This is a genomic window from Bradyrhizobium sp. BRP20 (genome assembly GCF_020194215.1).
In the GTDB taxonomy this organism is placed as follows: Bacteria; Pseudomonadota; Alphaproteobacteria; order Rhizobiales; family Xanthobacteraceae; genus Bradyrhizobium; species Bradyrhizobium yuanmingense.
The window spans coordinates 1-57,671 of the sequence record NZ_JADYVY010000013.1 but is presented as its reverse complement, the minus strand read 5'-3'; the positions used below and the strand labels follow the sequence as shown (position 1 = coordinate 57,671).

Sequence of the window (57,671 nt, the reverse complement as noted above, 5' to 3'; positions counted from 1 at the left end):
CAGCGCGAGCGTCCAGCAAGAGCATTTGAGCACACATCGCGCTGCGAACAATCCGAACCCGTATTGCCCGATTCAGGTAATGGCCAATCCAGCGCCATCCGCAAAGCGCGCCAAGCAAAGCAAATGCCGTTCCGGACACACCATTCAGATCGAGAGTTACGAGCGCGCACCGATCATCCTGATCGTTGATGTCCCCCGAACCCAGCACACAGTCACCCGCTCCCCCGGCAGGGTCGCAACAAGATGTTCGATCAGGTCCTGCCGACGACCTAACCATACTCCGCCGCGTCTGACTGATGCAAAGTCAAGCCACCGTCGTCGGTCTGCACCGATCAGAAACTCAGATCTCGGAAGCTCGCGTCAAGAAACTCGGCAACATGCTTTCTCGCCAATAATGCGTTCAAACCCGCGATCTGCTTCTCGTCGATAGCTCGACTGCTGACAGATCTCACGTTTGCCACAACATTCGACGGATTGGACGAGAAAAAGATGACGATCCCGTTTGGATTTGCATTCAGCGCATGAGCCAGCAGTAGATGAGCCAGCTCTGTCGAATCGCGTGGATCTACCTGCGTCAGCGAACGCCATTCAGCCGCCATCCGCTCATCGGACAACAATCTATCGAGCAGTATTTTAAATCGGCTGGTAAGAGACGAATGCGTAATCACGAGGCGGTTAGTTGCCGGAACTTTCCTGACGTTCATATTCCAGATGGCATTTGGAATCTGCACAACGTCGAACAGCGCTGCATATCTTTGGAGGATGGACACCGTCTCCTCTATGCCTGTCGCTATGCCAACGGCGCGGACCTTCCCTTCACGCTTGAGATCATCGAGAAGACGGATCAGGTCCGTTTCCTCTACGTCGGCAGCGCTGCACTCGTGCAGGAGTAGAACATCGAGATAATCTGTACGCAATTCCTTGAGACTAGTCTCGACACTTTCTCGGAATTCCACGAGACCAAAGGCTCCGAAACGCGGCAGATAGTTGGACGGCACAGGCAGGTAATTCTTTGAACTTGGCGCGACATTGTGCAGAAGACGAATGCTACGACCCATTGCGCGGACATGAAGTGCGCGACTTTGTGGGACAATGCCCGCCTTGCTTGCCAGAACCAGGCGCTCCCGCTTTCGCGCCGCCAACTCTCCCAGAATGCCCTCTGCGCGACCGGCACCATACATTCGCGCAGTATCAAAATATGTGACCCCACAATCCATAGCTGCTTCGAGCAACTTAAGAGCCTCACGGCGGGTTCGTCGCTTGCTCAACAGTGCGCCGGATCCAAAACCTAGGGGGAGCATGTTTCGCGGAAGGATTTCTCGAAACGGCGCGGCAGCAGCCACCGTCATGACGCGCCTCCGGCTAGTCCGAATGCAGCTTCTCGCCTTGTTTGGGCGACGGTGCTCACCGCGTGATGGCATGCGCGCGCGGTCAGAGCGAGAATGGTCAACGTGGGATTTTGCGTGCCCTGGGACGGGAAACAGGCACCATCCGTAACGTACAATCCCTGTGCGTCCCAGCACTGGTTATTTGGATCGAGCACGGAGGTCGCGGGGTCGATACCCATCCGGGCGGTCCCGCACTCATGAATCGCGGAGCCAGGCGGGGCCGGCCGTTCATTAACCCGGCTCAACGTCACGCCAGCTGTTGCGGCGATCTCGCGTATGGCAGCTGCCTGATCGCGGGCACGCGCCAAATCCGCTTCGCTATAGCGGCAGTCGATATGCAATACGGGGATTCCCCATACATCCCGTCGTGTAGGATGTAGCGCTACTCGGTTTTCGGCACGAGGAAGCATTTCACCGAAGCTAACCGCAGTAAAATGGGAACGCCCGTGCCCTCCTGGAAATTGATACAACTGCACGCCAAAACCTCGCCCGCCGAGGGGCGCGGGCCTGTCGCGCGCATCGAAGCGTGGAAGGTAAATCGCGCACCCATCTTCGAGCACTGGGCTGGGCTTCAGCGGCGCACCTCCACCCCACCCAGTTACGACAATATGGTCCATCAAGTAGCGCCCCAGCGCGTCAGATCCTGCACCGAGCCCTTGGCCCCCTTTGAATGAACGCGAAAGCAAGAGTATTCGTGTCGACTCTAACGAGGACGCGCACAGAAAGACCAACGGAGCGCAAGCGCGTACGTCGGTTCCACTTTGTTGATCGAACCAGACTACGCCGCGTACGCGACCTGATCGATCAACATCGATTTGCCGTACGACTGCGCCCTCACGGCATCGAAGGCGCCCTGTAAGAGCAGCAGTTTCCAAGGCATCCAGCGGTGCGGCAAAGCGCGTGAGCATCGGCCGCGAGTGAGGCCACCGTGCGCGGATAGCTGCCATCAGCGCGAACTGATTCAGTGAAGGTTCAAGTTCTCGCGAGAGCTGACTGTCAGGCTGCCATGGTACGCTATCCATGGCACCGGCAAGCGCTAGCCGTCGCTCGATCATCGAATACCAGGGGTCCAACTCACCCGGCTCTAGCGGCCAAGGCGCGCTCAATCCATCGCACGGCGCAAGGTCGGAGGAGTTCAGCCGATAGTATTGCCGGCCGTGCCCTGGAAGGCCCACGCGTCCGCCGAGCGTTCGCGCTCGTATCCAGACAAAAGGTTGGCTCCGTGGCGTCACGTAAGGCAGGTCATGATCGTCAACAAACGAGTCCGGCGCTCGGCCCCAGATGCTGCAGCGAGATTGGATGGGCTGGCGCAACATGCCGAGGCCTCTCAAGGCCATCTTGCCAAAGGGAACAACCGCAGGAGGGAGCAAGCGAAGTGTCGCAGGGTCCGCGAGCCTACGGGTCATGCTGGCTATAGCTCGGCGTATCCCAGTCGTTCGCGGCGAATTCTGCCACCCGGCCTCAAGCACAAGCACGCGCAGGCCAGCCTCGGCGAGTAAGAGCGCCGCCAATCCCCCGGCGGCTCCCCCGCCGATCACGATCGCATCCTGCGCTCCCGGGCGCCGCAACTCCTCAATCGTCGTGGTACCTAATACACCTGAAAGCGCCGGCCCGATCTGCATGACAACTCTCTTCAAGCGAAAATTGGTCGGGGGCTAGCATGCCAAGCGGACAGCGATGGGCCACCAGCTGTGAACAGCGACTTAAGACAAATCCGTCGGCGAACCCGGTAACCGAGCGCTCCGGGTTTAATGCTTAGGCGCAACCGCCCCGGCAATGCATGCAATGAAAGGGAAATTATCGCTTCCGCAAAACCACTATCCATGGCTTTGATTTTCTGTGACAAATTGCAAAAACAAATAATGATAGGCGCACTTAAATACATCCGTCAACTGTTAACAGGCATTTAATTTCTGCATTGCACAAGCCAACCCATTTCTCCGAATATTCGGGGTGTGTAGCTCCTGCCAAAAGCACTACCTTCTCGCGGACAATACTCCCGGCCGGCTTTCAGGTAGAAACAACGCTTTAGACCGGATCCGCGGCACCGGAAGACCCGATGTGGCAGCGTCCAGCCACGACCTGATGATGCCCGCGCGTTGGGAGCGGGGGTGAGTCATTGGGGACGTGCTGTGATTCTGCGGGGCGTGGTACTCTCGATCCGATCACGGAACGATAGGAGCGCAAGACGTTTGCGGTAATCGTTCCCTGGCGGCTCACGGACAAGGGTCCGAGATGCGCAGGCGAATTGGCCGGGCGAAAGCTCACCTCACAGGTACTATGAAATCTGCAGTTCTCGCCCGCCGTACACACTTGATCTGTCGATAACTTCACCTGTATTAAACTATCTGACGTCGAATACGCGTTGGCAGGTTGGGAATGCTTGCAGCACTTCACTACCACGCATGGCGCCGGGTGCGCGCCGCGTACTATGCCTTCGGATTGGCCCGGCTGCCTTTTGGCGACGCGCTGGGGCGTGCCGTTAGCGAGTGGGAGACTGCGCAGGGGTTCGGTGACAGCCCAAAAGCGAAATCCACTTGGGACGCCGAGTACAGCGATGGCCTCTGGACCTACATGCAGCGCGAAGTAGCTCGCTACTGGACACTCATCGGTTTCATGGACGCTTTTAGACGTGGCGGCGAGTACCTGGAGATCGGCTGCGGAGACGGAATGCTATTCGAGCGCTTCAAGCAGCTTGGATATGAACGCTATGTCGGAGTGGACATCTCTGACGTGGCAATCGAGAAGCTCCGTCTGTACAACGATGATCGCACTGACTTTTCTCAGGCTGACGGCGACGTGTACGAGCCCGACGGCCGTTTCGATGTCATCGTCTTTAACGAGTCTCTTTTCTATTTGCGCGACCCCGTTCGGTCGCTCGAGCGTTACGCGCAATCACTCAAACCGGGAGGCTGCATCATCGTCTCGAACTACACCGCATCGCGGCGATCATTGGCAGTGTTGCGGGAGGCAAAACGAGCATTCGAGGTGATCGACGAGGCCAAGACGACTCAACGGGCGATGTCCTGGCTTTGCACAGCACTGAAACCGCCCAAATACTAAAGCGCTAGTGATACCGCAAGCGCATGAGTTGGCGATAGAGCCCGAGCTTTGTGCTGATTTTCCAGGAAACGCCGCGCATCGCATCCGGATCGCGCAAGTGGCGGCGCATGTACTCAGCATCCATGTTGTTCGTCATACAAAGGCGGGAGTACAAAAACGATTCGAAGCCGCGATGATATCCAAGCTGGATTGTAAAGAGGTGTGTGTAGCCAGCCCTCAGCGCCGCCTCCCAGACCCGTCGGGAAAACCGTCCATATGGGAAAGCGAAGAGAGCTACCTGTCGACCGAGGCGATCCTCAAGCATCGACTTGGACACACCGAGCTCGCGCTCGAGTTCTGCGTCCGAGACAGTCGTCAAATCGACGTGGGCCATGCCATGTGAGCCGATCGCAACACCCCCCTTGGCAAGCTCCTCGATCATGTCCCAACTCATACGTCCCGGCGAGCCTACAAAGTCTACCGGGATAAAGGACATGAAACCCGGGATACGACCGGTCGTCATGTAACGGGCGTAGACATGCGTATAGTCCGAAATAAATCCATCGTCGAAAGTCAACAGGACCGCGCCGGTGCCGTGGGATGTCGGATCGGAGCAATGCTCCAGAAACTTCTGGGGCGAGACCAGTGCCTCCCCGCAAAGTGCGAGATGCACTTCGAACGTTTCATGAGTCAGGCACCACGCGTTCGAAGGCGAGGCTTCCACCAGCTCATGATAATTCAAGACGATCATAGAGTTTCTATCAGATCTGAAACCCGCCGGGCCCAAGCCTGCCAGTTCAATCGGGCCTCGAAGGCGTCGCGGCTCGATTGTCTCAGGCGTGCCAGCCGATCCTGGTTAGCAAAGGTCTCGAAGATGACCGCCGCATAGTCCGCCTTCGTCGCTTCCGGTGGCAACAACAAGCCCGTCTCCCCGTTGCGGACAGCGCAGGGGACGCCGCCAGTGGCCGGCGCAATGCTCGGTACTCCATGGGCCGCGGCTTCACAGAACACGATTCCATAGCAATCCGCCCGGGTCGGCAGCAGAAATAGATCCGCGTCCCGATAGAGTTGATCCAATCGGTTGCGCTGTTCGCGATCACACTTGTCGAGATAAGGGATGATCGTCAGGCCATCCTGAGCAACTGACTTCGGCGGAGTACATCCGCAGATCACGAGCTCCGCCTCCATGCCCCTCTTCCTCAGTTCAGCGAGGACGCCGACCGCGATGTCAGCGCCCTTCTCCTCCCAGTTGGCGCCGATGAAGAGGAGACGGCAGGGACCCGGCTTGCGGCACCCTAGCACGGAGGCACGATCCGGCGCTTCTTCGAGGTTGGCGCCCCAAGGAATGACATGCACCCGGCTACGGTCGGCACCGTAGTCCCTGATGGCAGATTCGGCTGCCCATTCCGACGGGTAGAGGATCAGATCCGCGCGCGCGATCGTGTCCCGCTCCACGCGTTCAGCGATGTCCCGAGCACCTCGCGACAAGTTTCGATAGTTAGGATGGTAGTTCTCAATGAGCCGAAAGGTCGCGTCGGACGCATAGACGAGCGGAACGCCGTTAGGCACACTCCATGCAAAGGTAGAGCCGGCCGGCGCGAAGACGATATCGGGCGACACCGCTCGGATTTTACGCGCAGAGTCCGCTGCATATTGTGCAACGACCGCCCCCGCATGCAACGGGGAACGGCCGCGTCTGCGAAAGGCACGGCAAAGCCTGGAATACGTCTTGTATAGGGGCAATATCGGTGCGCTCAACGGACCGATATGGACCACCTCGTGACCTTCACCTGCGAGCGATCTCGACATGTGAAACGGGGTACCGGACCAGAACCTGACCAGGCGCCCATCCCCGATCGTGGCGAATGCAATCCGCCGTGCCGCCGGCCTGTCGGAGATGTGGTTCTGAGTCATTCTATTCCCGCACACACGGACCATCGACCACTTCGCCGGAAAGATCTCTCATGGAGCGAGCGAGCGATCGCTGGATAGAAGTAGCTTTTTCAAACCCGCAGTAAGCGACAGAGGCATAAGAGCCACGCCGGCTCTCATAACGAGAGGTACGTGTCCCGTTTCGGCAAATCCGCGAGCGTAGGTTGAGATCGATTTCATTCGTCTTCCCGAGTGCAGATAGATCCATCCCAAATCCTTGCAATGCCGAGCGATTGCACGATTTGCCGCTTCGAGCGCTTCGCGATCTCGCCGAAGCCCCTTCTTCTCGCTCACTGCCAGCTGCAGCAAGGACGATTTATCCTCCTCCTGGAGTTTCGATAGGGTTGAATCCTCGAGCACCCGCATAACTGCGAGCTTGCGATCGACGTATCCAAATCCATGATGCTTCGAGATTCTCAGGTACAGTTCCCAGTCCTCGCCCGAACACCATGATTCATTATAACCTCTAAACTCATCCAGAACAGTGCGCCGGATCAATACCGCAGTCGGCTTGATAGGCACTTCTTCCAGCAAACACAGATACATCTCCCGGCTGCTGAAGAGAAAGACATCGAAATCAGAACGCGCGCGCGATGCGAGCAGTTTCGGAAATGCACGCATGCTTGAGACAATTGACGAGATGGATCTGCCACGGTCGACCTCAACGTCACAGAACACCGCGCCAATCTGACGATGACGCCGCAAAACATCGACGAGACTGCTGAGCATCTCCGGCTTCCACAGGTCATCCGAATCCAGATGAGCAACGATATCGCCGTTGGCGGCCTTTATACCCGTGTTGCCTGCCGCACTCACCCCGCGATTGCGATCATGCCTAATGTAACGCACTTTGTCGCTTCGAAACTTTTTCACCGTTGCGGCCGTGCCGTCTGTGGATCCATCATCAACGACGATTATCTCGAAATTCGCATACGTCTGATTCAAGGCACTCTCGATCGCTTCCCCGATGATGTACGCACGATTGTAAGTTCGTATGATAATGGAAACCTTCATGCTTTAGTCCTGCGCAGCGAGAAATCCTGATCGGCATCCCTGCCAGCCTAATGACCTCGCGGTCCCCCGTCTTCAAATGTCTCCGGTAATCGGGTCGCACCTCTTTCGCGCAATATGGCGGTCTCCGCGAGGTTCGCTCGCATCCCGGTAAACACAGCGATGAGGATCCAACAAATGCCCCAAAAGTGCACAATGAACCCTAGAAACGCGATCGTCGCTATTACAATTCCGAGCGCCACTGACAGCCGTCTCTCTTCGGGAGTAAGGTGAGGCGATTTGTCGATCGAGCCAAGCCAGCATGCGCTGGCAATTGTCAAAAGGATCAACGCGCTTCCCGGAATTCCATACGACATTGCGGTGGCAAGCCAAAAGGCATCCACGCTCGAACTCACGAGCGCGCCATGCGACTGCCAATTCCAGTCGCCATTCAAACCAATTCCGAAGATCGGCGAACCGAGGACCACAGGTCCTCCCGTGTCCCAAATCGCTTGACGGGCCCAGGCCGCCTCTGGGCTTACTCCGCTAAGTCGCACAAGGGTTGCGACCGGGCTGCCAGAGAAAGTGAAAACAACAAGGAGTAGAGCGGTCACACACAACCCGACCAACTTCCATCGGGCAGCGAAGCGAGGGCTTGCGGCATAGAAACTCGCCAGCGCAAATCCGATCAGATAGGCCAACAATGGACTGCGCGCCTGCGAAAACCACACACCGATGAGGGCGATGCCCGCCACACCCCAGCCGAGTACCTGGTGCCTGAACGTAGTGAAGGCCACGACCCCAAACCAAACGCAAACAGCACCGAACAATATCGAATGCTCGAGCGGCCCCATGGCGCGAACGACACCGTCCCGATAGAACGTGTCAGCCCTGATTGCTAATGGTCCATCGTAACTAAGCTTCGCATAGCCGGTAATACCTTTGATGAACTCATAGGTGAACAGTTTATCACTCAGCGGGTCAAGAAGCGCTATGCCGACGATCAAGATCATCAGCTTGCAGGAGAACCGTGCTATTCGAACGGAACTATCGACCGGCCCAAGAAGAAACCGGAACGTCAGGTATGCGCCCACAAACTCGAGCGCTTCGATTCCAGCCCCTTTAAAACCCGCAGGACCATCAGTGACTGTGGCAGCCAACATCATCCAAACGCCCGTGAGCGGGGCCAAGATATCCGATGGGACGCAGACGACGGTTCGCGCGCCTAGACGCTGTCCAAGCTGCTGTAGCGCGGCGATGAAGGAACAGAAAATTAGAACTCGAGCAACCGAGAGGCGAAAATCGCCGACGAAGAAAGACAATCCTTCGGGCAAGACAATCGCGACCAACAATAGCTTCAGATACAGTTCCGTCCCCCAACGCGGCGCCCCCGCGGCGCGACCAACTGGACTCCACTGCCGACCATACAGATACGTAAGCTGAGAACCCGATTCCAATTCTAAGCTTTTGCGGGTCAACGCGAGTACCTCAAATATCTGAGACGTTCTGCAAACAAGTAGCGCGCTCGAAGCCGAGGCGCCGCACAAAGCGACAATTCCTCCCTACGAGGCGCTTCATTTCGTGGTCTCCAGGGGAGTCGCCAGGAAGTCACGACGCAGGCGGCTCGCTACGCTGGGTGAAATCAAGGCGTAAACCAGCGCTTTGTAGTAGTGCGGATCCGCTGGGTGCAAACACGCACATTGCCAACCCGTCTTTAATGCCGACAACCGACGGTTCGACCTACGCCAATCCAGCACGCTCTTGATGAAATGGGCGGCGATGTTGTTGTCCAATAAACTGTTGTTAGATCCTCTGTAGCCGCACATCGCATCCGCGCAACCCTGCTCAAACCGCAAACCGCGCCGCTCGCATGCTCGCCTGAAGACATCGACCTCAAACTGCTTCCGCCAGGTTGGCGCCCGTCGGCTGAGGGAATTGGGAAGAATGCGGTAGGCATAAAGGCACTCCCCCAATACGATCATCGGATGCACCTCCCCGACTCTCCATATGTAATCGCAGGTCTCGGCAACCATTAACGACGGCTCGAACCGGATATCGCCAACCAATGACATTCGAAACATTCCCGTGGGATCGAGAGCCGGCATTTGAAAGGCCCTGATCTCGGACTGGCAGTCGCTCTCGCTTTTCGGCGAAAACACGGGTGCCATGAATCTCTCGTTGATGATGAGCTCGTTGCCGCAGAACACGGCAGCCAAATGCGGACTGTTGAGCAGCGCACGAACCTGCTTTTCGATTCTAGTTGGATAGCTGATGTCATCCGCGTCTTGAATTGCGTAAAACTCGCCGCGGATCCGATCGAGCGCTCGATTGATAGCAACAGGCTTGCCTGAGTTCGCTTGATGGATCACGCGAACACGCTCATCTACCAGCAAATCCTGAACTGAGCTGAAGCAGCCGTCCGAACTACCATCGTCGACAATGAGAATATCCAGATTCCTGTATGTCTGATTAATTATGCTAAACAGCGACGGTCGAAAATATTTACCAGCGTTGTACACGCACATCACGACCGTGACCAAGGGTTCTTCAGCCATTCCTCCAGCCTTGGGCGGATGTGCCTCGGACATCACGAAACGCTCCTAGTCAGTCGGGCCTGACACGCCGGCGCCATCTGCACGACCTCCCGGTTCGCTGGCCAGACTTTTGCAATTCTTCAGCGCGCAGACCAAGAATGGCCTTTCTCGGGTTCCGCCGGAGGCCCAGTCCGTAAGCACATGAAATTCCGCCTACTCACCGCTTTGTCTGCACTCAAGAATAAAACTCCGCGTCGTCTCAGGAGGCATGGCATACGCCTGTCAGCCCCGGAGCCCCTCGGAAGGCCCTCCGTATCCAAACATAATTAAATCGCTTTTAAATTTCAATCGCCATCCATTTAAATATTAGAGACGCGCTTTGGTTATGTTATAACATCGAGCCTCGACTGAAATATCGGCCTCGCGCCCTGACCAAGCTCCACGTTTACTGGTGCGGCCGGCAAAGCCCACGCCGGCGCAGCCTAATCCCGGCGACGCGGGCTTCGGTTGAACTTTAGAGGAAGCCCTCGGAATTAAAACATGCGATCTTTGCCTATTTAATTTGGACAGCCTTCAGTTTATTTATTATATTCATTGCAGATACACGAAGCTTCGCCAACCGAGTTCCGCTTGATTGCCGGCGGGCCGCGACCCGGCGAGAACGAAAGGCGGCGCATGCAAAGTGACAGCCCGATCAAGAAGGTTGGACAGAGCGATCAGCCGAAGGCATCGGCAAGCTCGTCAGTTTCGCGTCATAGTGAGGACACTGCACCTCTACGGCCTCACCGATCGCTTAGCCGGCAGTCGATCCGCCGTTGTGGCTAGGTACTCGATATGATTTGTAAAACTTGCTTGTCAGACAGCGAACATCGCCACCACGTCTTTATTGAGATGATGTTTGGCACAAAAGAGCGGTTTGAGTATCAGGAATGTAGTGATTGTGGGACGATCCAGCGCTTATCGGACGTAGCCGATGAGAGTCGCCTTTACCCCGATGGGTATTACTCATTCTCCAGACCGTCGCGAAATTCGCGTGTTACTGCCGTCAGGGACGCGCACGCACTCGGCACTAAGAGCATATTGGGAGCCGTGGCGTCCTTTGTGAGGTACGATCCCATCGTAGCGGTCATCGGATGCTTTGGAATTGATCCCAGTTCTCGAGTGCTGGACGTAGGCTGCGGGTCCGGGAAACTTCTTTACAGAATGTCTGCGGCAGGGTTCAAGAATCTTACAGGAGTCGATCCCTACATTGTCGAGCCAGCAGCAGGTGCCGTGACGATTCAAAAATCGGACCTTCAGAGTATGTCCGGCGAGTTTGACTTCATCATGTTCAATCATTCGTTAGAACACGTGCCCGAGCCGGACCAAAGTCTTAGCAATGCAAGAAGGTTGCTTGCGCCCGGCGGCCGCATTCTGGTTCGCATCCCAACCTCATCCTCGCATGCGTGGAGAGAGTACGGCCCGAATTGGGTGCAACTGGATGCGCCGCGCCACGTTGTGATACCCTCTCGCAAGGGAATGAATGCATTGGCGGAGCGCTGCGGTTTGCGTGTTAGGCAATCAATCGACGATTCGACTGCATTTCAGTTCTGGGGAAGCGAAATGTACAAGAGCTCCAAGCCGCTAGCATCATCCAGACCAGATGATGTGTTCAGCCGGCGGGAAATGAGAGGGTTTGCCAAGAGGGCGGCAAAGCTGAATACTGAACAGCAAGGCGATCAGGTAGCTTTCCTGCTGAACGCTGCCTAGGGCTGAATCACCGTAAGTCCAAGCCGAGGCTCACGCTTGAAGTGCAAGGGCATGAGAGCGATTGACTAAGAGATCGGCCAAGCCTGCGACATGCGGCGCGGACTGCAGGGTCCTCCCGGCCCCGCTCTGGACGGATGAGAATTCGTAGCTAATTGAAAGCTTCACCGGAAGGTTGCCCTGCGGGGGTGTGAGACCTCGGCGAGGACATTTTTGCCTTCCTTGAATCGATATGTGCAACCACCTTGCTCATTGAAGCAGAAAGAGCGCTGTTTGAATATCTTTCTAGAACCATGCTTTCAGCGCTTGCCACAAGCGCGTCATAGACCGTTTCGTTGCTTAAGGCCCTATACGCCTCGCAAAAGCTACGATCATCATCGAACTCCAAAAAATGAACGCCAGAGACGACATCCAGCCCTTCTACACCTTTCCTTGTAGAGATAATGGGCCTCTCCAAGAGTGCCGCCTCCAAGACCTTTAACCGCGTCCCGCTACCCTCGAGCAATGGCACAACAACCGCTCTACAGTCCTTGTAGTACTCGACGACATCAGGGACATCGGGATGCAACTCGACTCCCTTTGAGCGAGCGCAAGCTTCGATCACCTCTGGCAATGGGTCACGTCCAACAACCAAAAGAACGGCATCGGGGTACACATTCCTGTAGAGCGGATACACGTTTTCCAAAAACCAGAGCAAGCCGCTGACATTAGGCTGATAGTGAAGCGCACCAATAAACAGCAAAATGTGTCGGCCGGCGAACCCGCTCCCCATGGGGAGTTCTCCTGGACCTCTCATCCCCAACGTGTTTGGCACAACGAAGATACTTTCAGAGGCCATTTCACCCCACAGATCCAATTTATCCTTCTCGGAACATACCAAGCAGGCGCCAAAGGCGGTCACACAACGAGTTTGATAGTAAGTCAGGAGCACCTTGTTGATGGCACGGAACAGTTTCCTCAAGGCATTATTCGTCGGGGTAAACAGCGTATCATAGAGCGAAAGAGTCAGGACGTCATCAATATCAACGATGACCTTCATTTTCGCCGTCTGTGACAATCCAAAAAACCCGGCGGTATTCCTGAGGTATCGCACCAGCACAAAATCGTAGCCGCCAAACTCTATTAGCGCGACCAACTTCTCCATCGAGGCTTTGCTATACTCTCTAACGGGATACGGAAAGCCACGAACCGACATTCCGAACCGTCCCCGCAAGGTTCTAGGGTACTCCAGCTTCTGTAAACAATATATCCCAGAGAATACGTCATCCTTTTCGAGATGCCCCCCCGCTCCTGCCATCTGTCGCAGACCGGAGGGCAAATCCGAGAGATACGCAATATCGACGGGCCCAAGGCCGGCAAAGTACCGTGCGAGATTCATGGTTCTGATGTCAGCGCCAAACTTCTCAGGCAGAGGATACCTGTCGCTGATCACTAGGGTCTTCTTCATCGAACTTACAGCAAAAGAGTCGGTTAAACTCGGAATCTGATCCTTCAATCAGCCTCGCACCAAATGCTCTCGAGCGGTTCGCAGCAACTCGCGAACCTGCCGGCCTGGACCGCCGAATGAAAGAACGATCAATTTCAAGAACACCGGCAGCATGAAAGGCTTCAGCTTCAATCCCTTCAAATAATATGATCTCGCTGATATAGAATCGCCCTCTGAATAATAGATCTCAGCCAGCGCCACCATGATGCGTGAACGGATCCACGTCTTCTCCTGCTCAGTATAAGGGCTGCGATCGAGTGTCGCTTCCACCTGCTGAAGATCTATAGTGGACCAGGATGTCTGCCCCATCCACGAATAGGGTTTTGAGGCACAATGTTTGGCATAGAAGTTGGCGAGCGCACCCAAGCAAGCCTTGTATACTGTCAGGGCGCCTTTCTCCTTGGCAGCCTGCGATATCATCGTGATGACGGCCAACTCGGAGTGCCAGCAGATATCGATCTTCTCTTGAGTGATGGCGTTTGTCATACTGAGTTCATGTTCACGGTAACACACCATCGGCTCTGCAAAGTATGCGACGTGATAGTTCAAGGAGAACAATAACCACATGTACCAATCGCCGCCCCAAATGAAATCGACCGGAATTCCGGCCCATACCACGTCGACCGGATAGAGGCTCAGTTTCTCGTAACAGTCACGTCGAACAAGCACCGACGCAGCCAGAATCGCATTTCCTTTTACTTTCAATGAGTGCTTGATGATCTCCTCTCCCCTGACGATCGTATCGACGTCTCCATAGGTCGAGTAATCTATCACTGCACCTTCTTTTCCACGTCTCAGGCTAACCCCGGGGCAGAAGGCAAGACCGACCTCCGGATGATTTTCCAGGGTTTCGACGTATCTTTGCAGTATGTACGGTCGGCGCAAGCGATCATCGGCCGATATAAGCCAAACGTACTTCCCTCGACTTAAAAGTATTCCCTTGTTGTAATTCCGGAGCGCTCCCAGATTCTGCTCGTTCCTGACATAGGTAACTCGGCTATCTGTGAATGTTCTGGCAACTTCTTCCGTGTTGTCCGGAGAGCAATCATCCATGATGAGGATTTCGAAATCCTCAAAGGTCTGCGAGAGGATGCTGTCGACACATTCTGGCAAGAAAGCAGCCAGTCGGTAGCAAGGGACGACAAAGCTAACAAGCGGCTTTTGCATTTGGAATAACTCGCCTATTGTGGATCCGCACTTTGAAGAGCCTAAGCCGTAACTCGCCCGATGACGCGCCATGAAGAGCGCACAGGGCGTCTTGGGCCTTGAGGAACGCGGCCTATTACAATGCAGAGGCTTGGAGCTCCCTTCGCAACGAGCAGGCGACCCGCTCCTGATCTTCCTCGTTCATCTGCGCGTAAATTGGCAACAAAATCGAATTGTCCTGCGCGAACTCGGAGTGCCGCAGATCGTGGCGGTGCTTGTCCTTGGCGTAGGGCGCTTCCCGGTGCGAGCACATAATGCCGCGTCGAGTCGCGATGCCCTGATCGAGCAGGCTTTGCATGATCTTGAGCTGGTCGACGCGGTCCGGCAGCCCAACGCAATAGCTCTGCCAATTGGACCGCGCCCAATCGGGCTCGATCGGCAGTCTCAGGCCTGCGAAATTGCCGAGCATTTCTCGATAGCGGGCCGCGATCGCGCGGCGTCGAGACACCAGTGCAGGCAGCCGCTCGAGCTGCTCGCGTCCGACCGCGGCCTGTATATCGGTCATGCGGTAGTTGTAGCCGACTACCAGATAGTCCTCGAAGATCACCTGCTGTGAGCCGTGCCGCACGATGTCCGGAACGCTCATGCCATGCTGGCGCAACAGCCTGAACTTATGGTCGAGCTTCGCATCGGAGGTGGTGAGCATCCCACCCTCGCCGGTCGTGATGACCTTGCGGGGGTGAAAGGAGAAGCAGGCGATCCGCCCATGCGGCTTGCCGACGCGCTCCCAGCTGCCATCCACTCGGATCTGGCTGCCGGCTGCGCAGGCCGCATCCTCGATCAAGATGATGCCCTGGCGATCGGCCAGCGTGGCGAGGGCTGTCAGATCGCAGGGCATACCCATCTGGTGGACGGCGATCACCGCGCGTGTGCGCCGAGTGATCGCTTCGGCAACCCGGTTAGGGTCGATATTGTATGTACCGGGATCGATGTCGACAAAGACCGGAGTCGCGCCGCAATACCGGATGCAATTGGCCGTGGCGATAAACGAGTGGCTGGCCGTGATGACCTCGTCGCCAGGCCCAATCTCCAGGGCGACGAGCGCCAAATGCAGGGCGGTTGTGCAGTTGGAAACGGCGCAGGCATAAGGCGCACCGACCAGGGCCGCAAAATCGCGCTCGAAGGCTGCCACCTGTGGGCCCTGCGAGACCCAGCCGGAGAGTACAGCTGCGCGAGCTGCGTCGGCCTCCTCCTCAGCAAGCAACGGTAATGCGATCGGAATCACGGGATTATCGCCCTCCTGCTGGCGAGCCGCCCACACCAACCCCCCGCCCCCGGACCTGGCGCTACATCGATCTCAGAACTGGCCCGATGATCTTGAGCTTTCAAACCTGACAAGGGCATCAAGGACTATTCCTATCCTGGAGCGCGATGCGGTGTGGCGATTTATTTGTCATAGATTATTATAATTAAGTCAATTAACCAAACGATAATAATTAAATCTAATGTCGATCTCCGACACTGTCGGGGACAGCTTCAGGCGCCAACCTGGCTTCCTTGCAGCCGATGCGCACGACACTACGGTCGCGTAGCCGAACCTCACGCGACACAACCGCGTCAGCGCAGATGGTCGCCCGGGGGAAACCGCGATCGAGTCCCCCTCGAGGAGGCATGACTATCATCCACTTTCAAGCTCGAGGTAATCTTGCAAGCAATGCCGTCACGAGAAATCACGATGCGCGAAGACATGGAGCTGCTGGTCCAGCTGTGACGGCATTCCGACCGCCAGGATACTCATAGCACCGCGCCTGTGTAATGAGGTCCCTCAGGTCGCGCCAGATGGGGCCACTGCGTCAGCCAGAGGTCGGCGCAATGACCAATACGGTCGCCCGACATCGAAAGCTGCTCGATGTTGGCGATGCTGTCGAGCCAGATAGTGCGCGCACCCATCATTTGTCCAAACCGTAATGCCAAATATCCCGGAGCGGCACCCGTCGAAACGACGATGTCCGGCCTTTCATTCCAAACGATCCAGGCCATTCTGCGCGCCGCCTTCAACAGCGCGAGTTTGGTCAACCGGTTAGCATCATTGACAAGGTAGAATTTGTGGTCGGGCACCTGCGCTTGATAGGAGTCGTGGACGGTGACGAACGTGACTTCGCAATGCTCGAAGGCGGGTTTGATCCGCAACAGCTGCACCCAATGGCCCCCACCCGAAGAGACCGCCAGCAGTTTCGGCCGAGTGCCGGGTGACCGCGGCGTGTTATTCTTGAGCAACGTCTTGCGGTGAAAAACCGGGCTGAGAAGCATGGGCTGGCCTCCCTAGAACGCTGCAAGCTCGCAAGCTCCCATCAACGGATCGGGTCCTCGGTGCCTGCATTTAATGTTTTAATTTAAATTAACAGGCCGCCATTTAAAATCAAGCGATTTATATGCGGAGCACGTCCGATTTCCTGTCATGCCAGCCGCATTGGAATCTTACTTGATTGAATCTGATAGTACCGCACGGGAAGTGTCGTCGCGTTGCCAACGATGAGCTCCAAGTCGGGAACCCAGGGTAGCCTTACAGCGAGCGGCAATGTTGACCCCACAATAAATCAATAGTCCGGCCCATAAGCGAGGTTCCTTGAACAGCGCAATGAGCGCCCGGCCATTCGCCGGTCCTTTGTTGACGCGCAGTTCAGGAAAGCGCCGGGCGAGCTCGAATGTTCCCCTGTAGGCACGAGTTCTGACGGCGAGAAGCTGCAGCAGAGTGCGTGGGGCGAATACCGTGGACCTAACGCGGGGCAGTGTCTCCCGCTCTTCTGGTCTGAACTGAAGTCGAACAAAGGTGTCATCAGCGGTGATGTCTGGAAATTGGCCGAACCGCTTGCGTCCCGCCTCAGATAAGGCATAGACGCCAGAACCGCCGATACCCTCCCGCGAAGATGGCAGCCGTGACCGGATTCCGAAGTATTTACGGACGAGCCAGGAACAGCCTGCCAGATTGATGTCGGCTGTAGGCGCGACCGCCAAAACGCCACCTTCATCGAGGCGTCTTGCCAAAGCCAGAATGGCATCAACGGTAATCAGAATATCGGCATCAACATAAATCCGCGGAAAAACGTCCGCGATTTGATCGCCAAGGTTCAGAGCGTGGGTTTTCCTTGCGATGTTCGATTCCAAAACATTGACGGCTGGGCCGAAACGCCGGGCGACGTTCGCAGTGTCGTCTGAGCACCCGTTGCAGACGACGATCACACGGATCTGGTCCGAAGCTGAGTTGCCAACCCATTGCCTCAACGTCCGTGCGATCACAGAACTCTCATTGTGGGCTGGGACGACGATCGAAATCATGAATGGTCCGGTCGAGATCGATCAAATTTGCGTATCTGAGGCTGCCACAGGTTCGATCAGCCTCATGGGGTGGTTCAGCCTCACAGGCGATGGCTTTGCGCGGGCGCCCACAGGCATCGACCGAGCCGACTACAGGGGCGAACCCGTGCTTACCCCCGTCTGCGGACTCTACCGAACCTAGCCGGATGGCAGGGCCGCGCGTTCCGCCTCGGCGTCGAACGCTCCGACGCCCAAGCAGAGAGAGCGGCCGGGCGCGCCGCTTCGGTCTCTTGATCTGCAAGTAGCGACATTGCGATCGGAATCACGACGCCGCCGCCTGCCGCTGATGTTCCGAAGCGAGCTCGCGCTCGGATCGCCACCATTTCACGAGATCTGCGAGCCCTTGCTCCAGCGAAACCGTGGTGCGGAAGCCCAGCAAACGCTCTGCCTTACCCGTCGAGGCCAGCCGTCGCGGTACTGGGTTGACCGAGCGCTCCGGCGCGAATTCGGGCGTGAGGCCGCGGTGTCCCATCACCGACGCAAGTACCGTAGCCAGCTCGGTCAGGCTTGTTTCAGTGCCGCTCCCGACGTTAAAGACCTCATCGGTAATCTTTGCCCTGGCGGCAAGGATGTTGGCACGCGCGACGTCGCGGACGTGGACGAAATCCATGGTCTGACGGCCGTCGCCAAAGATAACGGGAGGCAATCCGGCTTCCAGCCGCTCCATCCAGCGGATCAAGACCTCGGTGTACCGTCCGTGGATGTCCATCCGGCTGCCATAGACGTTGAAATACCGGAATGCCACATAGTCGAGGCCGCATGCATCGTTGAAAGCCCGCAGTAGCCCTTCGTTAAACGCCTTGGCGGCCCCATAGAGGGTTCGGTTATTGTAGGCATTCTGCCGCTCTGTCGTCGGAAACTCCTCAGCCATGCCATATACCGATGCCGAAGAGGCCGCGATGACCTTCTCAATATCGTGCTTGATGCACAGCTCCAGCAGGTCGTAGGTGGCATCCACCATGACCTCCTTGGCCAGGCGCGGTTCGGCCGCACAATGAGTAATGCGGAGCGCGGCCTGGTGAAAGACGATGTCGGCAGCCTTGACCAACGCTTCCATCAGCTTGCGATCGCGAATGTCGCCGTGAACCAGCCTTACGGGTCCACGCCCGAGCGCCCGCCGGAGATTTTCCGGCCGGCCTCTGATCATGTTGTCGAGGGCAACAATCTCGATGCAGCCCTCGTTGCAGAGCAGATCAACGATGTGGGAGCCGATAAATCCCGCCCCGCCGGTGACCAGAACGCGTTTACCCTTGATATCGATCAAGACGCTCTCCTGTTGTGGGACCATGTCATGAAGCTTTGTGGATGCTCCGACCGGGTGCTGATGTCTGCGCTAGGCTGCAGCGCCGCACTCCTCAATATTCCGACAACCTCGGCCGTCCGTTCCGGCGGCAACTCGGGATAGATGGGAAGAGAGAGGAAGTCGTTCGCGAGCATCTCAGTGACGGGGAAATCACCGACCCGATAGCCGAGTTCTGCATATGCCCTCTGCAGATGCACTGGGACGGGATAGTGAATTCCGGCGCCAATCCCGGCATCACGCAATCGGTTCAGCGCGTCGTCGCGGCGCTCCGATCTGACCGCATAGACGTGATACACGTGGCGGGCGTACTGGGGCGGCTGGGGACGCGCGAATGGAAGACCAGAAAGCAGCGCATTGTATCGCTCAGCCAGCGACCGACGTGCATCCGTCCAATGCTCAATAAAGTCCAGCTTGACATTCAGTACCGCGCTCTGGATTTCGTCCATGCGATAGTTGTATCCGGCAATGACGTGGTCGTACTTCGCCTCCTGCCCCCAATCCCGCAACAGGGACACACGGCGTGCGAATTCAGGCCGGTCGGTGACGACCGCCCCACCCTCGCCAAACGCCCCGAGGTTCTTGCCCGGATAAAAGCTGAAACATCCCAGATCGCCGATCGAGCCTGCGCGACGTCCGCGATATTCCGCGCCGTGCGCCTGCGCGGCGTCCTCAATGACGACCAGCCCGTGACGACGCGCTATGGCCATTATCGGATCCATGTCGGCCATCAGCCCGTGGAGGTGAACTGGCAGAATCGCCTTGGTTCGCGGTGTGATCGCAGCTTCGATCAAGCTGGGATCCATCGTCCATGTTACCGGGTCAACGTCGACAAATACCGGCCTGGCGCCGCTGTAGAGAATAGCTGCGGTTGTTGCGACGAACGTCATGGAAACCGTGATGACTTCGTCACCGGATCCGACGCCGGCCGCCAGCAAGGCAAGGTGAAGCGCCGAGGTGCCACTGTTCACCGCGCGACAAGCGGTGGTCCTGCAATAGTTTGCAAAGCGTTCCTCGAAGGCTGTGACCTCGGGTCCGAGCACAAAGTGCCCGCTACTGACGACCCTCGCCACCGCGGCGTCGATTTCCGGCTTGATCTGGCTGTATTGCGCTTTCAGGTCCAGGAAGGGTATCAAGATTCAAAGCCTTGATTTGATCGACATTATATCGGCTATTTAAATCCGACTATTAAATTTAATCAAGCGTTAAATTCAAGCAGAATATATATTACCGGTGGTAGTCTTTCTGAAGCGGCTCTGCTGAGCTACGACCGCTTGGCACCCCGTCGTCAGCGGCGGACAGAATCCGAGCAGGCACGCCGGCCACGACGGCGCCGGGGGGAATGTCCTTTGTCACCACTGCTCCCGCACCTACGGAGGCCCCCTCTCCGATCGTCACGCCGCATAGAATGGTCGCATTCGAGCCGATGGAAGCTCTCCTACCAACGTGAGTGCGCTGAAGTGTCCAGTCCGAAGCCAGCTGAGGACGACCATCTGCGGTTGTCGCCTTCGGATATTTGTCGTTCGTGAACATCACACCGTGGCCGATGAAAACTTCGTCTTCGATCGTGACGCCCTCGCAGACGAAGGTATGCGACGAAATCTTACAACGCGCACCTATCTTTGCCCCCGTCTGAATCTCGACGAAGGCTCCAATCTTGCTCTCATCGCCAACGGCGCAACCATACAGGTTGACCAGCTCGGGATGAAATATCCTGACGTCGCGGCCTAGCTTCACATCCTTCGTTATAGGCACGGTTGTCCTCCAGATTATGCCGGACGTGATCGACGCAGCCTCGGCGCACTCCGGAAGAGCCCGTCTACAACGTGGCGAAGCTGATGCAGCAGCGGATGGCCGGTCATTATCAATCCGCACCACCAGCCGAGGCCGGCAATGGGGAACGACAGTATCAGGCCGGTCAGGGAAGTAAGCATGCCCGCTTCGATCAATGCGGCGCAAGCCAGTACACCGGGGGCCATAGCGAACGTCACCAGGCCGCTCTTCAGAGAGGCGCGGAAAAACTCCCCTGAACTGAAGGCCAGATGACGTTTGAGGAAATATATCACCACGGCTGTCTGGAACGGCAGTGTTGCGAGGGCCGCGCTTGCGACAGCCTCTACGCCGAAAAAGGATGCGCACAGAACGACCAGAAGCGAAGGTGGTAGCGAGATGAGCGAAGACACCAAGGCGTCGCGCACGCTTCCAACCGCGAGGAACACGGGATAGGTAAGGCAAGCGGCGAATAGCGCAAGATTTGCAATGCAGAGAATGCGGACCAAGGGAACTATCTCCAGCCACGTCTGCCCGAGCCAAATCAGAACGATCGGCTGAGCCATGAGCGCGACAAAAATCAAGAACGGCCACTGCACAGCCGAAAGTAGTTCAACGGCCTCGAGATAGACGGCCTTCAGATCCGCCCCTGCCCTGCGTTGTGCGACAATCGCCGGCATAATGACAGGATTTAGAGCCTGCGCGACGAGCCGGTCGAACATTTGTGTCAGATTGGTGGCCCGGGTGTACAGACCGACAGATCCAAAATCCAGGATCTTGGCGAGCAGCAGCTGCGGCGCCAGATTGTAGACGAGATTGATGACGCTGACCGCGCTGGAGTAAAGACCGAAGTTGACTACCTCGCGATGCCCAAGCAGCGATGGACGCAAGGCGCCCCAGTCCCGATGATTGGCAAGCAGCATCACGGTGAATACAATGCTCCCCGCCAATCCGCCCCAGATTGGCGCCATGTAGCTGAATCCCGCCATCGCAAGCACGATCGATGCGAGGGCCGTCGCCGCTCCGGTTGCCAGGTTGCACACGGCCAGCGTGCCGAATTTCATGTCGCGGCGGAGCAGAGCGGATGTTGTCCCGTGAAACGGGACTAGAACAAAATTCAGCGCCGACACCTGGATGCCCTTTCTGAGACTGTCCTGGGCAAAGAGCTCCGAGAGCGGGCCCGCAAGCACGAACAGCAGAAGCGCAATTGATACCGATATTCCGAGCGTGATGGTGAACGCGGAGCGAACGTCCGCCGTGGATAATTCACGCTTCTGAATCAGATAGTTTCCGCCCCCGAACTCAAAAAAGGATGCGCCAATCACCGTCGTGATGGCAGTGACGACTGCATAGACCCCGAATTCTGCCGGCGAAAGCAGACGAGCGAGGATAGCGGTGGCAACGAAGACCAGGATAAGGCTGCCATAGCGGTCGGCCGCTGAAAACAGGATGGAACGTTCTACCGAATTCATCGCGAGACCGTCGCGCTGTTCGCGGACAGCGTGTCGCCCGCCAATGCTTCAAACCGTCGCCGTCGCACGTTCCGGACTCCTGTACTCCTGCCGTTTCAGTAGGACCGGCTTGCCGTGTTCGGCGATCGACCGAGATGCAGCCTCCAGGACCTCGATCACCCGCAGTCCGGACATGCCACTCGAGATCGGTGGCGTCCCATTGCGCACACAAGCGATGAAATGCTCGACCTCGACCTGCAGCGCTTCCTTAGGGGCGACGTGGGGCGCCCACATATCTCCAGCCCGATAGCCGATCCGGAAATGATGGGCGTGATCGGAGGGGCCGTCCACGGTGATACCCTTGTCATACACCTTGATCTTTTCCGTCGGTTCAAGATCGTCATAGACGATCATCTTCTTGCTGCCTCCAATGAACGTCTGGCGGACCTTGATTGGCGAGAGCCAGTTGACGCTGATATGGGCAACGCATGCGCTATCGAAGAACAATGTGATATGGGCCATGCTTTCCGGCGAGCCGGCCACATGGCACGATCCCGTCGCCGAAACTGCAACAGGCCTCTCATCCAAGATATGGTGGATAATCGAAATGTCGTGCACCGCTAAGTCCCAGATCACGTTGACGTCGCTCTGGAACAGGCCAAGGCTGGCCCGCGTGCTGTCGTAGTAATAGACTTCACCGAGCTCCTTCTTAAGCAAGAGCTCGCGGATTTTCCGTACGGCCGGCGTATAGACGAAAGTATGATCCACGCTCAGTATCAGACCGCGCCGAGCTGCCTCATCGATCAGGCGTCGGGCCAGATCTGAACTTTGTGCCAGCGGCTTTTCAACCAGAACGTGCTTTCCCGCCTTGAGCGCGGATAGCGCCAATTCATAATGTGTATGAACCGGCGTAGCGATGGCCACGGCATCGATGGCCGGGTTCTTGAACAGTTCATCGTAACAGGACGTCGTTATCGCTCCCGGATATAGACGCTTGCTGGTCGCGAGCTTCTCCGGATCAAGGTCGCTTATACCAACTAGACGTACCGAAGGATGAGCAGCGAAATTGCGGACCAGGTTCGGTCCCCAATAGCCGTATCCGACAACCCCAATGCCAACTGTATCGTTCGACATAACTGCACCGTGATCAAAAACTCGCGTGAGGTTTTTTCAACTTGCTAGGTTAGTTCGGCAGCCCTGGCGATGGCCACACCGCTGACCTCGCGGCCAAATGAACACGGACACACGCGCAGTGTGTCTACGACATTCCAGCTCACGGTTGCCATGGCGACGTCGAGCAGGGCTGTGCGCTTTTGGCAATCTTCGTCGCTGGCTTAGGCGGAGGTCTCCGTCATCGTTACGGCACGACTGGACAGGAGAAAAGGCTCGGCCGTATCGCATTTTCATATCCACCGCCTAAGCTGAAGCGCTGTTAGGTCCGGAACGAACATGTCCCGTTTCGATGAAACTCCGAATTGCCATGATCAGCTGCGGCGATGCTTCACCACCGAGGCGTTCGCATCGATTGACGATGTCCAACTGATCCAATTTGTCCGTTAATTCCCGTTCTTCGAAAGCGACCTCAATACGGCCTTGCGCCGCGAACTGTTTTGCCGTTGCTATCTGATGATCGTTTCGGTGTTCACCCAGGCTCGCACGACGTGGCATGACAATAATTCGTTTTCCGAGCTCAAGGGCGGTGATAATGGAGCCCATGCCTGCATGAGCGATCACCACGCTTGCCGCCTCGACGCAACTTTTGAATCGACTTGGGTCAATGAATCGCTCGGTACGGATGTGCTTGAATGGACAGTTTGATGGCCCGATCTGAGCGAAAACATCGCTCCTTGCGCGTGCACCGGCCCATTCGTCGACCGTTCGGATCAGACGGTCGAATTGCACTTGCGTTCCGACTGTTACGAAAATCATAACGCGAGTCCTTCATAGATACGTTTGACATGCGAACAAGGTGACGCACCGCCACCACACGCGACTTGGCTCCTGACAAATGCGGTCCGGCCATTCGTGGTGGAACTACATACGAGGCGACGTCCACTGCGCATGCGAAGATGTCGAACGCCGGCCAGCCCACAACCGCGCTCGCGAGATCGACCGTGTCGGCCATACCTTGAGTATCGAAGGACCATCGCAACATCCACGCACGCACCGCAGCCCCTTGGAGAGAAATGTATTATTCAATTAAACGGCGTTTAATTATTATTCTATAATACCGCCCGAGCGGTTATTTTCAAGGAGATAATTAAATTAAACTTTTAGATCCATCCCTGTTTTCTCGCGATTTTTGTTCGCGACTTTGAAGCTTTCGGCCCCGCGGTTGACGATATGGAATGAAACAGCGTGCGGCGCTTGCCCTCAACCACCGCGACGCGCTCCGTCAGTTCGATGCAAGTTCCGACACGCGCACCCGACAGCGCGCGCAGCACTCTTCGACAATCGCCTGTAATACCACCCCGAAGGCATACTTCGGCCCTGAAGTGCAGTCAGCTGAGGGATGTTGGACGAAGTATCTGCTAAGGCCTAGTGCTCTCAGGCGGCAGGTGGACAGACAAGCAACACATTGAGCGTTCGGAGATCACGCATCCTGCGAGGGATTTTATTGGTCGGGAAACATCCATCCAGACGATGGGTGTGCGCCCGGCGGCCATGTTCGGGCTGCAGCACCAAGCCTCAAAGGGCGTAGCTCGACTCTCGCGAGCGCGCGCCCTCTCCGGATGAGGACTGATCTACCTGAACCGGCATCTACGCTGAATTACCTAGTACTCCCGGATGCTTTCATCCAGTCCGCGTAGCAATGGATAGAGGAAGTAGGAGATCACGGTGCGCTTGCCGACTTTCAGTTCGGCCGTCACCGCCATACCCGGAATCAGTTGAATGCGTTCAGCCGGCAGCCGAAGGTGCGTGTCCGACAAGTCGACCAGTACGCGGTAATAAGGAGCTGGCGCGCGGCGCGCACCTTCGGCCTTCGTATCCGGGGAGAACGTATCCTGACTGATGACGCGGACTTCTCCCGTTGCAGTTCCATACTTCTGGAAGGGAAACGCTTCGAACTTGATCCGAACCGACTGTCCGAGCGCCACCTGACCGATATCCCGCCCCTCGACGTTGACCTCCGCCTGAAGCGGCACGTCGCGCGGAACCAGAACAAACAACGTTTCGGCCTCGCGAACCACCGAGCCGACTGTCCGGTTCGCGATATCCAGCACTACGGCATCTGCCGGCGCCTGCAGGATGATCAACTGTCGACGAAGCTCGGCCTTCTTCAATTCCTCTGCTGCGCTATTGCGCTTCGGCAGCGTCTCCACCAGTTCCTGATAAGTGGTGCGACGCAACTCCTCGGCGAATACTTTTCGGTCGGCGCGGGCCTTCTCCAGCCGATGGGTACTATCGGCGATACTGCCGCGGACACGCGCCAGATTGCTTTCGACCTCGAGCCGAGCATCGCGAGACAGTAGGAAGTTCAGCCTCGAGCCGACCTCTTTATCCATCAGCGTGGTTCGCATCGCCTCAATCGAACGCATTGTGTCGAGCCGCTGAAGGAGAACCGCCTCTTCATTCTGTGCTGTCTTGAGATTGGCTTGCGCGGAAGCGATCTGTGCGTCGTAGTTCTGGATCTGCGCCTCGTAGGCGGCTCTCTTCTGCAAGAACAACTTGCCTTGCAGGATCTGATCCGCGTTCGTCAGCTCTTTGATGGCATACTCGATTCCGTTCAATTCAGCGCTCAGACGATCGATCGACGCATCGAATCCAGCCACTCTGCCGCGCAGTTGGTCGAAATCCGCCTGCGAAAACGTCGGATCGAGCGTCGCCAGAACGTCGCCGCGGTTGACGCGATCACCGGCCTTGACGTGGATCTCGCGTATGACCGACGTTTCCAACGGCTGCACGACCAGGTTGGGACGCGTCGTGGTAAGTTTTCCCTGCGCCGTGACGATCATCTCCACCTGCGAAACGGAAGCCCAGATGACCACGAAAGCAATTAGTGCAAGTACGCCGTAAAGGGTGAAGCGCGCGAGCCGCGGTGGCGCTTGCTGCTCGAGTTCGGTCGCATCGGACTGGAATTCGGCGATGATCGGCGCTCGCCTCGGCCCTTGCCTGAATAGCCTGCGGCGGCGCTCGACAGATCTGGCCGGAACGAGACCGTTCGGCTTCACATCCGCGCGTGATGGACCTGTCTCCCTCATGCAATCTGCTTCATCTGTTGATTCCACAAATGCCTGTAGATAGTGCATTTCGATAGGAGGTGATCGTGGCGATCCATATCGACGATCCGGCCGCGGTCCATCACCAGGATCTGGCTTGCTTCGGTCAGCATAGACAACCGATGCGAGACGACGATAACGGTACGTCCTGCCGCCAGACGGCGGAGATTGCGCCTGATGATCATTTCGCTTTCGGCATCGAGGGCACTCGTCGCTTCATCGAAAATCAAGATCCTTGGATTGACGATCAGAGCTCTCGCAATCGCGAGCCGCTGCTTCTGCCCGCCGGACAGGTTCGAGGCATCCTCCTCAAGCATGGTGTCGAAGCCACGCGGCAACCGTTCGATGAACTCGTCGGCGCCTGCGAGCTGCGCTGCAGCGACAACCTCGGCAAAGGTGGCATCACGCTTCACGCAGGCGATATTGTCGCGAATCGTTCCGCGAAACAGGAAATTGTCTTGCAGGACGATCCCAAGGTTTCGGCGCAGATGCGCGAGGTCGAGCTCCCTGGAGTCATATCCGTCGATGCGCAGCAGCCCCTGCTGCACCGGATACATGCCCGAAATCAGCCTGGTGAGAGTCGTCTTGCCTGAGCCGCTCCGTCCCACGATTCCGAAGATCGATCCTGGCTCGACGGTGAAGGAGACATCATCAAGCGCCGGCGATCCCTCGGATCCGTAGCGAAAAGAGACACTTTCGAACTCGATTTTGCCGGCAAGGTCGGGCCGCAGCCCATCTTTCCGACCGTCGCGCTCAGGCCTCTGATTCATCACCTCGCCGAGCATTTTCACGGCAAGAGCCACCTCCTGGTATTCGTGCACCATGGTCACGAGCTGGACCAGCGGTCCGGAGACCCTGCCGGCCAGCATATTGAAGGCGACCAACGCGCCGATTGTCATTTCGCCGGCGAAGACATCGAGTGCCCCGACGGAGATGATTCCGAGCGTCATGATCTTCTCGAGAAATCCGGTAAGCGCCTGGGCGCCTGCGGAGATCTTCTCGACACCGAATCGCATGGTCACGGACTGCGCGCAGCGGCTATCCCAAACCCTGCTCTGCGCTGGCTCCATCCCCAGCGATTTCACGGTGCGCATGCCGTGAACTGCTTCGACGAGGAGAGCCTGCCGCGCACCTTCTGCTTGATATAGATCATACAGTCGTCGTCGAAATGGACCCATGAGCAGGCCGACGACGGCGCCGCTCGCGGCGGTGAAGGCCAGGACCATCAAAGTCAATTTGACGCTATAAAGCGCAAGGACCGGCAGGAAGACGAATAGCGAAAGCGCATCGAGGGTCGTCAGAAACAAGCGCCCGGTCAGAAACTCACGGATCCTCGCCGCCTGCTGCATGTGCCTGACCAGGACCCCGGCGGCCATGTGTTCGAAAAACGTGACCGGTAGCCCGAGGAGATGACCGAACGTCTTCGTAGCGACGCGAATGTCGACCCTATTGGTCGCATATAGCAACAAGTAGCGCCGCAGAAAGCCGAATATCGCGTCAAAGACAAGCGCTACGGCCGCTCCTGTCGCGAGTACGTACAGAGTGGTGAAGCTTTCGTGAACCAAAACCTTGTCGATGACGAGCTGGAAAAATATCGGGATGACGAGGCCCAACGCATAGAGCAGGATGGCGGCAATGGCGACATCCCTGAACAGCCGCCATTGAAGAAGCAGTTCCGGCACAAACCACCGGAGGCCGAAACTCCCTCGACCATCCTGTGTCAACTGCTCGCGCTTGATCAGGATCGTGTCACCGGGCCACTGCGCACAGAATCGATCGCGCTCGACAACCAAGACCTCGTGCTTGCGATCGGCGAGCGGGTCGAAGATGCTGACGACCTCGGTGCCATCAGTTCGCCGTCCCGCGCCAAGGACAGCGATCCAGTTGCCATTGGCGAGCCTCGCCAGCGCCGGATAGGCCTCTCCAAGACGAATCAACGCGCCCCAATCCAGCTTCGTGCTCTTCGCGCGCAGGCCTGCATCCTTCGCCATGCGCAGCAGGAGATTCAACGAGAGCGGGTCGGCTACCGCATACGCATGCTTCAAGCGTTCGACCGGCAGATCTATGCCATGGTGACTGGAAACCTTGGACAGGCATTCCAATGCCGTCTGGGTCGACAATCCGGGCGCGGGCGCGTCCGCAACCCGGTCGTTCGCGCCGCCAGCGGCATCGACGTCAGCGGAAATTCGAGGAGACATTCAGAGACCGTGTGTTGGGCGGCAGCGCATCACGTACTCCCGACGCACCGTTGTGCGATTGAGCCGGCTGGTTCCGCCGGACCACGCCCGCATCAACCAGGCCCTGAAGCGCCTTCTGCATCACGTCGACCGAGTTGGCGAAAGATTCGACCGAAAAGATCAGACGCTGAGAAAATACGCGCTTCGGGGCGTTGTTGGCGTCACGCTCTGTCGGTGAAAGACTGACCAGATCGACGCGGACGATGGTTCCGCTGACGGTAATTTCTTCGATACCATCGGTATAAAGTTCGGCGTGCATCTTACGTCTCCTATGCTGCTAGCTGAGGTCTGAATAGAACGTCCACGGCGTAACTCGTCGCGTTGAAACTGCTCGTGGGGAACAAACTGTCGGTCCCGTACGCGTAAACGCCGTTGCCGCCGCTCGACGACGACGACGGAGCCGTTAGCGGTCCATTCGTGAGGGAGCTGGCGAAGAGGTTTGGATCCGCAGAATAGCCTCCCGCACTGTGGTAAGACGCAATATACGTGGTCCCCGCCGCGATCGTCACCGGAGTGCTGAAGTTGACCTGCTGCCAACCACTCGCCGTTTCGTTGGTGAACGTGGCCGTCGCCAGAAGCGGCAACGTGCGTACCCGTGTTGGACGGTCCCTTGTAGAAACGTAGCCCGATGATATCACCTGGGGCGGAGGCCTGGAATTTCATTCCAACCTCGATCGCCTGGCCATCGTTGGCCGATACAACACTCGGCGTGGGATTGGAGCTGAACAGGCTAACGACGTTGGACGATGGGGCATGCACCGTCACGTTGACGGAGGCGCTTGCAGTGCCGCCCCGGCCGTCTGAGATGGAGTAGTCGAAAGAAGTCGGCCCGGTAAAGCCGCTCGCTGACGTAAACGTTACCGAATTGTTCTGGGCGTTGAAGCTGGCGGTCCCATTGGCGGCACCGCTCACGCCAGTGATCGTCAGAGCGTCTCCGTTCGGATCGGTATCGTTGGCAAGCAGCGCCGCCCCGTCGATAGTAAAAGGGACGCCTTGAGTGGCGTGGAAGCCGTTGTCAGCCGTAGCCACCGGTTGCTGGTTGCTGCCGCTGGTTCCGTTGGAGACGACGTCGACCCAGTAATTGCTGGCGTTGTACGTGCTGGTCGGGAACAGATTGCCGGTGCCGTAGGTGTAGACGCCGTTGATGCTCGCAGGAGCCGTGAGCGGACCGCTGGTGCGCGCGGTGGTAAAGTAGTTGGTGGTGGACGCATAATGGCCATTGCTGTGAAAGCTCGCCACGTAGGTCGTGCCAGCCGAGATGGACACGGGATTGTTGAATGTGACGGTCTGCCAGCCACTGCTGCCCTCGTTGGTGAACGTCGCGCTCGCCAGCAGCGTGCCGGTACTGCTCGTTCCCCCGACATTAGTGCTGATTGCTGTCGCAAACCCTTCGGTCAGAGTTGAATTCTCACCCGGCTGAATCTGCCAGACACTCTTCGGCGTACCTGGCTTCTGGTTTTCCAGTACAATGGGATTCGTGGGCGGATCGGAAACAATGGTGCCTCCCTGCCCATCGCTTTCAAACTTCCAATTCAAGTCCATCCCCGAGAACAGCAAGGAGACATTGGCCGCACCGTTGCTGAAATCGACCGTGCTGATATTCGAGCTATTGTCGTAGTGGACGGTCGCCGACATCGACGATGTAAACGGGAGATCCTTCAAGTCGATGAGGTTGCCTGGCGCAAGCGGCGCTCCCGGCGACGAACCGGCGATCAAGCCGTGGAAGTTGGCCGACTGATCGAGGACAAGCGTGCCAGTTTCCGTTTCGAACGACACCGTTATGCCGGAGAACGATCCATTCAAGAACTGGCCGGAAACCGAACCTCCGATCTCCAGGATCGCCTTGTCTGCAATCTCGAAAGATCCAGTGCCGCTGACGTCACCCCTGAACTCCCCGGTCGGAATGCGATTGCCGAGGAACGCTCCAACCTCGACTGTCCCATTGTTCAGCACATCGCCTTCGACGATAAACGGCGAGCCGGCATTCAACGAAAGCGTCGCACCTGCATCGAGGATCAGACTCCCAATATCAACACCGGCCGAGCTCGTGACGACATACGTTCCTGCCGCATCGAGGAAGGCAGCGTCGATGGCGCCTGGGAGCCCGGCGCTCCAGTTCGCTGCGACATTCCAGGCGCCGTCAGTCGGATGGACCCAGTGAGTGGCGCCGGGAGTGGAAGCCGATTGTGATTTCTCCGCTGCTTCGCCCGCCACAGATGAGAACGTTGGCGCCAGGCCATTATGACCGCTCGTCAAAGACGTCGAAGATAGCAGCGCAGGCAATCGCGACCTGGAAGGTGCAGCGAAGAGAGCGGGCATAACGCCGCGCAAGCCCGCCGAGTCGGTCCGATGCGCCTGTTTGAGGAACGCGGCGTCACTCCCTGGAGCGAATGATCCGCTTACTGATCGATCAACAACCCGCGGAGCCCAGAGGCCAAGTGCGTCGAAACCCGCGAAAGCGCTCGCGAACGCCGATTCCTGCCAAAGGGCTGGAATATCCTGCTCCCAAAAAACGTGCCGAGTTCCCCGGCCGAAGGCGGTCGCCTTTTGAATCAGCATGAGCATACCGATTAAATGAATAATCGCCTCTTAATATTTTAATCGCATTTTAAACCACAGTCAATTCAATGCATATAATTTAAGCCGGCCTCGATATCGGCCGAGTGGTGCTAACGCGAGGCAAACTGCGGCAGTCGCGTGATTTCGCTCAGATATTTGCCGTAGCCGCTCTTCTCCAATGGTTGAGCCAACGCTAGGAGTTGATCGCGATCAATGAAGCCAAGTCTGAACGCGATCTCCTCGAGGCACGCAATCTTCATTCCCTGGCGCTTCTCCAGGGTCTGGACGAACGTCCCCGCGTCGATGAGAGATTCGACCGTGCCGGTATCCAACCACGCAAATCCCCGCCCCATGCGTTCAACGTGGAGCGCATTGGCCGAAAGGTAACGCATCTGAAGATCGGTAATCTCGAGCTCGCCGCGCGCCGATGGCTCGACACGGCGAGCGTAGCGGACGACGCGGTTGTCGAAAAAATACAGCCCCGTGATTGCCCAGTTCGAAGCCGGCCGTTTGGGTTTCTCTTCGATCGATACGGGGCGGTCCGCTTCATCAAACGCGACCACGCCGTATCGTTCTGGGTCTCGCACGTGATAGGCAAAGACGGTTGCGCCTTCCGAGCGACCTGCCGCCCTGGCAAGCAACTCGCTCAGGCCATCGCCGAAGAAAATATTATCCCCAAGCACCATCGCTACGCGATCGCTTCCGATGAAATCGGCTCCGACAATGAACGCGTCTGCCAGACCAGCGGGGCGGGTTTGTTCAGCATAGCTAAGCTTGATCCCCCATTGACTGCCGTCGCCTAGCAATCCCTCGAACTGACACCGATCCGAAGGCGTGGTGATGATCAGAATTTCGCGGATCCCTGCCAGCATCAGCGTCGACAGGGGATAGTAGATCATGGGCTTGTCATAGATCGGAAGCAACTGCTTGCTGACCACTCGTGTGATCGGATAGAGGCGCGTTCCGCTGCCGCCAGCCAGCACGATTCCCTTCAGCATCGGTTTCTCCTTCTCCGACCAGCTGGTCCAGACAAGCTTGGAGTGAATGGCGCCAAGGCGCCAGGCGAATCCCGAACACGCGTTCGGCCTTGGATGAGTCCAGGCGCGAGTTCCGAGGCCGACGCGCAGCGGTCGGAAACTCCTCAGTCGTGATCGCCTCGAGCGCCCGAATCCGCGCTCCACGACGGGAACACTCGTGGAAGATTGCCTGCGCAAAATCGTGCCAGCTTGCCTCGCCTTGGCCGCCGAGATGAAAGATCCCGGCCGTGGCCCTGCGGTCTTCCGTTGCTGACTGTTGTGCGATCCGGAGGACGGCTTCCGCGAGGTCGAACGCGTAAGTCGGGTTACCATGTTGGTCGCTGACAACCCTCACGACCTGCTGCGTCTCGCATAGCCGCAGCATCGTTCGGACGAAGTTGCTGCCATAGGGACTGTACAGCCAGGAGCATCTGATCACGGTCGCGAGCGGGTGCGCTGCCAATACAGCAGCCTCCCCGGCAAGCTTGGATGCGCCGTAGACGTTCAACGGCGCTGGAATGTCGCTTTCATCGTACGCATCGGGTTTAGCACCGTCGAATACATAGTCGGTCGAGATATGGATGAGCGGAATGTTCATTTGCCACGCGACATCCGCCAGCGCGGCCGCGCCATCGCGATTGATGCTGAAGGCCCTCGCCGCTTCAGATTCGGCCTGATCTACCGCCGTATAGGCGGCCGTGTTGATGATCGCAGACGGCCCGATCGACGCAATGAGCTTGTCGATACCTTCCCGATTCTCTAAATCGAGTTCTGGGCGCCCGAGAGCTACCGCAGGCAAACCGCGCGTTGTGGCAAGATCACGAAGGCACATTGCCAGCTGACCATTCCGTCCGGCAAAGAGGATTGGTCGATCTGTCATCTCCACCTCAGTTTTGGGCGGCCAGGAGACCCAGACGCGAGCCGTCATAAACGCCGCTGCGAGCACGCTCCCACCAGGCGCGGTTCTTGAGATACCATCCGACGGTTTCGAACAGGCCGTGTTCGAAGGTTCTGATCGGTTTCCAGCCGAGCTCGCGATGTGCTTTCGATGCGTCTATTGCATAGCGGGCATCATGCCCGGGACGATCCGGCACGAACGTAATGAGAGAACGTCTGCACCCCGCGCCCGGAGATAAGCGATCCACAACGTCGCAGATCCGGGTGACGACCTCCAGGTTGGATCGCTGGGCATCTCCGCCGAAATTGTACTTCTCGCCGGGCCTTCCTTCGTGCAAAAGTCGTATCAAGCCCGCAGCATGATCATCGACGTGAAGCCAGTCGCGGATATTCCTTCCGTCGCCATAGACCGGCAGAGGCTTCCGGTCGATCGCATTGAGAATCGTCAGCGGGATGAGCTTTTCCGGAAACTGATAGGGCCCGTAATTGTTCGAGCAGTTCGACACGATCACCGGCAGGCCGTAGGTCCGAAACCACGCGAGTGCGAGGTGGTCCGCGGCGGCCTTGCTCGCCGAATAGGGCGAGCTCGGCCTGTAGGGCGCATCCTCGCGAAATAGATCATCTGGTCCCAACGAGCCGTAGACTTCGTCTGTCGACACATGGATGAATCGGAAGTGCTTCCGCCTCGAAGCCGGTAGACGTTCGTAGTAGGCTCGGGCCGTCTCCAAGAGCGTGTAGGTGCCAACCACATTGGTATTGACGAAGGCGTCAGGTCCGTTGATGGAGCGGTCGACGTGGCTTTCGGCGGCCAGATGTATGATCGCGTCAGGCTCATAGTCGGCGAACGCAAGATCCATGGCCGCGCGATGGCAGATGTCGGATTGCAGGAACGCATAAGTCTCCAGCCTCTCGATGCTCGCGAGCGAAGCCAGATTGGCTGCATACGTCAACTTGTCTATGTTGATCACTGCGGCACCAGTCTGTAGCACCAAACGGCGACAGACCGCAGAACCGATAAAGCCCGCTCCGCCGGTCACCAAGATACGCATTCTACTCGTCTCCACTAGTCGAAAACGCAACCGAGCTGGCTGAGCGTAGGAAGAGTCTGATCCTTTGGCGACACGTGGGCTTCTGAGGGCGTCACGGGCCACTCGATTGCTAATGTTGAATCAGCCCAGTAAACGCCGCCGTCATGACTTGGGGCATAGACCTGGTCGACTTTGTATAAGACGACGGTTTTGGGCTGCAGCGTACAGAAGCCGTGCGCGAACCCCTTCGGGATGAACACCTGCTCGCCGGTTTCACTATCCAGCTGTATCGCGATGTGCTTGCCGAAGCTGGGCGATGAACGCCGGAGGTCAACTGCAATATCAAGAATCGCCCCGCTCAACACCCGTATCAACTTCGCCTGGGCGAAGGGCGGCCGCTGGAAGTGCAGGCCGCGCACCGTGCCGATCCGATCCGAGCTGGACTGATTGTCTTGAACAAAGTCATGGAGAATTCCCTTCTCTGCAAACGCTGATCGCTGGAAGGTCTCAGAGAAGTAACCGCGGGCGTCGGAAAACCGATCTGTGCGAATGATTTTGACATCAGGGATCGCCAAGGACCGCAGCTCCAACATTGGGTACCCTTCTGTCCGCTCTCAATTCGATGAGGCGGACCATAATCTCCGTCGAGATTAATCTTTCACGCTCACAAAACCACGAAACGGTCCCACGATTTCGGCGAAAGCCGTTAGATCAGCCTGCAAGTCACGGAAATCGCAGGGCATTAGCAAACGCCCTTTGAGCAAAACCGCCACACCTGCATTTTTCATCTCCGCTTCGATTAATATATTGTCTATTTAATTTGGCAAGCAGGTTTTTATAAGGTATATAATTTCATACCATCTCGCAGATCGCTTTAAATGCCGCCTGCGGGCGGGCGGGCGCAATGTGACCAATCGTCGGACAGGTACGTGATGCTTCAGAACAATCTTCAACATGCGGATAGAATGCGGCTGCCGGTGAACGGACCGGCTCAACCCGCCCAGGCGGACGGTGGAGGGATCACCGACGTCATCAATTTCGGCATCGGGCTTCTACGGCGTCAGTATCTCGTAATCCTTGTTACCGCCGTACTCGCCACTGCGGCCAGCTTGCTCTATCTCCGTTTGGCTTCCCCAACCTATACGGCGCAGGTTCAGATCCTGTTGGCCAATCCCAGGCCTCAATTTGTCCAGCAGCAATCACTCCTCGCCGAGCCGGCCTTCGATCTCAGTCAAATCGAGACACAGCTTCAGCTCCTGAGATCAAAGGCCAATGCGGTTGCAGTAATTGACAAGTTGAAACTGGGCGAGGATCCGGACTTTAGTGCATCCGGCCTCTCTTTGCAGGCGCTCTGGCAACGAATTTGGCCATGGCCCTCGACTAGATCGAAGAAGGATGCGCCACCCGAGACGAATGGCGAACCATCGGACACTCTCGTAGACGCATTTCTCAGTCGGCTTTCCGCTGGACGTGTCGGGTACAGCCGGGTCATTGAGATCAGCTACAGCTCGAGCAACGCAGCTCGGGCCGCGGAGATCGTAAATGCGATAGCCGACACTTATGTTGCAGACCAGCTCAATGCAAAATTTGACGCTAATCGCAAGGCAACCAGTTGGCTGCAGGAGAGGCTACGTGATTTGGGCGACCAAGCCCTCGCCGCGCAACGTGCTGTCGACGTCTACAAGGCTCAGCACAACATTGTTTCTCTGGGTGGAAAGCCCATCGACGAGCAGCAGATCACGGAGATCAACAATCGATTGGCCGCCGCACGGGCTCAGACATCTGAAGCCACCGCCAAGTTGGCTCGCTATGAAACTCTCCTTGCCGTCGACCCGAAAAAACCATCCTCGATAGACAATCTGGATGCTATCGGGACGGATGCGCTGAACAGCCAGATTATTACCGGGCTGCGCCAGCAATATCTGGAGCTCACAAGACGTGAGGCCGAGTTGGCCGCGAGGGTCGGTCGTGACCACTTGGCAGTCGTCAATATCCGGAACCGCGCGCGAGAGTTCCGGGCCTCCATTTTTGACGAGGTCAAGAGACTTGCCGAGGTCAGCCGAAGCGAATTCGAACTGGCCAAACAGCGCCAGGACGAAATCGAAAAGCAATTATCCAAAGCCGTTTCGCAATCCCGTTCGGTGAATTCTGCTGAGCTGACCATCAAGGACTTGGAAAGCAAGGCAAAGGGCCTGCATAGCTTGTACGAGACCTTCCTTCAGCGCTACATGGGCTCTACACAGCAGGAGACGTTTCCCACCTCGGATACGCGGGTACTTTTTCCGGCTTCGCCGCCGGCGAGCAAGAGCAAGCCGAAAGCAAGGTTGATCCTGGCGTTTGGCATTCTCGGCGGTCTCGCGCTGGGCATCGGCTTGGCGCTCCTCAGAGACCTCATGGACCGTGTCTTTCGGACCTCTTCACAGGTGGAAACCGTACTGGAGTTGCCTTGTCTATCTTTGGTCCCGTTGTTGCCGGCCCGCAAATCTTCCAAACCACCAATCCGCCTTCAGAAGACCGATGATGATGTTCAGCAACGGATAGCCTCGTCTCCAACTGCAATTCATCAGACCGTGGTGGGGATGCCACTATCTCGATATACGGAGGCCATTCGTTCCATCAAGCTAGCGATCGACCACAACCCGGCGAAAATCTCTTCCCAGGTCGTCGGCATTACCTCTGCGTTACCGAATGAGGGCAAGACCACGATTGCAGCCTCGCTCGCACAGTTGATCGGGCACACCGGCAGAAGAGCTATCATCGTCGATTGCGACCTCAGGAATCCCTCACTAACCGGCATCTTCGCGCCCAAGGCGGCCTGCGGGATCATCGAAGTTGCAAACGGTAGCCGGTCGCTCGCCGAAGCTGTCTGGAGGGACCCGACGACCAATCTTGCATTTCTGCCCGCCGTGCGTCGCGGACCTTTGCTCCACACCAGCGAAATTCTTTGCGCGGACTCGATAAGCAAACTCTTCGACCGTTTACGGGCCGAGTATGACTACATCATCGTCGACCTTCCGCCCCTGACGCCCTTGGTGGATGTTCGAGCCACTTCATCCCTGATTGACTGCTACATTCTCGTTGTTGAATGGGGCCGGACCAAGATTGATGTCGTGCAACACGCACTGCACACGGCACCAAACGTTCACGAATCTCTGATTGGGGCAGTTCTCAGCAAGACCGATACCAAGGCGATGGCTCGATATGACGGTCATCGAAGCTACTATTACCATGATAGCCATTACATCCGTTATGGTCTTTCTGGCTCTTGAGGCTGGCTCATAGCGGCCTGCCCCTTTAGCTGGCCTGAGGGACCAGCGGAGTGACCGCACAACACCACGGGTGTTCACATGATGGTCCGGCTTGTCATATTGGCCGAGTTGGTGGCGATTGCCGCGGCGTTTGCAATGCCAGAAAGCCTGCAGGCCTGGGTATTGATATCTGTGATACTCGCAACAGCGGCGCTAACGGTCGCGATCTTTCTACCTCCCTCCTCCGTCGGGCTTGCTAAACTGCTCCGCCCTAGTCTCGTCGTTGTACTCGCGGCTCCGGCGCTCTGGATGGCTTTGCAAGCGGTGCCGATGCCGATTGGCAAACTCGGCAATCCCATTTGGGCTACTGCATCGGCGACCTTAAACGAGCCCCTTGCCGAAAAAATCACAGTCGACACCACGGCGACCATGTTCTCGCTCGTGCAGTATTGCGCCGTGCTTGCTGCAGCTCTCACTGCAGCAGTCATCGCGCTTGACCGACATCGCGCAGCGCTACTGCTACATATTCTGCTGTCGATAGCTGCAATCGTTACCGCCTTGTGGTTCGGCAGGGAAATAACCGGTGTGGCTGGGCCCGATGGCTCAACCGTCGCGGTGCTCGGTATGTTGCTCTCCTGCGCAACGGCCATTCGTGCGGTCGATCAAATACTCCGACGCAGTCGGCCAGGAACAATTGCGCTAGGCCCTCTCCCTGCGTTGTCCGTCGCGACCATCGCATTGATTGTCTGTATGGCGGCGCTGCTCATTCGGGGCAACTCGACTGCACTCGTCTCGGCCCTCCTCGGCTCAGAAATCTTGCTCTCGGTGTTCGCGGTTCGCAGGTGGTTCCCGGGATTGTGGGGTACCGCTGGCGTCCTTGCGACTGCCACAATTGTCTTCATTGCCACGGCTACGGTCATTCCCTTCAGAACGAACACCGATCTGACGATCGTCCTGTCAACGAGCAGTCAGGCCGCAACAGAACGGATGCTGCAGGACGTCGCGCCGGCAGGATCCGGTGCGGGTGCTTCGACGGTACTTTTGCCGATTTACCAGGACGCTGGAGTTGGCGACACGCCGGAAAGGCCAACCGCCGCCGCCACGATCGTCATAGACATGGGGTGGGCTTTTCTCTGCGCGGTCGTGGTTGCTGCCTTGCTCTGCGCTTCTGTGCTGATCAGATGTGCTCTGTCGCGTGCTTACGATTACGTCTTCCCAGCGCTGGGCGCCGGTGCATTGATTGCAGTGACGATACTGGCGTTCTCCGATCATGGAATTCTGAGTTTAGGAGCATCGCTTCTGGTCGCTGCGCTTTTTGGGCTGGCGTTCGGTCAAAGCCTCTCCGACGCAGGACGTGACGCCATATCTTCTGAGCCGAAAGCGACGTCTGACCAAATTGCAGTTCAAGCACCTGCGCCTCGCCGAACGTTGACCCCAACGCTAGTCGCCATTTGGCCCCGCGTTAGCCTGATGGTACTTGGTATTGTGCTGATCGTGGAGGCAGCGTGGATGGCCCTTCCTGAGCGGTATCTCGGTGCAAGATCGTCTTTGCCGGCAGTTCTGCCGACTGCAGCAGCAGGGCCGAGCGCGATGTCGAAGACGATTTCCCTTGCGGCAGCGCGCAAAGATTTATTGATCCGAGGGGGATCAACATTCAACCGGGATTCAGCTCTGGCTGCCGACGAACAAAGGACAGCTCCTCCCATGACTTCGGACGAGTTTGCCCGTGCATTGCGCTCTTCGCCACTCCGCGGCGACATTTGGCTCTTGCTCGCGGCGACGTCGAAGCACAGTTCGCCCCAGCCCAACACGGCAGCGATGCTCAGAATGTCATACTATACTGCGCCGAATGATTTGGACCTGCTTCCGTTGCGCGTATCGGTCGCACTCGCCGCAGATGTCATGGTGCGGGAGCCCGACCTGCGGGAATTGATCAAACGGGACGTCAGCCTCGTCGTTAGGCATCGCCCTGCCCTCAAGCCAGCCCTTGTGACCGCGTACCGGTCAGCCTCGGCTGATGGTAAGATGTATTTCGAAGGCCTGATTTCGGAACTCGATCCGACGTTCCTCGACCAGGTGCACGCGCAGAGTTCCAAAAGGGGTTCTCGATAACCTCAAGAGCCGCGCCTTCAGCCCAAGCCACGATCGCAGATCGGCGACAAAGGGGCGCACGCCATTAAATGCGCGGAACCTGGGTTTTTGCTTGATAAGCGCGATTAATTAATAAATAATTAAATATTAAATCGCAGAGCCCCCGGCACATGAATTTCGTGAACCGATATTTCCCCAATCGGGAGGTTACGGATCGCCTCAGTCCCGAACCGACGGTATCCCGCGAGCCCAAATGGCCCCTCCGTTATGACGCGGTCGAGCACGTGGTGCTCGGTGCTGATGTTGCGACTATTCTGTTGGCCAGTCTCGTCTCTACATTGCTTTACCAAGCTCAGTATGGGGAAGCCGCGGCCAACTTGGCCAACGCCCTTGGCTTGGCGCTGGTTAGCGCAGCTTGTCTCGTTTGCCTGCTGAAGACCTACGGCCTTTATCAGCCGGTTGAGCTCCTCGTCCTCCGAAACCAGATGCGCGCGGTCTGTTTAGCTTGGATGTCTTCAGTACTTTTCATCTTGGCGGTGTACGGCTTCGCAATTCGCCCGGAGACCTCTCAGCACCCAGGCCTGCTCTTCGCCGTCTTGGGCCTGAGCTTACTTTTGGGCGAACGGTGGGGAGTCAAGGCGCTTCTCGGAAGGGCCCTGAGCGGCAGGAGGTTCGCCACTACAAACATTGTTCTGATCAGCGATCAACTATTGGCGAAGAATGTGGGATTGTCCGAGACCTTGTCGATGCACGGGTATCTCGTCAAGAAACGGTTCAGCTTGCCTCCGTTAGGCTTTGGTCCTGCCTGCCGAAGGCGGCTCACGACGCGCGTCATCGACTACATCCGCACCTGCCATCTTGATCAGGTGGTGGTGGAAGCTGAACCGGAGCGATGGCCCGAACTGCGAGCCTTTGTTGCCGATCTGCGCGTTTTGCCCTTCCCGATTATATTCGTGCCTGTTGGCACGACATCCGAATTGCTGCGGCACCCCAAGCGGAGTCTTGGAAGCGCCGTTTGTGTAGAGCTCCAGCGTGGCCCCCTCACACCGCTGGAGTGCGCGATCAAGCGGACGATTGACGTTATCGGTGCGGGCCTCGCATTGGCGATGCTCGCCCCGCTGCTTGCGCTCACCGCGGTGGCGATCAAGCTAGATTCCCCGGGCCCTGTATTCTTTCGGCAGCAACGCTGTGGCTTTAACGGCCGAATCTTCTTGATCCGTAAATTCCGGACCATGCGTGTGCTCGAGGACGGGCCCGTAATCCTTCAGGCCAACCGCGCCGATCGACGCGTTACCCGCGTCGGCAAATGGCTGCGCCGCTTGAGCTTCGATGAATTGCCGCAACTGCTAAACGTTCTCGATGGCAGCATGTCGCTCGTGGGCCCGCGTCCTCACGCCGTGGCTCACGACAGTGAATTTGACAAGCTTGTGCGAAACTACGCGCTTCGGCACCGGGTCAGGCCAGGATTGACTGGCTGGGCTCAAGTCCATGGCTGCCGGGGCGCCACTCCCACAGCAGTCATGGTCGAAACACGTGTCCAATATGATCTCTGGTACATCGACAACTGGAGTCTTGGGTTGGATCTCGCAATCCTCCTGCGAACTCCGGTAGAGGTCTTGCGAGGGCGCAATGCCTACTAGAGCACAGATCATGCGAGTAGCGCCTCTTATTGGCCCTTACACTCCTGCCAATTGCCGATTAGTCACGCACGCTGGCGAAGCTTCGGACTTGCTTCGCCAATGCGAAACTCTTCAATTCTCCGGCCAGACTTCATTGCGGCAACCAACCAGCGCGGCCGCTTACCACGTCCCGACCAGGTCTCGGCCGTCTGCGGATTCCGATATTTCGGCAGCACCCGAGGATATTTGCGTCTCGGCTTGCCGGTCGAAGACACGCCTGCCGGGCTCGAATCCGCCAAAACAGCCATCCCGCCCCCAAGTGCCGCTAAGCGCTTTTCCAGCTCGTTCTTTTCCGCCTTGATCCGGTCAGACAGGATCCCGCTGATTTCCTCATGAAGCGACCAGAGATCGTCAAGGGACATCGCTTCTAACTCAAGTTTCTTAGCCGCCATGATCTCACCGTGTAGTTGCGCCCAACCCAATATTGCCTCTGTCGATATATTAATCAAGACAGAGAGCCCCGATTATCCCAGAAGAATGTTTGGAACCGAACTGGAACTGGCGCTCCAGATAACTGGGTCCACGTTAATAATCAAGCCGAGAAAATGAGCGATCCGCACAATTCAACCGCGGACAGGACATACGCACATCTATTTGCTTAATCACCGCGCGGGAACTGCTCAAGCCCCATCAGAGATGGCAATGAGCCGATCCCGTCAGGGACCTGCCACGCCGCAGCATTAGATGCTGACGCGCCGGACTGCTTTTGTTAAGCCTCGGCTGGCCTACCGCCTTGCGGCCTCTCCAGAGACGCAAACGGCAGCTAATAATCCCAATATCCTTCAGCGCGCGCCGTCTGAGCTCGATTTGGAAGCTCAGGGCCCGGATATCGGACAACACCGTCGACGGAGCCGCAAACCGGCCGACTGAATCCTGAAGACGTTCAAGAGGATACTCTATCAAACCATGCCTTCTACGCATCTTCGCAAGATTCTTTGCCACCGAGATCAATTAATAAAATAATCGTCGCAATAATTATTAAATAATATATAATAGATTTATTGTATGGTCAATTTGAGCACTGATTTGGTCAAACATTCATTCGTCACTCGGACGAAGAATGGCTGGATGACGACGGGTCAGTCGAGAGATGCTAATGCGAAGGCAAGATCTCGAAGCCATGGATTTTGAGGAACTTTGGCTCCTTCACGAGGAGCTGACAAAGATTCTCGCCGAAAAGATCACCGCCGAAAAGCGAGAGCTAGAAAAGCGTCTTGCGCAGCTCAACCAGCCGGATCAACTCGGCGGAGCTGAAAGCGGGGCGACTGAGGCGGGAACGGGCCAGCCGCCCCGTCGCAAATACCCGAAGGTCGTGCCGAAATACTTCAATCCGCTTCAGCCAACAGAGACTTGGTCCGGACGTGGTAAGCAGCCCCGCTGGCTCGTTGCCGCCCTGCAATCGGGCCATACGCTCGAGGAGTTCAAGATCCCCGAGAACGGTGAATCGTCCGAACGGAATGCTGGTGGTCGAGAGCATTCCTAGATGCGCGAAAGTCGGACACACCGCATTGAGCTGGGAACTTCCACCGTGCGTCCCGAGCGGCGAATTCCACCTCGAACAGGCGGCGGATCGAAAACCCGCTTGGCCAACCGACGCCTCAATCGCGAAAGCGCTGACGTTCGCTGGCCTTAGACCTTGCCCGCACGAGCTGCGGTCGTCGCGTTCAAAAGAAGTCGTAAGGTGCTAGCTCTTGGCACAGTCCACAATCCCCGTCGGTTCGCCCCTGTTTTTGTCGAGAGGATAGTTGCCTCTCTACGGTAGTTTCTGAAGTCAAGAAGGCTCATCGCCAGGAGAGGCACGCGCGTAGCCGGAAAGCGTGCTTGCATCAACTGACGCATGAACTGCAGGCGAGGAATCAGTCGGGAGCGCAACGTGTGTGGAATATCGACGCCAAGCAGCTCGGCAACGGCGATCAGCTGGGTTTCAACCGCGTTCTTCATCAAGTCGCCCGAGACACGAGAGGTAAGCTGCTCCCAATCGACAGGCTCGGCTGAATGGCTTAGGTCGCGCAATTCAACAAGGTGCCGCAGGTCGAGGTCGCCGAGCCAATAACCATAGTCTTGAAACTGGTCATGGATGATCAACATCAGCGCTTGGAAGGTTGGCGTGGGGATATATACGCGTGCCCGTCCGAGCGGCGCAGGAATACAATGGTTCAGCGCATGCCCGAAGTTCTGGTAGAGGTACGCAGGACCTGGAGCTGCCTGCTGCAGGTCGATGGACCCGACATCCTGGGGGCGATTCAGATCGGCATACCATCTAGGGCTTTCGGGAGGGGTCTGGTTATGGATATCGTACCCAATGCCAGATAGCGCGGCGACTGCCGTTCTGGCGTCGTCCGGCATGACCATGATATCCAGATCCGACATTATCCGAACGCCTCTTCGCGTCTGGGGCGCGGTCGCCAGTGTCGAAGCCCCCTTGAGTAGGACCGGCGTAATGCCATGACCGTTCAGCGCAACGACGGCCTCTTCGAGTTGAGCGACGAGGCGGTCATTGCGCAGCGCGTTTCGGCGGTGGATATGGCGAATATAGGCGCAGACGTCCTCCGGCAGCACCGACGCGAATTTGTCGACAAAGTCGATGAGCGCCGGCGTCGTCAGGGTCTGATTTGCGAGCCCGATGACGGACGTCCACTCTACGTCGACGGGCGGCATGCCTCGCAAGCAATTGCAGAGGCTCCTGACCGCGCTGCTATGCCTTGCCATTGCACAGATCCACAAGCAGGCGCCGAGCCTCTCCGGCCTCGCAGTAGGTGAGTTGAAGCGATTGCGCACCCGCGACAATCCGCCTTAAAGCAAGAAAGCCAGTCTGCGACAGTCTACCATCGCCGGCGAATGCGTGCTCGATGAGCCGCTTCATCGAAGCCAAACGATCTATTTCGGTTAGTTCGGTCGGACCGCTCGCGACCCGGTTCAAGAAGATGATCCAGCCTGCGGAGAAGCTTTCGTTCTGCGCATCAGGAATGGGTACGTACCGCACCCGAACGCCGTCGGAGCGGCAATGCGTCGCATCGTAGCGGTCGCCATGTAGTCGCGAGAGCAAGTCCCACGATCCTTCCTTGAGGGTGAGCGCAAACGGGACTCCGCAGATCGTTCCGTCACCGCCAACCAGCGCGACGTCATCGCCAGCGTACCGAAATCCGGCGTCCACCAGCTGCAGTGTGAGGGTAGACTTTCCTGCTCCCGGATGGCCGCATAACAACAGGCCCATGCCGTCGTTCACGAGAGACGCGGCATGAAGGGAGAACACCCAACGAATGTTTCGAATAAGCCGCTCGGTGACGTGAGCTTTGATCGTAGGAGCTAGTGCATCGACTTCGCATCTGGAAATGCTGGAATCCCCTGCGCGCAAGAACACTTGCTCATCCAGCATCATTGCCTCGATCGCGATGTCGCCGTCGCCGCCGGCACTCTGGTCCGACACACTGAATGGCGACAGCAGCCGCCTCAAGAGGTCCGGATTTGCAGCCCGGATGTCTATTCTGTGGCGACCCAGATGAGCTGAGAAGGCGCAATCGGTCGGCATTCGCCAATCGACTTCGAGCAACGCACGATCGATCCAGACATCTACGACCTGTCGCGTGAACTGGCGTGCCGTGTGCTCGTCAATGCCTTGCGCCGCAAGCCCCCGATAAATGTCTCCAAGCGAGGAGCCTTCCCCTAACTTGCACCAGATGAATGCCCCTACTCGGTCGAGTTCAAAAATCTTCTGCCCCGCTTCGCTGAAGATCATTGGTCGACCATCCAACAGCGCGAATACTGCATGCGGAGCCGGTCTCAATACTATCTCTGCCGACGATCTTTCCAGCACGGCTTCCACCAATGTGAACCATTCTGCCTCGCCTGTACCGGCGAGGCGGCGACAGCCTCCGGGATGCGATGTTGTCGCGGCACCGGACAAGCGGACCCGCCGCCCCCTGCGAGACTCAATCTAGCCTGGCCTGCGGCGCCTGCGATTTCGTTCACCCGAACACACGCCACCGGTCCGGCTCGTTTGGACATGTCAATCCGGCTGGTCATGCCGCGAGCTGACCGTCCTTGCCCCCGTCTTGAGGAGAAATGTTCAACCCCTGCTCTCCCATGAGGCTCGGCCTGGCGATCGACCGATGAGCATCCAATAGGTACCGATAAGCTTCGCGATCGGCACTCCGTTCTCTTAGAATGCGCTCCTTCTCGCCAATGCTGACCAATTCTGCGCGCATCTGAGCCAGCTGCAGCGTCTCCGAGGTGAGGTTGCACTCGTTAAGAATTAATTCCCACATTGTCTCCTCCAGCCGAAGAAACCTGGACGAGTGTACCTTACGTGATCGGCAGCAATTAACCAACGAGATTTATAGATTTTGCTTATAATCAAAATTTGTTTCATATTTGAACTTCGGGTGAGCATTCAATATCGCGGACAAAGCGCAACCACGTGCCGAACCGACTCGAGAATAATAATGGCCTGCAGAAGCCTACGGAGAAAAAGGGACTGACGTTTTTCGGCAATGCATCGCGCCGCGCAAAAAAATAAATCAGCCGAGAGTCGTAAATCAGACCGACAAGGCGAGTTTTAATTTGCACAAATAATAAAAAAGAGAATAGTTAACGGACTGCACCGAGGGGAGTGACACCAGTGATGCGGTTGGCTGATCTGTCCGTCGAGAGGAAATTGATGGTTTCGTCGCAGGGGGAACGTTCGACACGAAGTCGCGGGTATTTCGACATGACGGTTATTAGGCGCCTCCCAGAAGCGTTCGGTTGAGGTCGGACATTATTTAGAGTTGCGGCGAAAGCCCGCAGCTATCCCAAGAATTCGCCAAGCAGGAATCCGGTCGGTTGGAGAAGCGTCGTCACGAGCAAGCTGCCCTTTTGCTCGAACAACGACCCCAGGTGCGATGCCCCCCAAGTCACGCGCACCGACGAGAGCGCACTCCAGCCGGCCGGCCCTTTTACCCGACAAATACGTGTTTCAGGGAGGCTCGTATGGGCATGATCATGGTCAAGTGTCCGCAATCCGGCCGCGCGATTCCGACCGGCATCAAATCCGATCGTGAGACTTTCCTGCGAAGCATCGTGTTTTTCGGCAATACTCTTTGTCCGGACTGTCGGGCCAATCACAACTGGTTTGCCCGCGAGGCCTGGGTCGAGGAGCCGATCGTCAGAACAGTAGAGGTAGCTCGTACAGCGCCAACGTGCTGATGCAAATGACGCGCGCGCTTCGGAGAGTGTGTTGATATTCCCCTTCCGATAGCGCGTTGCTGTTGCAACGCATTGCAACCATTTAGAATATTTTCGCGCATTGTCGTAAAACGAACCGACGCCCCCGGTGGCCATCGCTTAGACGTTGTTGGCACGTCGCCACAAATCCGAGCTTCCGTCACGAATTCGGCAAAGGCCTGTTTGGGGGTGTTGTAGTGAGTAGTGGGATTTCCAGCCTGGCTGTTCTGCGTGACACAAGAATCGAGCTCGTCAGCCTGCTGGCTCAATTGAGGCGGCTCCGCGAGAAAGTAAGAAGGGCGGAAGCACGGCGCTCGGGACAAAGACGACGGTCAACGTCGGCATCGCGCGCCCGAGGCCGCCGAGCATGAGACATCGCATGCAAGGCATCCGCAGTTCAGGGCATTTGTGACGACTATGCTCCCTGGAGTTGAAGGCCAGCATGGAATTGCAAGCGCTCTTCTGGATCTCCGTTAGTGTAGGACCGCTTCATCGATACCCAACGGGCGAGGAGAACATTGGTGGCCCCGGTCGATAACAAGCGACGGTATCGGCTCTTTCGTTCCTATTCTGTTCCAATTGGGTTTGTCTGACCGACCCGCGAGCTGGCGCATGCCCAACCCGCAACTGACAACCGTCCTCGCCAGGCACCTCCCGAGACCTGAACGTGTGCAACCTCTACTCGAGGACGAAGAACGTGGGCGCGATCCGCCGCTTGTTTGGCGAGCTCAACAGCAGCGTCGGCAACTTGCCGAGCATGCCAGGCATTTTCCCGGATTGCCCGGCCACCAATCGTCCGCAACGTGCCCGACGGGCGTGAGGTCATTGCGGCCAGCTGTCCGCCGAAACTCATCATTACTTAGGATGGGGGTGAAATTTTGAAGGCAACGAGCAAGCCACACAGTGAGCTTGCGTTCACTTTCGACGGCTCTGGTACACTCGTATTCACCGCCACGGTGGGCAACCCGCCAGCGATCTGCAAATTTGGTGCGCTCGGAGGGACTCGAACCCCCACGGTGTTACCCACTGCCACCTCAAGGCAGCGCGTCTACCAGTTCCGCCACGAGCGCTAGGAGATGCCGGCCTGAGGTCGTTCGGGCGGCCGGATCAGCGGCGCCGATCTAACAAATCCATCAGGGGGATACAAGCCTGCAAAAGCCCTGAATTCCACAAGCTTGGCAGGAAAAACGCCGCCCTTCCCCGGGAGATCGGCCTTATCGGATACCCAGGCCGCTACCGCTTGCCCGGTCCCGTGTGACCGGGACCGCTACCGCGTCCCCGGCGAGCGCGGCAGCATCTGCTTGACCTCGACCGCGATTCTGTTGCGGTCGACCAGCACGACCCCGGAGGCGACCGGCAGATTGTTGGCGAGCACCTTGACCTCGTCGGCCTCGGTTGCGTCCAGCTCGATGATGGCGCCGCGGGAAAGACGTAATACCTGATGGATCGGCATGGTGGTCGTTCCGAGGACGACCATGAGATCCACGGTGACTTTGTCGAGAGTGGGCACTGTCAGGACCGCTGCAACTTGGGACTTGGGCCAAAGGACTTGGCATTTGCACCTGCGATCATCACCACGTTATGGTTAGCCAATGGTTAATTCCCCTGAAAGCCACCGCCAAGACCTCGATTTGACGTCGTTTTCCGCCGCGGGCGGCGAAGTTGTCGAATGGCGGATTTCGGATGCCCCGGTGCCCTATCCGGAGGCCGTGGCCGCCATGGAGGCGCGTGTCGTGGCGATCGCCGCGGGCGAGGCCCCTGAACTGGTCTGGCTGCTGGAACATCCCCCGCTCTACACCTCCGGCACCTCGGGCAAGGAAAGCGACCTGCTCGATGCCCGATTCCCCACCTATGCTGCGGGGCGCGGCGGGCAGCTCACCTATCACGGGCCCGGCCAGCGCGTGGCCTACATCATGCTCGACCTCAAGCGCCGCCGGCCGGACGTGCGGGCCTATGTCGCGAGCCTGGAGGAGCTGATCCTGAAAACGCTCGCCGCCTTCAACGTCCGCGGCGAGCGGCGCGAGGACCGGGTCGGCGTCTGGGTCAGACGACCCGACAAGGGACCTGAGCATGAAGACAAGATCGCGGCGATCGGCGTCCGTCTGAAGCGCTGGGTCTCGTTTCACGGCATCGCCATCAATGTCGAGCCGGAGCTGTCGCATTTCGCCGGCATCGTGCCCTGCGGCGTCGTCGACCCCCGTTACGGCGTCACCTCGCTGGTCGATCTCGGCCAGCTCGTGACCATGGCCGACGTCGACATCGCGCTCAGGCAGGCGTTCGAAGAGCTGTTCGGACCGACCCGCGCGCTGCTGCCGGAAGCGGCAGTCTAATACTTTTTTTGTTTGAGCCGACCGCGCCGCTCTCCGCCCGCCGCGGAATCAGCTACGCTTCATTTCGGTGCCGCCCACGCCTCCCCCCTCCGCCGGGAAAGCAGACCTCATGCCGGGCGAGTTGATCATCGGCCGACTGTTCGAGCGCCAGGCATAAGGAGGGGTTGCGATCCATGCTCGCAATGGGAGGTTTTGACGATGAAACTGTCTGCGCCCATCTACCATCTGAAGCGCAAGGCCAGGCGCCTGTCCCGCGAGGCCGGCATTCCGCTCCACGACGCGCTTGACCGCATCGCTGCGACGGAGGGCTTTTCCGCCTGGAGCATGCTCGCGGCGAAAGCAGCCGCACTGACGCCGGCGAGCAAACTGTTCCCGCAATTCCGGCCGGGCGATTTGGTGCTGGTCGGGGCCCGTCCCGGCCAGGGCAAGACGTTGATGGGCCTCGAACTTGCCATCGAAGCCATGAAGTTCGGCCATCGCGCCGCGTTCTTCTCGCTCGAATATACCGAGAAGGATGTGTTGGACCGCCTCCGGCCGATCGGCGTGGAGCCGGCGCAGTTCGACAAGCTGTTCGAGGTGGATTGCTCCGACGGAATCAGCGCCGATTACGTCGTCAAGCAGATGGTGGCGGCGCCGCGCGGCACCTTCGTCGTGATCGACTACCTGCAACTGCTCGATCAGAGGCGGGAAAATCCCGACCTCGCCGTGCAGGTGCGCGCGCTGAAGTCGTTCGCGCGCGACACGGGACTGATCGTCGTCTTCATCTCGCAGATCGATCGATCCTATGATCCCGCAGCCAAGCCCTGCCCCGATCTCGGCGATGTCCGCTTGCCGAACCCGCTGGACCTGAAACTGTTCGACAAGACGTGCTTCATCAACAACGCCGATGTGCAGTTCCGCGCCGCAAGCTGATGGCCTCGGGCCGCGGGTGAGATCGCTCACCCGCGGCCTCCCGCATCACGCCGCCTGCAGCGACACCTCGAGCTTGCCGGCGATGTAGCGCCGCTCCTGAGACAGGCCGCCAAAGCCGTAGGCGTCGCCCTTGACCTCGTCGACATGCAGGTAAGTCTCGGGATGCAGCGGGCCCAGGATCTCGGCCATGCGCTTGAACATGGCAGCGAGATAGGCCGCCTTCTCGTCCTTGGTGTTGGTGCCCTCGGTGACGTGGATGTCGATCCAGTAGCTGGCGAGCTTCTGCTCGGCGAGCGACTTGCCGCCGGCGAACCAGTCGCCCGCATCCACGGACTTCACGATGATGGCGGTAACCTTGGGGTCCTTGCGCAGGATCTTTGCGGTGAGCTCGGATACCGCGCTCGCGATGTCGGCCTTCAGCGACGGCGACTGGCGGGACGTGGTGTAGGACACGGTGATCAGGGGCATGGTCGTTCTCCTCGATAAGCTGCGCAACTTGCGCCGCGTTGGGGAGAAACTAGACCTGCCGCCGTCATTTTGGTATCTTATCTATACTGATACCAGTGATAATTATTTGTAATGAACGCCACACTCGACATCGCCACCGTCCAGGCCTTCCTTCTGGTCGCCGACCTCCAGAGCTTCACCCGCGCCGCCGAAGCGCTCGGCACGACGCAGGCCGCGGTCAGTCTCAAGCTGCAGCGGCTGGAGGCCTTGCTGGACAAGCGCCTCGTCGAGCGCTCGCCGCGCGCAGTCCGCCTCACTGCCGATGGCGCCGCGTTCCTCGGTCGCGCCCGCGCGCTGATGACGGCGCACGATCTCGCATTGTCGGGTGACGCACCGGCCACGCAGTCGCTCTCGCTCGGCATCTCCGATCACGCCGCAGGCCCCGAATTGGTGCCGCTGCTGGAACGCCTGCACGCGATGTCGTCCAGCCTCACCCTTGCCGTCACCATCGGATTCTCGCGCGAGATGCAGGATGCTTATGACTCGGGCGAGTTCGATGCGGTGATCGTGCGCCAGGAAGGCAGCCGCCGCGGCGGCGAGAAGCTGGCTGAGGACGAGTTTGGCTGGTTCGCCGCACGCCGATTCACGTTGCCGAAAGGCGAACCATTGCCGCTTGCGACCCTCGCCCCACCCTGTGGCGTCCGCGCCGTGGCGGTGCGCGCGCTCGACAAGGCCGGCATCTCCTGGCGCGAGCGCTTCGTCGGTGGCGGCGTCACCGCGGTGGTCGCGGCCGCGCTAGCGGGGCTTGCGATCGCGCCGCTGGCGCGGCGGATCGCGCCGCCCGGGCTGATGGACATCGGTCCTGCGCACAAGCTGCCGAAGCTCGGCAGCTCGAAGGTGATGCTGCATTCGAAGGTCAGCGATCCCGCGAAACTTGCCGCGCTGCGTGCGGTGGCGGCGACATTCCGGAGCGTGGCGGCTTAGGGCGTCAAGCCAACCTCGCCTTGTTCGTGCGCAAGTCGCGCAAGACATATCATCACCTCACAGGATCGCCTCGAACGCGCTGCGCAGCGTCTCGTGGCGGAACACGAAGCCGCGGCTCAACGCCTTGTTCGGCAGCACGCGCTGGCCGCCGAGCAGAAGCTCGTCGGCAAAGCCGCCGCCGATCCGGCGCGACAGGCCGCCGGGAATGCGGAACACGACCGGCCGGTGCAGGCGGCGGCCGAGTTCTTTGGTGAATTTCGCGTTGGTGACGGGGATCGGCGCCGTGGCGTTGACGGGACCCGACAGATCCGGCGTCGCGATCAGATAGGCGATCAGCCGGATCAGATCGTCGCGTTCGATCCAGGACCTCCACTGCCGCCCGGTGCCGAGCGGGCCGCCGAGGCCGAACTCGAATGGCGTCAGCATGCGCGTGACGAAGCCGCCTTCCGTGCCGAGCACGAGGCCGATGCGCAAATACACCACGCGCACGCCGAGCTCCTCCGCCGGCCGCGCGCTGTCTCCCAGGCCGCGCACAGCTCGTGGCTGAAGCAGGCATGCGACTTTGCCGATTCCGTCAGCACCTGGTCGGCCCAAAGGCCGTACCAGCCGATCGCCGAGCCGCTGATCAGCACCTCTGGCTTGCGCGCGAGCCGCGCGATCAGCTTGACGACCTCTGTGGTCATGTCGATGCGCGAACCGATGATCTTCGCACGCTTCGCTGCGGTCCAGAGGCCGTTGCCGATCGGCTCACCCGCGAGATTGACGATGGCGTCGATTGGCGTGTCCGCGGCGAGCTGGTCGAGGCTGGTGATCAGCGTCACCGGCGGCGGCAGCATCTCGGCCTTCGCCGGATTGCGGATCAGCGCAATGACGTGATGTCCTGCCCCGCTGAGGCTTGCCGCAAGCCGGCTGCCGATGAATCCAGTGGCGCCGGTGATTAGCACGGTCTTGCGGCCACCAACTTTTTCGACAAGCCCGGCTGCGGGAACACCCTTCATCCGAGCGAGCCGCCGCACCGCCGCGAAATCCCTGAGGCCGCACAGTGCCGCGCCAAATGCGCAGGCGGTCGCGGCGATGCTGAGCAGGCCCTCATAGACGACGATCACGCCGGCGGGCTGCATCGCCCAGGCGATTAGCACGGGCATCAACAGCACCAGAATGGCGCCGTAATTGATCGCAAGCAGCGTGTGATTGATGCGCTCGCTCGGCGGCAGCTTGCGGCTGAGGTCCTCCTCGATGAAATCCATCAAGGTGATGACGATCTCGGCAACCAGCACCGCGACGATCAACAGCGCCAGCACGCCGTGAACCTCGAGCCAGCCGAGCACCAGGAACAGCAGCGCATAAAGCATGTTGCGGATGCCGTGCAGCTTCAGCTCGAAGCGCTGCGACGGCCGCCAGGCCAGGCGCTCGGTGAATTCGTGATGATAGAAGGTGTCGAACACGCCCATCACGATCTGGATTGCGATGAGTGTCCACAACAGCGGAGTCATGATACGGCCTCCCTGAACAGGACGGACTGATGGATCAGCGCACCGCGACGCGGGTGAGTGACATCGAGCGTGAAGCGGAAGGCGCCCTCGCCGAGATCTCGATGTGTCACGATCAGCTCGCCCGGCGTCAGCCAGCCCGGCAGCGGAATCCACAGCCGTCTAAGCTGGAGGCCGTAGCCGGCGCTGCGAAAGATCAGTACCTGATCCTCGACCGCAATGCGCAGCGCCATCGACACGCCGAAGCCGACATATTCCTCAAGCCCGGTCGGACCGGCGAAGCGCTTGGCGGAATGGATCACCTGCGGAAAGCCGCGCTTGCGCGCGCAGATGCGCGTCCAGGTCTGGCCGCCGGTCGCGCCGTCCTCGGTGACCGTGACGATCATGGGCACACCGATATCGCGGCCGGCCGGCAACGGTCCGCCGATCAGGCGCGCGGCCTGCGCGAACCACCAGCCGAAATCGCTGAAGGCGAGCTCGTCGACCACGCCGACATAGACGATACTGTCGCCGTCGGCGACGCGTTTCGAGAAGCGGCGCCAGGTGGCGAGCGGCAAGCGGCCCCAATCCTCGTCCGACAGCAGCGTGCGGAAACGTCGGTCGTCGAGCAGTCTTACGTGAGCGGAGGTCGATGCGTTGGAGCCCGATAGTCTTGCCGACGTCATCGCAACCTCCTCGATGCTATTTGACCTTGCCGATCGGCAGCAGGTTGGCGATCTTCTCGCCAAGTCGCATCAAGGCGACCAGCCGCGGCCGCGGCACCTTCAGCATCTGCATGAACCAGTGGTCGGCGAGCTCGGAGAACGCGAGCATCTCCTTGAGGCGCTTGGCTGCAACGGGACTGATGCCGGGATCGTCCGTGGCATCGGATACGCAGGCGCGAAGCGCCGCGATCGCCGGGTCGATCTCCCGCTCCTTGCGCCGCGCCGCGATCCTCGCGGCGATCTCCCAGATGTCGGTCTCGGCCTCGTAATGGTCGCGGCGGTCGCCCAGGATCGGCACCCGCCGGATCAGGTTCCAGGCGAGCAGCTCCTTCAGCGAGTTGGAGACGTTGGACCGTGCCAAGCCGAGCGTCTCGGCGATGTCCTCGGCCGTCATCGGCGCCTCGGCGAGATAAAGCAGCCCATGAATCTGGCTTACCGAACGGTTCACCCCCCACTCGTCGCCCATGTCGCCCCAGTGCAGGATGAAGCGCTCGACGGCCGCGGGCAGTTTCTTTTTTCCGGTTATTTCTGTCATGACAGAAATGTCAGACAAAACCGGTTTCGTGTCAAGGGGAAGGCTTGCATACGGCGCGCTTTCGCTGCCTAGAAATGTCCCAGAGGGCGGGAACCATCTCGCGGATGCCGCGTTTGTTCCCGTCGAGGCGGGGTCCGGGAATGGTCGAAAAGTTCAGTCAACAGAGAGACCTGTTCGAGAGCGAGCGCAGTTTCCGGCTGTTGGTTGAGGGGGTTGCCGACTACGCCCTCTACATGCTCGACCCCAACGGGATCATCACCAGCTGGAACATCGGCGGCGAACGCATCAAGGGTTACTCCCCCGAGGAGATCCTCGGCCAGCATTTTTCCCGTTTCTACACCGAGACCGACCGCGCCAATGGCAAGCCGGCGCGGGCGCTCGGCATCGCGCGGGAAAAAGGCCGATACGAGGAGGAAGGCTGGCGCGTCCGCAAGGACGGCACGTTCTTCTGGGCGAGCGTCGTGATCGACCCGATCTACGAGGACGGCAGGCTGATCGGCTTCGCCAAGATCACACGCGACATCACAGAGCGCCGCAATGCCCAGCTCAAGCTCGAGGCGATGCAGAAGCAGTTGGCCGAGTCGCAGAAATTCGATGCGCTGGGGCAGCTCACCGGAGGGGTCGCCCACGACTTCAACAATCTTCTGATGATCATCAGCGGCAGCCTGCACATCCTGAAGAAAGGCGCCGCAGACGATCCCAAGCTCGAGCGCGCCATCTCGGCGATCGACACCGCGACCAAGCGCGGCGCAGCGCTGACCAACCAGCTTCTCACCTTCGCGCGTCGGCAAAGCGTCAACCCGCAGGCGATCGATTTTGCCGACCGCGTCGCGGCGATCCGCGAGGTGCTCGACGCGGGCGTCGGCAGCTCCGTGCGTCTCGCTTTCGACATCCACTCCGACACCTGGCCGATCAAGGCCGACGTCTCCGAGCTCGAGACCGCGCTGCTCAATCTCGTCATCAATGCCCGCGACGCGATGCCGGACGGCGGCACGGTGACGATAGGTGCGCGCAATCTCGCGCTGAACGAGGCGCCCCTCGTCGGCGATTTCGTCGCAATCGACGTCCGCGATACCGGGCTCGGAATTCCTTCCGACGTTCTCGACAAGATCTTCGAGCCGTTCTTCACGACCAAGCCGATCGGAAAAGGCACGGGCCTCGGCCTTTCGCAGGTCCACGGCTTCGCCCACCAGGCCGGCGGCACGGTGAAGGTCGCGAGCGAGCTCGGCCAGGGCACGACATTCACCATCGTCCTGCCGCGCGGCAACGCTATGCCGTCGCGGGAGGTACCGGAAGCGGCGTTCCGCGGCAGCGGCACGGTGCTGCTGGTCGAGGACAATCCCGATGTCGCGCTGGTCAGCATCGGTCTTCTGGAGCAGCTCGGCTACCGGGTGCGCCGTGTCGCCGATGCAGAAGCGGCATTGCGTGAGATCGAGAGCGATGGCGTCGACTTCGTGTTCTCGGACATTGTCATGCCCGGCAAGATGGACGGCCTCAGCCTCGCCCATCACCTCCGTCAGATCCGTCCCGGCCTGCCGATCCTGCTCGCCACCGGCTACAGCGAGGTCGCCGCCGGCGTCCGCGGCGATTTCCCGATTCTGCGCAAGCCTTATGAGATCCACGAGCTGAGCGAGGCGATCGCGAAATTGCCGAGGTGAATGTTCACCGCTTACCAAGGCCAACTCGCCGTCATGGCCGGGCTTGTCCCGGCCATCCACGCCTGGACACGGGCACCAAGAACGTGGATGCCCGGGACAAGCCCGGGCATGACGATCTCTTGTGAACTATCACACCGTCGGCAGCACCGAAAACGCTTCCCCTGCCCTGCGCAAACTCAGTTCATCCACGCTTGCCGTCTCACTGGTGACACTGTCGACGCGCGAGGACGGCGGGCCGTGGCGGCACAGCGCGACCATGTCGGCAACGTGCGTCGGCGCGCCGGCGAACAGCGCTTCCACGCTGCCGTCACGGCGGTTGCGGACCCAGCCTTCGAGGGCATACGCGATGGCCTGAGACTCCACCCAGGCTCGATAACCGACGCCCTGCACGCGGCCGCGGATCATGACCTGGAGAATCGCCCGACTCATGTCTTCTTCCATCCGAGCAAATCGGAGCTGCGCGCCTTGACCGCGGCCTCGCGCGTAACGCGCGCCATCAGCTCCGACGATGCCAGGCCCTTGAGGCTTTTTGGCGCCATGCCCTCGCGCAACGCCTTCTGTGTCTCGTAGACGGCTTGCGTCGCGGCGGCGATCGGCGCATGGCCCTGCAGCGCGATGCGCACGCGCTGGCCCTGGAGATAATCGAGCCCACTCAATTCCTCGGACGCGCCGCCGAGCACGATCGGCAGCCGCGTGGCGGAGACGATGGCCTCGAGCTCGGCGCGCGACTTGATGCCGGTGAAAAACAGCGCATCGACGCCGGCGGCCTCATAAGCCTGGGCGCGGCGCACCGCATCCTCGATCGAGGTGATCGCGGCTGCGCCTGTGCGGCCCATGATGACCACCGAGGGATCGCTGCGGCCGCCAAGCGCCGCCTCCATCTTGCCGACGCCCTCCTCCAGCGAGATCAGCTGTGCCTTCGTCGCACCGAATGCGGCCGGCAACAGTGTGTCCTCGATGGTGAGGCCGGCCGCGCCCGACGTCTCCAGCTCCTGCACCGTGCGGCGCACGTTCAGCGCATTGCCATAGCCGTGATCGGCGTCGACGAGCACCGGCAGCGCCGAGGCCCGCGACATCCGCCGCATCTGCTCGGCAAGCTCGGTGAGCGTGATCAGCGTGACATCGGGATCGCCGAGCACGGCGAGCGAAGCCACCGATCCGCCGAACATGCCAAGCGGAAAGCCGAGATCCTCGGCAATCCGGATCGAGATCGCGTCATAGACCGAGCCGGGATGGACGCACGTCCCGCCCGACAGGATCGATCGCAGTTTCTCGCGGCGGGAACGAAAGGCCATGGTTGCCCTCCCAATTATTGCGACGCAGCCGCAACGTACTCCGTCATTGCGAGCGCAGCGAAGCAATCCAGTGTCTTTCCGCAGAGGCAGTCTGGATTGCTTCGCTGCGCTCGCAATGACGGTGAGCTTGGGGCCCGGCAAGACCCCCACTCACATCTTTTATCTTACGCAAACTCCAGGATCAGCGCGTCCACCGCGAGTGTCGCGCCGGCGCTGGCGTGGATCTTCTTCACGGTTCCGTCCTGTTCGGCGCGCAGCACGTTCTGCATCTTCATGGCTTCGACCACCGCCAGGGTCTCGCCGGCCTTGACCTCCTGCCCCTCGCTCACCGCGATCGAGATGACGAGGCCCGGCATCGGGCAGAGCAGCTTCTTGCCGCTGTCGGAGGCCGTGGTCACCGGCATCAGCCGCGCGGAGGCCGCCTCGGCCTCGGTCCAGACATAGACCGGCACCTCGACGCCCTGATGCGCGAGGCGGATGCCGTTGGCGATCGGGCGGGTCTGCACGGCGACGAACTGACCGTCGATGGTGCCCTGCCAGACCGGATCGCCCGGCTTCCACGGCGACTGCAACAGATGCGTGTTGCCGGCCTTGCCGTCGGCGTCGATGAAGCGGATCGTGATCGCTTCGCCTTCGCGCGCGACCTCGAGCAGTATCTCCTGGCGGTCGAGCCAAACCGCGCGACGCCGCTCGCGCTGCACGACGCGGCCGCCCATCTGGCCGGAGATCTGCCGTTTGCGCGCTCCGAGCACGTGATCGATCGCGGCGCCGACCGCGGCGATGCGACGCGCGACCTCACCCTCGGGCACACGCACCGCAAAACCCTTGGGGAATTCCTCGGCGATGAAGCCGGTCGAGAGCCGTCCCTCGCGCCAACGCGGATGATGCATCAAGGCCGACAGGAACGGGATGTTGTGGCGGATGCCATCGACATAGAACGAGTCCAGTGCAGTCGCCTGCGCCTCGATCGCCGCCGCGC

General features: G+C 58.7%; 47 protein-coding genes, 1 tRNA gene and 3 pseudogenes. 12 read left to right on the top strand and 39 right to left on the bottom strand.

The window, feature by feature from the left end; all coding sequences use genetic code 11:
- Window positions 1-332: 332 nt before the first annotated feature.
- Window positions 333-1,349 carry an aldo/keto reductase gene (locus I6F33_RS26510; RefSeq protein WP_225132515.1) on the bottom strand — a complete coding sequence of 339 codons (1,017 nt, stop codon included), beginning with the start codon at window positions 1,347-1,349 and terminating at the stop codon, window positions 333-335.
- Complete coding sequence (locus I6F33_RS38645; protein ID WP_225144589.1) at window positions 1,346-3,010, bottom strand: GMC family oxidoreductase; 1,665 nt, start codon at window positions 3,008-3,010, stop codon at window positions 1,346-1,348. Before I6F33_RS38645 ends, I6F33_RS26510 begins: the two co-directional genes overlap by 4 nt.
- A gap of 757 nt (window positions 3,011-3,767) precedes the next feature.
- Between I6F33_RS38645 and I6F33_RS26500 the strand changes: the two genes are divergently transcribed.
- Window positions 3,768-4,451: a bifunctional 2-polyprenyl-6-hydroxyphenol methylase/3-demethylubiquinol 3-O-methyltransferase UbiG gene (locus I6F33_RS26500; protein ID WP_057029397.1), complete on the top strand. Its 684-nt coding sequence runs from the start codon at window positions 3,768-3,770 to the stop codon at window positions 4,449-4,451.
- Window positions 4,452-4,455: 4 nt separating this feature from the next.
- Here I6F33_RS26500 and I6F33_RS26495 read toward each other — a convergent pair whose 3' ends face one another.
- The 5 genes from I6F33_RS26495 to I6F33_RS26475 form a co-directional block, all read right to left on the bottom strand.
- Window positions 4,456-5,181, bottom strand: coding sequence for a polysaccharide deacetylase family protein (locus I6F33_RS26495; RefSeq protein ID WP_225132517.1), 726 nt, complete (start codon window positions 5,179-5,181; stop codon window positions 4,456-4,458).
- On the bottom strand, window positions 5,178-6,239 hold the full coding sequence (locus tag I6F33_RS26490) for a glycosyltransferase family 4 protein (RefSeq protein ID WP_225144654.1): 1,062 nt from the start codon (window positions 6,237-6,239) through the stop codon (window positions 5,178-5,180). Before I6F33_RS26490 ends, I6F33_RS26495 begins: the two co-directional genes overlap by 4 nt.
- Window positions 6,240-6,392: 153 nt before the next feature.
- A complete protein-coding gene (locus tag I6F33_RS26485; protein WP_225132519.1) occupies window positions 6,393-7,376 on the bottom strand; it encodes a glycosyltransferase in 984 nt (327 codons plus the stop codon).
- Between the two features lie 47 nt (window positions 7,377-7,423).
- Window positions 7,424-8,701 carry an O-antigen ligase gene (locus tag I6F33_RS26480; RefSeq protein WP_225132520.1) on the bottom strand — a complete coding sequence of 426 codons (1,278 nt, stop codon included), beginning with the start codon at window positions 8,699-8,701 and terminating at the stop codon, window positions 7,424-7,426.
- Between the two features lie 225 nt (window positions 8,702-8,926).
- Entirely contained in the window at window positions 8,927-9,940 is a 1,014-nt protein-coding gene (locus I6F33_RS26475) for a glycosyltransferase family A protein (RefSeq protein WP_225144588.1), read from the bottom strand.
- 780 nt (window positions 9,941-10,720) lie between these two features.
- Here I6F33_RS26475 and I6F33_RS38380 point away from each other — a divergent pair.
- On the top strand, window positions 10,721-11,635 hold the full coding sequence (locus I6F33_RS38380; RefSeq protein WP_346656323.1) for a class I SAM-dependent methyltransferase: 915 nt from the start codon (window positions 10,721-10,723) through the stop codon (window positions 11,633-11,635).
- Window positions 11,636-11,783: 148 nt separating this feature from the next.
- Here I6F33_RS38380 and I6F33_RS26465 read toward each other — a convergent pair whose 3' ends face one another.
- The 19 genes and pseudogenes from I6F33_RS26465 to rfbC form a co-directional block, all read right to left on the bottom strand.
- Entirely contained in the window at window positions 11,784-13,127 is a 1,344-nt protein-coding gene (locus I6F33_RS26465) for a glycosyltransferase (protein ID WP_225144587.1), read from the bottom strand.
- Window positions 13,128-14,285, bottom strand: coding sequence for a glycosyltransferase family A protein (locus I6F33_RS26460; RefSeq protein WP_225132523.1), 1,158 nt, complete (start codon window positions 14,283-14,285; stop codon window positions 13,128-13,130).
- A gap of 115 nt (window positions 14,286-14,400) precedes the next feature.
- The gene (locus tag I6F33_RS26455; protein ID WP_225144586.1) at window positions 14,401-15,549 is read right to left on the bottom strand and encodes a DegT/DnrJ/EryC1/StrS family aminotransferase; all 1,149 of its coding nucleotides are present in this window, start codon (window positions 15,547-15,549) and stop codon (window positions 14,401-14,403) included.
- Between the two features lie 509 nt (window positions 15,550-16,058).
- Entirely contained in the window at window positions 16,059-16,574 is a 516-nt protein-coding gene (locus I6F33_RS26450; protein WP_225132525.1) for a UDP-N-acetylglucosamine--LPS N-acetylglucosamine transferase, read from the bottom strand.
- Between the two features lie 168 nt (window positions 16,575-16,742).
- Entirely contained in the window at window positions 16,743-17,600 is an 858-nt protein-coding gene (locus I6F33_RS26445) for a glycosyltransferase (protein ID WP_225132526.1), read from the bottom strand.
- Window positions 17,601-17,901: 301 nt separating this feature from the next.
- Window positions 17,902-18,894, bottom strand: coding sequence for an NAD-dependent epimerase/dehydratase family protein (locus tag I6F33_RS26440; protein ID WP_225132786.1), 993 nt, complete (start codon window positions 18,892-18,894; stop codon window positions 17,902-17,904).
- Window positions 18,895-18,899: 5 nt separating this feature from the next.
- Window positions 18,900-20,075 (bottom strand): DegT/DnrJ/EryC1/StrS aminotransferase family protein, encoded by a 1,176-nt coding sequence (locus I6F33_RS26435; protein WP_225132527.1) that lies wholly within the window; start codon window positions 20,073-20,075, stop codon window positions 18,900-18,902.
- A 91-nt stretch (window positions 20,076-20,166) separates the two neighbouring features.
- Complete coding sequence (locus I6F33_RS26430) at window positions 20,167-20,694, bottom strand: acyltransferase (protein WP_225144585.1); 528 nt, start codon at window positions 20,692-20,694, stop codon at window positions 20,167-20,169.
- A gap of 14 nt (window positions 20,695-20,708) precedes the next feature.
- On the bottom strand, window positions 20,709-22,181 hold the full coding sequence (locus tag I6F33_RS26425; protein WP_225132529.1) for an oligosaccharide flippase family protein: 1,473 nt from the start codon (window positions 22,179-22,181) through the stop codon (window positions 20,709-20,711).
- A gap of 48 nt (window positions 22,182-22,229) precedes the next feature.
- Window positions 22,230-23,294 carry a Gfo/Idh/MocA family protein gene (locus tag I6F33_RS26420; protein WP_225132530.1) on the bottom strand — a complete coding sequence of 355 codons (1,065 nt, stop codon included), beginning with the start codon at window positions 23,292-23,294 and terminating at the stop codon, window positions 22,230-22,232.
- Between the two features lie 282 nt (window positions 23,295-23,576).
- Window positions 23,577-24,089, bottom strand: coding sequence for a glycosyltransferase (locus I6F33_RS26415; RefSeq protein ID WP_225132531.1), 513 nt, complete (start codon window positions 24,087-24,089; stop codon window positions 23,577-23,579).
- An 845-nt stretch (window positions 24,090-24,934) separates the two neighbouring features.
- A complete protein-coding gene (locus I6F33_RS26410; protein WP_225132532.1) occupies window positions 24,935-26,362 on the bottom strand; it encodes an HlyD family type I secretion periplasmic adaptor subunit in 1,428 nt (475 codons plus the stop codon).
- Window positions 26,359-28,578 (bottom strand): peptidase domain-containing ABC transporter, encoded by a 2,220-nt coding sequence (locus tag I6F33_RS26405; protein WP_225144584.1) that lies wholly within the window; start codon window positions 28,576-28,578, stop codon window positions 26,359-26,361. The genes I6F33_RS26410 and I6F33_RS26405 overlap by 4 nt, the downstream gene beginning before the upstream one ends.
- A complete protein-coding gene (locus tag I6F33_RS26400) occupies window positions 28,556-28,876 on the bottom strand; it encodes a hypothetical protein (RefSeq protein WP_225132534.1) in 321 nt (106 codons plus the stop codon). Before I6F33_RS26400 ends, I6F33_RS26405 begins: the two co-directional genes overlap by 23 nt.
- Before the next feature lie 10 nt (window positions 28,877-28,886).
- Window positions 28,887-30,159: pseudogene (locus I6F33_RS26395) on the bottom strand (DUF4082 domain-containing protein).
- 1,127 nt (window positions 30,160-31,286) lie between these two features.
- Window positions 31,287-32,174, bottom strand: a complete 888-nt coding sequence (gene rfbA, locus I6F33_RS26390; RefSeq protein WP_225132535.1) for a glucose-1-phosphate thymidylyltransferase RfbA — start codon at window positions 32,172-32,174, stop codon at window positions 31,287-31,289.
- A complete protein-coding gene (rfbD, locus tag I6F33_RS26385; RefSeq protein ID WP_225132536.1) occupies window positions 32,083-33,072 on the bottom strand; it encodes a dTDP-4-dehydrorhamnose reductase in 990 nt (329 codons plus the stop codon). The genes rfbA and rfbD overlap by 92 nt, the downstream gene beginning before the upstream one ends.
- Window positions 33,073-33,079: 7 nt before the next feature.
- On the bottom strand, window positions 33,080-34,138 hold the full coding sequence (rfbB, locus tag I6F33_RS26380) for a dTDP-glucose 4,6-dehydratase (RefSeq protein WP_225132537.1): 1,059 nt from the start codon (window positions 34,136-34,138) through the stop codon (window positions 33,080-33,082).
- Between the two features lie 14 nt (window positions 34,139-34,152).
- Window positions 34,153-34,710 carry a dTDP-4-dehydrorhamnose 3,5-epimerase gene (rfbC, locus tag I6F33_RS26375; protein WP_225132538.1) on the bottom strand — a complete coding sequence of 186 codons (558 nt, stop codon included), beginning with the start codon at window positions 34,708-34,710 and terminating at the stop codon, window positions 34,153-34,155.
- Between the two features lie 339 nt (window positions 34,711-35,049).
- Between rfbC and I6F33_RS26370 the strand changes: the two genes are divergently transcribed.
- From I6F33_RS26370 to I6F33_RS26360, 3 genes are all read left to right on the top strand, one after another.
- A complete protein-coding gene (locus I6F33_RS26370) occupies window positions 35,050-37,386 on the top strand; it encodes a Wzz/FepE/Etk N-terminal domain-containing protein (RefSeq protein WP_225144652.1) in 2,337 nt (778 codons plus the stop codon).
- 78 nt (window positions 37,387-37,464) lie between these two features.
- Window positions 37,465-39,477, top strand: a complete 2,013-nt coding sequence (locus I6F33_RS26365; RefSeq protein ID WP_225144583.1) for a hypothetical protein — start codon at window positions 37,465-37,467, stop codon at window positions 39,475-39,477.
- Between the two features lie 149 nt (window positions 39,478-39,626).
- Window positions 39,627-41,096 carry an exopolysaccharide biosynthesis polyprenyl glycosylphosphotransferase gene (locus I6F33_RS26360; protein ID WP_225144582.1) on the top strand — a complete coding sequence of 490 codons (1,470 nt, stop codon included), beginning with the start codon at window positions 39,627-39,629 and terminating at the stop codon, window positions 41,094-41,096.
- Window positions 41,097-41,158: 62 nt separating this feature from the next.
- On the opposite strand, the gene I6F33_RS26355 is transcribed toward I6F33_RS26360, so the two are convergent.
- A complete protein-coding gene (locus I6F33_RS26355) occupies window positions 41,159-41,527 on the bottom strand; it encodes an H-NS family nucleoid-associated regulatory protein (protein WP_225144581.1) in 369 nt (122 codons plus the stop codon).
- 704 nt (window positions 41,528-42,231) lie between these two features.
- Between I6F33_RS26355 and I6F33_RS26350 the strand changes: the two genes are divergently transcribed.
- Window positions 42,232-42,618: an H-NS family nucleoid-associated regulatory protein gene (locus I6F33_RS26350; RefSeq protein WP_081493007.1), complete on the top strand. Its 387-nt coding sequence runs from the start codon at window positions 42,232-42,234 to the stop codon at window positions 42,616-42,618.
- 146 nt (window positions 42,619-42,764) lie between these two features.
- Here I6F33_RS26350 and I6F33_RS26345 read toward each other — a convergent pair whose 3' ends face one another.
- The 3 genes from I6F33_RS26345 to I6F33_RS26335 all read right to left on the bottom strand — a co-directional run bounded on the left by I6F33_RS26345 (window position 42,765) and on the right by I6F33_RS26335 (window position 45,400).
- Window positions 42,765-43,793 carry a nucleotidyltransferase family protein gene (locus tag I6F33_RS26345; RefSeq protein ID WP_225144580.1) on the bottom strand — a complete coding sequence of 343 codons (1,029 nt, stop codon included), beginning with the start codon at window positions 43,791-43,793 and terminating at the stop codon, window positions 42,765-42,767.
- A 37-nt stretch (window positions 43,794-43,830) separates the two neighbouring features.
- On the bottom strand, window positions 43,831-44,871 hold the full coding sequence (locus I6F33_RS26340; protein ID WP_225144579.1) for a serine/threonine protein kinase: 1,041 nt from the start codon (window positions 44,869-44,871) through the stop codon (window positions 43,831-43,833).
- A 283-nt stretch (window positions 44,872-45,154) separates the two neighbouring features.
- Window positions 45,155-45,400: a hypothetical protein gene (locus I6F33_RS26335; RefSeq protein WP_225114290.1), complete on the bottom strand. Its 246-nt coding sequence runs from the start codon at window positions 45,398-45,400 to the stop codon at window positions 45,155-45,157.
- Between the two features lie 703 nt (window positions 45,401-46,103).
- On the opposite strand from I6F33_RS26335, the gene I6F33_RS26330 reads away from it, so the two are divergent.
- Window positions 46,104-46,319 (top strand): hypothetical protein, encoded by a 216-nt coding sequence (locus tag I6F33_RS26330; RefSeq protein WP_074448160.1) that lies wholly within the window; start codon window positions 46,104-46,106, stop codon window positions 46,317-46,319.
- A 685-nt stretch (window positions 46,320-47,004) separates the two neighbouring features.
- Window positions 47,005-47,140 (top strand): annotated as a pseudogene (locus I6F33_RS26325) (SOS response-associated peptidase); the annotation flags it as partial.
- Between the two features lie 182 nt (window positions 47,141-47,322).
- On the opposite strand, the gene I6F33_RS26320 reads toward I6F33_RS26325, so the two are convergent.
- Together I6F33_RS26320 and I6F33_RS26315 are read right to left on the bottom strand one after the other, a co-directional pair.
- Window positions 47,323-47,407: transfer RNA gene (locus I6F33_RS26320), tRNA-Leu, on the bottom strand.
- 197 nt (window positions 47,408-47,604) lie between these two features.
- Window positions 47,605-47,847, bottom strand: coding sequence for a FliM/FliN family flagellar motor switch protein (locus I6F33_RS26315; protein WP_018647371.1), 243 nt, complete (start codon window positions 47,845-47,847; stop codon window positions 47,605-47,607).
- A gap of 82 nt (window positions 47,848-47,929) precedes the next feature.
- Between I6F33_RS26315 and lipB the strand changes: the two genes are divergently transcribed.
- Window positions 47,930-48,667 carry a lipoyl(octanoyl) transferase LipB gene (gene lipB, locus I6F33_RS26310; RefSeq protein ID WP_225144578.1) on the top strand — a complete coding sequence of 246 codons (738 nt, stop codon included), beginning with the start codon at window positions 47,930-47,932 and terminating at the stop codon, window positions 48,665-48,667.
- A gap of 198 nt (window positions 48,668-48,865) precedes the next feature.
- Window positions 48,866-49,579, top strand: coding sequence for a DNA helicase (locus I6F33_RS26305; protein ID WP_225144577.1), 714 nt, complete (start codon window positions 48,866-48,868; stop codon window positions 49,577-49,579).
- A gap of 45 nt (window positions 49,580-49,624) precedes the next feature.
- Here the strand turns inward: I6F33_RS26305 and I6F33_RS26300 are convergent, their stop codons facing one another.
- On the bottom strand, window positions 49,625-50,047 hold the full coding sequence (locus tag I6F33_RS26300) for a 4-oxalocrotonate tautomerase family protein (protein ID WP_225144576.1): 423 nt from the start codon (window positions 50,045-50,047) through the stop codon (window positions 49,625-49,627).
- A gap of 111 nt (window positions 50,048-50,158) precedes the next feature.
- Between I6F33_RS26300 and I6F33_RS26295 the strand changes: the two genes are divergently transcribed.
- A complete protein-coding gene (locus I6F33_RS26295) occupies window positions 50,159-51,010 on the top strand; it encodes a LysR substrate-binding domain-containing protein (protein WP_225144575.1) in 852 nt (283 codons plus the stop codon).
- Between the two features lie 57 nt (window positions 51,011-51,067).
- On the opposite strand, the pseudogene I6F33_RS26290 reads toward I6F33_RS26295, so the two are convergent.
- The 3 genes and pseudogenes from I6F33_RS26290 to I6F33_RS26280 form a co-directional block, all read right to left on the bottom strand.
- Window positions 51,068-52,503 (bottom strand): annotated as a pseudogene (locus tag I6F33_RS26290) (TIGR01777 family oxidoreductase).
- The gene (locus I6F33_RS26285; protein ID WP_225144574.1) at window positions 52,500-53,165 is read right to left on the bottom strand and encodes a DUF4166 domain-containing protein; all 666 of its coding nucleotides are present in this window, start codon (window positions 53,163-53,165) and stop codon (window positions 52,500-52,502) included. Before I6F33_RS26285 ends, I6F33_RS26290 begins: the two are co-directional and overlap by 4 nt.
- 16 nt (window positions 53,166-53,181) lie before the next feature.
- Window positions 53,182-53,739, bottom strand: a complete 558-nt coding sequence (locus I6F33_RS26280) for a GbsR/MarR family transcriptional regulator (RefSeq protein ID WP_225144573.1) — start codon at window positions 53,737-53,739, stop codon at window positions 53,182-53,184.
- A 140-nt stretch (window positions 53,740-53,879) separates the two neighbouring features.
- Here I6F33_RS26280 and I6F33_RS26275 point away from each other — a divergent pair, with 140 nt between their 5' ends.
- The gene (locus tag I6F33_RS26275; RefSeq protein WP_225144572.1) at window positions 53,880-55,397 is read left to right on the top strand and encodes a PAS domain-containing sensor histidine kinase; all 1,518 of its coding nucleotides are present in this window, start codon (window positions 53,880-53,882) and stop codon (window positions 55,395-55,397) included.
- 129 nt (window positions 55,398-55,526) lie between these two features.
- On the opposite strand, the gene I6F33_RS26270 is transcribed toward I6F33_RS26275, so the two are convergent.
- The 3 genes from I6F33_RS26270 to I6F33_RS26260 form a co-directional block, all read right to left on the bottom strand.
- Window positions 55,527-55,826, bottom strand: coding sequence for an acylphosphatase (locus I6F33_RS26270; RefSeq protein ID WP_225144571.1), 300 nt, complete (start codon window positions 55,824-55,826; stop codon window positions 55,527-55,529).
- A complete protein-coding gene (locus tag I6F33_RS26265) occupies window positions 55,823-56,692 on the bottom strand; it encodes an oxaloacetate decarboxylase (RefSeq protein WP_225144570.1) in 870 nt (289 codons plus the stop codon). Before I6F33_RS26265 ends, I6F33_RS26270 begins: the two co-directional genes overlap by 4 nt.
- 164 nt (window positions 56,693-56,856) lie before the next feature.
- Window positions 56,857-57,671 (bottom strand): biotin/lipoyl-containing protein (locus I6F33_RS26260; RefSeq protein WP_225144569.1); only part of this gene is annotated, 815 nt, incomplete at its 5' end.

What these genes read in the sequence shown, in the direction of transcription:
- I6F33_RS26460 (WP_225132523.1), bottom strand. Translation starts at nt 14,285, where the DNA reads ATGCAAAAGCCGCTTGTTAGCTTTGTCGTCCCTTGCTACCGACTGGCT.
- I6F33_RS26270 (WP_225144571.1), bottom strand. Translation starts at nt 55,826, where the DNA reads ATGAGTCGGGCGATTCTCCAGGTCATGATCCGCGGCCGCGTGCAGGGC.
- I6F33_RS26425 (WP_225132529.1), bottom strand. Translation starts at nt 22,181, where the DNA reads ATGAATTCGGTAGAACGTTCCATCCTGTTTTCAGCGGCCGACCGCTAT.
- I6F33_RS26450 (WP_225132525.1), bottom strand. Translation starts at nt 16,574, where the DNA reads ATGCTTCTCAGCCCGGTTTTTCACCGCAAGACGTTGCTCAAGAATAAC.
- I6F33_RS26405 (WP_225144584.1), bottom strand. Translation starts at nt 28,578, where the DNA reads ATGTCTCCTCGAATTTCCGCTGACGTCGATGCCGCTGGCGGCGCGAAC.
- I6F33_RS26335 (WP_225114290.1), bottom strand. Translation starts at nt 45,400, where the DNA reads ATGTGGGAATTAATTCTTAACGAGTGCAACCTCACCTCGGAGACGCTG.
- I6F33_RS26475 (WP_225144588.1), bottom strand. Translation starts at nt 9,940, where the DNA reads ATGTCCGAGGCACATCCGCCCAAGGCTGGAGGAATGGCTGAAGAACCC.
- I6F33_RS26295 (WP_225144575.1), top strand. Translation starts at nt 50,159, where the DNA reads ATGAACGCCACACTCGACATCGCCACCGTCCAGGCCTTCCTTCTGGTC.
- I6F33_RS26510 (WP_225132515.1), bottom strand. Translation starts at nt 1,349, where the DNA reads ATGACGGTGGCTGCTGCCGCGCCGTTTCGAGAAATCCTTCCGCGAAAC.
- rfbA (WP_225132535.1), bottom strand. Translation starts at nt 32,174, where the DNA reads ATGCTGAAGGGAATCGTGCTGGCTGGCGGCAGCGGAACGCGCCTCTAT.
- I6F33_RS26445 (WP_225132526.1), bottom strand. Translation starts at nt 17,600, where the DNA reads ATGATTTCGATCGTCGTCCCAGCCCACAATGAGAGTTCTGTGATCGCA.
- I6F33_RS26495 (WP_225132517.1), bottom strand. Translation starts at nt 5,181, where the DNA reads ATGATCGTCTTGAATTATCATGAGCTGGTGGAAGCCTCGCCTTCGAAC.
- I6F33_RS26490 (WP_225144654.1), bottom strand. Translation starts at nt 6,239, where the DNA reads ATGTCGAGATCGCTCGCAGGTGAAGGTCACGAGGTGGTCCATATCGGT.
- I6F33_RS26360 (WP_225144582.1), top strand. Translation starts at nt 39,627, where the DNA reads ATGAATTTCGTGAACCGATATTTCCCCAATCGGGAGGTTACGGATCGC.
- I6F33_RS26345 (WP_225144580.1), bottom strand. Translation starts at nt 43,793, where the DNA reads ATGCCGCCCGTCGACGTAGAGTGGACGTCCGTCATCGGGCTCGCAAAT.
- I6F33_RS26280 (WP_225144573.1), bottom strand. Translation starts at nt 53,739, where the DNA reads ATGACAGAAATAACCGGAAAAAAGAAACTGCCCGCGGCCGTCGAGCGC.
- lipB (WP_225144578.1), top strand. Translation starts at nt 47,930, where the DNA reads ATGGTTAATTCCCCTGAAAGCCACCGCCAAGACCTCGATTTGACGTCG.
- I6F33_RS26500 (WP_057029397.1), top strand. Translation starts at nt 3,768, where the DNA reads ATGCTTGCAGCACTTCACTACCACGCATGGCGCCGGGTGCGCGCCGCG.
- rfbB (WP_225132537.1), bottom strand. Translation starts at nt 34,138, where the DNA reads ATGCGTATCTTGGTGACCGGCGGAGCGGGCTTTATCGGTTCTGCGGTC.
- I6F33_RS26400 (WP_225132534.1), bottom strand. Translation starts at nt 28,876, where the DNA reads ATGCACGCCGAACTTTATACCGATGGTATCGAAGAAATTACCGTCAGC.
- I6F33_RS26340 (WP_225144579.1), bottom strand. Translation starts at nt 44,871, where the DNA reads ATGATCTTCAGCGAAGCGGGGCAGAAGATTTTTGAACTCGACCGAGTA.
- I6F33_RS26305 (WP_225144577.1), top strand. Translation starts at nt 48,866, where the DNA reads ATGAAACTGTCTGCGCCCATCTACCATCTGAAGCGCAAGGCCAGGCGC.
- I6F33_RS26265 (WP_225144570.1), bottom strand. Translation starts at nt 56,692, where the DNA reads ATGGCCTTTCGTTCCCGCCGCGAGAAACTGCGATCGATCCTGTCGGGC.
- I6F33_RS26485 (WP_225132519.1), bottom strand. Translation starts at nt 7,376, where the DNA reads ATGAAGGTTTCCATTATCATACGAACTTACAATCGTGCGTACATCATC.
- rfbC (WP_225132538.1), bottom strand. Translation starts at nt 34,710, where the DNA reads ATGTTGGAGCTGCGGTCCTTGGCGATCCCTGATGTCAAAATCATTCGC.
- I6F33_RS26420 (WP_225132530.1), bottom strand. Translation starts at nt 23,294, where the DNA reads ATGTCGAACGATACAGTTGGCATTGGGGTTGTCGGATACGGCTATTGG.
- I6F33_RS26275 (WP_225144572.1), top strand. Translation starts at nt 53,880, where the DNA reads ATGGTCGAAAAGTTCAGTCAACAGAGAGACCTGTTCGAGAGCGAGCGC.
- I6F33_RS38380 (WP_346656323.1), top strand. Translation starts at nt 10,721, where the DNA reads ATGATTTGTAAAACTTGCTTGTCAGACAGCGAACATCGCCACCACGTC.
- rfbD (WP_225132536.1), bottom strand. Translation starts at nt 33,072, where the DNA reads ATGACAGATCGACCAATCCTCTTTGCCGGACGGAATGGTCAGCTGGCA.
- I6F33_RS38645 (WP_225144589.1), bottom strand. Translation starts at nt 3,010, where the DNA reads ATGCAGATCGGGCCGGCGCTTTCAGGTGTATTAGGTACCACGACGATT.
- I6F33_RS26300 (WP_225144576.1), bottom strand. Translation starts at nt 50,047, where the DNA reads ATGCCCCTGATCACCGTGTCCTACACCACGTCCCGCCAGTCGCCGTCG.
- I6F33_RS26415 (WP_225132531.1), bottom strand. Translation starts at nt 24,089, where the DNA reads ATGATTTTCGTAACAGTCGGAACGCAAGTGCAATTCGACCGTCTGATC.
- I6F33_RS26365 (WP_225144583.1), top strand. Translation starts at nt 37,465, where the DNA reads ATGATGGTCCGGCTTGTCATATTGGCCGAGTTGGTGGCGATTGCCGCG.
- I6F33_RS26330 (WP_074448160.1), top strand. Translation starts at nt 46,104, where the DNA reads ATGGGCATGATCATGGTCAAGTGTCCGCAATCCGGCCGCGCGATTCCG.
- I6F33_RS26370 (WP_225144652.1), top strand. Translation starts at nt 35,050, where the DNA reads ATGCTTCAGAACAATCTTCAACATGCGGATAGAATGCGGCTGCCGGTG.
- I6F33_RS26410 (WP_225132532.1), bottom strand. Translation starts at nt 26,362, where the DNA reads ATGAGGGAGACAGGTCCATCACGCGCGGATGTGAAGCCGAACGGTCTC.
- I6F33_RS26350 (WP_081493007.1), top strand. Translation starts at nt 42,232, where the DNA reads ATGCGAAGGCAAGATCTCGAAGCCATGGATTTTGAGGAACTTTGGCTC.
- I6F33_RS26285 (WP_225144574.1), bottom strand. Translation starts at nt 53,165, where the DNA reads ATGACGTCGGCAAGACTATCGGGCTCCAACGCATCGACCTCCGCTCAC.
- I6F33_RS26355 (WP_225144581.1), bottom strand. Translation starts at nt 41,527, where the DNA reads ATGGCGGCTAAGAAACTTGAGTTAGAAGCGATGTCCCTTGACGATCTC.